Origin of the sequence: Mesorhizobium sp. M0587 (assembly GCF_040320945.1) — a bacterium.
Classification (GTDB): Bacteria; Pseudomonadota; Alphaproteobacteria; order Rhizobiales; family Rhizobiaceae; genus Mesorhizobium.
Map to the genome: position 1 here is coordinate 1 of NZ_JAMYQP010000039.1, position 56060 is coordinate 56060.

The 56060-nt window shown below is 60.0% G+C and carries 56 protein-coding genes and 2 pseudogenes (1 of these 58 running past the window's edge); 33 read left to right on the top strand and 25 right to left on the bottom strand.

Annotation, left to right across the window (positions count from 1 at the left end; all coding sequences use genetic code 11):
• The first annotated feature begins 252 nt into the window (after positions 1 to 252).
• The 4 genes from NKI49_RS26995 (at position 253) to NKI49_RS27010 (ending at position 2239) form a co-directional block, all read left to right on the top strand.
• The gene (locus NKI49_RS26995; protein ID WP_352601364.1) at positions 253 to 1011 is read left to right on the top strand and encodes an SDR family oxidoreductase; all 759 of its coding nucleotides are present in this window, start codon (positions 253 to 255) and stop codon (positions 1009 to 1011) included.
• A gap of 120 nt (positions 1012 to 1131) precedes the next feature.
• Positions 1132 to 1428, top strand: a complete 297-nt coding sequence (locus NKI49_RS27000) for a hypothetical protein (RefSeq protein WP_352601366.1) — start codon at positions 1132 to 1134, stop codon at positions 1426 to 1428.
• 176 nt (positions 1429 to 1604) lie between these two features.
• Positions 1605 to 2015 (top strand): cupin domain-containing protein, encoded by a 411-nt coding sequence (locus tag NKI49_RS27005; protein ID WP_352601368.1) that lies wholly within the window; start codon positions 1605 to 1607, stop codon positions 2013 to 2015.
• A gap of 35 nt (positions 2016 to 2050) precedes the next feature.
• On the top strand, positions 2051 to 2239 hold the full coding sequence (locus NKI49_RS27010) for a hypothetical protein (protein WP_352601370.1): 189 nt from the start codon (positions 2051 to 2053) through the stop codon (positions 2237 to 2239).
• Between the two features lie 1169 nt (positions 2240 to 3408).
• Here the strand turns inward: NKI49_RS27010 and NKI49_RS27015 are convergent.
• Complete coding sequence (locus tag NKI49_RS27015; RefSeq protein ID WP_352601480.1) at positions 3409 to 3771, bottom strand: SPW repeat protein; 363 nt, start codon at positions 3769 to 3771, stop codon at positions 3409 to 3411.
• A 349-nt stretch (positions 3772 to 4120) separates the two neighbouring features.
• Positions 4121 to 5306 (bottom strand): annotated as a pseudogene (locus tag NKI49_RS27020) (ABC transporter ATP-binding protein/permease); the annotation flags it as partial.
• Positions 5307 to 6165: 859 nt separating this feature from the next.
• On the opposite strand from NKI49_RS27020, the gene NKI49_RS27025 reads away from it, so the two are divergent.
• The 5 genes from NKI49_RS27025 to NKI49_RS27045 all read left to right on the top strand — a co-directional run bounded on the left by NKI49_RS27025 (position 6166) and on the right by NKI49_RS27045 (position 10901).
• The gene (locus tag NKI49_RS27025; RefSeq protein ID WP_352601372.1) at positions 6166 to 6750 is read left to right on the top strand and encodes a glutathione binding-like protein; all 585 of its coding nucleotides are present in this window, start codon (positions 6166 to 6168) and stop codon (positions 6748 to 6750) included.
• Positions 6751 to 7088: 338 nt separating this feature from the next.
• The gene (locus NKI49_RS27030) at positions 7089 to 8147 is read left to right on the top strand and encodes an alpha/beta fold hydrolase (protein WP_352601374.1); all 1059 of its coding nucleotides are present in this window, start codon (positions 7089 to 7091) and stop codon (positions 8145 to 8147) included.
• 132 nt (positions 8148 to 8279) lie between these two features.
• Positions 8280 to 9224, top strand: coding sequence for a Dyp-type peroxidase (locus NKI49_RS27035; protein WP_352601376.1), 945 nt, complete (start codon positions 8280 to 8282; stop codon positions 9222 to 9224).
• 105 nt (positions 9225 to 9329) lie between these two features.
• A complete protein-coding gene (locus tag NKI49_RS27040; RefSeq protein WP_352601378.1) occupies positions 9330 to 9767 on the top strand; it encodes a VOC family protein in 438 nt (145 codons plus the stop codon).
• A 189-nt stretch (positions 9768 to 9956) separates the two neighbouring features.
• Positions 9957 to 10901, top strand: a complete 945-nt coding sequence (locus NKI49_RS27045; RefSeq protein WP_352601482.1) for an alpha/beta fold hydrolase — start codon at positions 9957 to 9959, stop codon at positions 10899 to 10901.
• Positions 10902 to 11006: 105 nt separating this feature from the next.
• Here the strand turns inward: NKI49_RS27045 and NKI49_RS27050 are convergent, their stop codons facing one another.
• The 6 genes from NKI49_RS27050 to NKI49_RS27075 all read right to left on the bottom strand — a co-directional run bounded on the left by NKI49_RS27050 (position 11007) and on the right by NKI49_RS27075 (position 18441).
• The gene (locus tag NKI49_RS27050) at positions 11007 to 11315 is read right to left on the bottom strand and encodes a hypothetical protein (RefSeq protein ID WP_352601380.1); all 309 of its coding nucleotides are present in this window, start codon (positions 11313 to 11315) and stop codon (positions 11007 to 11009) included.
• Positions 11316 to 11545: 230 nt separating this feature from the next.
• Positions 11546 to 12310 (bottom strand): SDR family oxidoreductase, encoded by a 765-nt coding sequence (locus tag NKI49_RS27055; RefSeq protein WP_352601484.1) that lies wholly within the window; start codon positions 12308 to 12310, stop codon positions 11546 to 11548.
• 18 nt (positions 12311 to 12328) lie between these two features.
• A complete protein-coding gene (locus NKI49_RS27060; RefSeq protein WP_352601383.1) occupies positions 12329 to 13237 on the bottom strand; it encodes an aminotransferase class IV in 909 nt (302 codons plus the stop codon).
• 74 nt (positions 13238 to 13311) lie between these two features.
• Positions 13312 to 15126, bottom strand: a complete 1815-nt coding sequence (locus NKI49_RS27065) for a hydantoinase B/oxoprolinase family protein (RefSeq protein WP_352601385.1) — start codon at positions 15124 to 15126, stop codon at positions 13312 to 13314.
• A gap of 14 nt (positions 15127 to 15140) precedes the next feature.
• The gene (locus tag NKI49_RS27070) at positions 15141 to 17243 is read right to left on the bottom strand and encodes a hydantoinase/oxoprolinase family protein (RefSeq protein WP_352601387.1); all 2103 of its coding nucleotides are present in this window, start codon (positions 17241 to 17243) and stop codon (positions 15141 to 15143) included.
• An 82-nt stretch (positions 17244 to 17325) separates the two neighbouring features.
• The gene (locus NKI49_RS27075; protein ID WP_352601486.1) at positions 17326 to 18441 is read right to left on the bottom strand and encodes a LacI family DNA-binding transcriptional regulator; all 1116 of its coding nucleotides are present in this window, start codon (positions 18439 to 18441) and stop codon (positions 17326 to 17328) included.
• 464 nt (positions 18442 to 18905) lie between these two features.
• Here NKI49_RS27075 and NKI49_RS27080 point away from each other — a divergent pair, with 464 nt between their 5' ends.
• From NKI49_RS27080 to NKI49_RS27090, 3 genes are all read left to right on the top strand, one after another.
• Complete coding sequence (locus tag NKI49_RS27080) at positions 18906 to 19835, top strand: sugar ABC transporter substrate-binding protein (protein ID WP_352601488.1); 930 nt, start codon at positions 18906 to 18908, stop codon at positions 19833 to 19835.
• A 73-nt stretch (positions 19836 to 19908) separates the two neighbouring features.
• Positions 19909 to 21447, top strand: a complete 1539-nt coding sequence (locus NKI49_RS27085; protein WP_352601389.1) for a sugar ABC transporter ATP-binding protein — start codon at positions 19909 to 19911, stop codon at positions 21445 to 21447.
• Positions 21448 to 21469: 22 nt separating this feature from the next.
• Complete coding sequence (locus NKI49_RS27090; protein WP_352601391.1) at positions 21470 to 22495, top strand: ABC transporter permease; 1026 nt, start codon at positions 21470 to 21472, stop codon at positions 22493 to 22495.
• A gap of 466 nt (positions 22496 to 22961) precedes the next feature.
• Here NKI49_RS27090 and NKI49_RS27095 read toward each other — a convergent pair whose 3' ends face one another.
• The 4 genes from NKI49_RS27095 to NKI49_RS27110 form a co-directional block, all read right to left on the bottom strand.
• Entirely contained in the window at positions 22962 to 23267 is a 306-nt protein-coding gene (locus tag NKI49_RS27095) for a hypothetical protein (protein ID WP_352601393.1), read from the bottom strand.
• Between the two features lie 557 nt (positions 23268 to 23824).
• A complete protein-coding gene (locus tag NKI49_RS27100) occupies positions 23825 to 24736 on the bottom strand; it encodes a helix-turn-helix domain-containing protein (protein ID WP_352601395.1) in 912 nt (303 codons plus the stop codon).
• Between the two features lie 198 nt (positions 24737 to 24934).
• Positions 24935 to 25582: a response regulator gene (locus NKI49_RS27105; RefSeq protein ID WP_352601397.1), complete on the bottom strand. Its 648-nt coding sequence runs from the start codon at positions 25580 to 25582 to the stop codon at positions 24935 to 24937.
• Positions 25583 to 25587: 5 nt separating this feature from the next.
• Positions 25588 to 27288 carry a sensor histidine kinase gene (locus tag NKI49_RS27110; protein WP_352601399.1) on the bottom strand — a complete coding sequence of 567 codons (1701 nt, stop codon included), beginning with the start codon at positions 27286 to 27288 and terminating at the stop codon, positions 25588 to 25590.
• A 223-nt stretch (positions 27289 to 27511) separates the two neighbouring features.
• Here NKI49_RS27110 and NKI49_RS27115 point away from each other — a divergent pair, with 223 nt between their 5' ends.
• From NKI49_RS27115 to NKI49_RS27125, 3 genes are all read left to right on the top strand, one after another.
• Positions 27512 to 28426, top strand: a complete 915-nt coding sequence (locus NKI49_RS27115; protein ID WP_352601401.1) for an alpha/beta fold hydrolase — start codon at positions 27512 to 27514, stop codon at positions 28424 to 28426.
• A 110-nt stretch (positions 28427 to 28536) separates the two neighbouring features.
• Positions 28537 to 29130, top strand: a complete 594-nt coding sequence (locus tag NKI49_RS27120; RefSeq protein ID WP_352601404.1) for an isochorismatase family protein — start codon at positions 28537 to 28539, stop codon at positions 29128 to 29130.
• Complete coding sequence (locus tag NKI49_RS27125) at positions 29127 to 29270, top strand: hypothetical protein (RefSeq protein ID WP_352601406.1); 144 nt, start codon at positions 29127 to 29129, stop codon at positions 29268 to 29270. Before NKI49_RS27120 ends, NKI49_RS27125 begins: the two co-directional genes overlap by 4 nt.
• A gap of 258 nt (positions 29271 to 29528) precedes the next feature.
• On the opposite strand, the gene NKI49_RS27130 is transcribed toward NKI49_RS27125, so the two are convergent.
• Positions 29529 to 30695: a helix-turn-helix transcriptional regulator gene (locus NKI49_RS27130; RefSeq protein WP_352601408.1), complete on the bottom strand. Its 1167-nt coding sequence runs from the start codon at positions 30693 to 30695 to the stop codon at positions 29529 to 29531.
• A 796-nt stretch (positions 30696 to 31491) separates the two neighbouring features.
• Here NKI49_RS27130 and NKI49_RS27135 point away from each other — a divergent pair.
• The 4 genes from NKI49_RS27135 to NKI49_RS27150 all read left to right on the top strand — a co-directional run bounded on the left by NKI49_RS27135 (position 31492) and on the right by NKI49_RS27150 (position 35221).
• Positions 31492 to 32478: a DMT family transporter gene (locus tag NKI49_RS27135; RefSeq protein ID WP_352601410.1), complete on the top strand. Its 987-nt coding sequence runs from the start codon at positions 31492 to 31494 to the stop codon at positions 32476 to 32478.
• 53 nt (positions 32479 to 32531) lie between these two features.
• On the top strand, positions 32532 to 33332 hold the full coding sequence (locus tag NKI49_RS27140) for a DUF1194 domain-containing protein (protein WP_352601412.1): 801 nt from the start codon (positions 32532 to 32534) through the stop codon (positions 33330 to 33332).
• 1 nt (position 33333) lies between these two features.
• Positions 33334 to 33786 carry a YybH family protein gene (locus tag NKI49_RS27145; RefSeq protein ID WP_352601414.1) on the top strand — a complete coding sequence of 151 codons (453 nt, stop codon included), beginning with the start codon at positions 33334 to 33336 and terminating at the stop codon, positions 33784 to 33786.
• 487 nt (positions 33787 to 34273) lie between these two features.
• The gene (locus NKI49_RS27150; protein WP_352601416.1) at positions 34274 to 35221 is read left to right on the top strand and encodes a DUF1194 domain-containing protein; all 948 of its coding nucleotides are present in this window, start codon (positions 34274 to 34276) and stop codon (positions 35219 to 35221) included.
• Here the strand turns inward: NKI49_RS27150 and NKI49_RS27155 are convergent.
• From NKI49_RS27155 to NKI49_RS27175, 5 genes are all read right to left on the bottom strand, one after another.
• A complete protein-coding gene (locus tag NKI49_RS27155; RefSeq protein WP_352601418.1) occupies positions 35157 to 35531 on the bottom strand; it encodes a Fic family protein in 375 nt (124 codons plus the stop codon). The two genes, NKI49_RS27150 and NKI49_RS27155, sit on opposite strands and share 65 nt — an antisense overlap.
• Before the next feature lie 994 nt (positions 35532 to 36525).
• Positions 36526 to 36804 carry a helix-turn-helix domain-containing protein gene (locus NKI49_RS27160; protein WP_352601420.1) on the bottom strand — a complete coding sequence of 93 codons (279 nt, stop codon included), beginning with the start codon at positions 36802 to 36804 and terminating at the stop codon, positions 36526 to 36528.
• Positions 36805 to 37202: 398 nt separating this feature from the next.
• Positions 37203 to 37700, bottom strand: a complete 498-nt coding sequence (locus tag NKI49_RS27165; protein WP_352601422.1) for an RES family NAD+ phosphorylase — start codon at positions 37698 to 37700, stop codon at positions 37203 to 37205.
• Between the two features lie 4 nt (positions 37701 to 37704).
• Complete coding sequence (locus NKI49_RS27170; RefSeq protein ID WP_352601424.1) at positions 37705 to 38055, bottom strand: antitoxin Xre/MbcA/ParS toxin-binding domain-containing protein; 351 nt, start codon at positions 38053 to 38055, stop codon at positions 37705 to 37707.
• A gap of 255 nt (positions 38056 to 38310) precedes the next feature.
• Positions 38311 to 39312, bottom strand: a complete 1002-nt coding sequence (locus tag NKI49_RS27175; RefSeq protein ID WP_352601426.1) for a L,D-transpeptidase family protein — start codon at positions 39310 to 39312, stop codon at positions 38311 to 38313.
• 457 nt (positions 39313 to 39769) lie between these two features.
• Between NKI49_RS27175 and NKI49_RS27180 the strand changes: the two genes are divergently transcribed.
• The 6 genes from NKI49_RS27180 to NKI49_RS27205 all read left to right on the top strand — a co-directional run bounded on the left by NKI49_RS27180 (position 39770) and on the right by NKI49_RS27205 (position 44065).
• On the top strand, positions 39770 to 40261 hold the full coding sequence (locus tag NKI49_RS27180) for a hypothetical protein (RefSeq protein ID WP_352601490.1): 492 nt from the start codon (positions 39770 to 39772) through the stop codon (positions 40259 to 40261).
• Positions 40258 to 41781: an FAD-dependent oxidoreductase gene (locus tag NKI49_RS27185; RefSeq protein ID WP_352601428.1), complete on the top strand. Its 1524-nt coding sequence runs from the start codon at positions 40258 to 40260 to the stop codon at positions 41779 to 41781. Before NKI49_RS27180 ends, NKI49_RS27185 begins: the two co-directional genes overlap by 4 nt.
• A complete protein-coding gene (locus NKI49_RS27190; RefSeq protein ID WP_352601430.1) occupies positions 41778 to 43064 on the top strand; it encodes an SDR family oxidoreductase in 1287 nt (428 codons plus the stop codon). The genes NKI49_RS27185 and NKI49_RS27190 overlap by 4 nt, the downstream gene beginning before the upstream one ends.
• Positions 43064 to 43546 carry a DUF2269 family protein gene (locus NKI49_RS27195; protein WP_352601432.1) on the top strand — a complete coding sequence of 161 codons (483 nt, stop codon included), beginning with the start codon at positions 43064 to 43066 and terminating at the stop codon, positions 43544 to 43546. Before NKI49_RS27190 ends, NKI49_RS27195 begins: the two co-directional genes overlap by 1 nt.
• Positions 43547 to 43669: 123 nt before the next feature.
• Positions 43670 to 43855: a hypothetical protein gene (locus NKI49_RS27200; protein ID WP_352601434.1), complete on the top strand. Its 186-nt coding sequence runs from the start codon at positions 43670 to 43672 to the stop codon at positions 43853 to 43855.
• Positions 43856 to 43858: 3 nt separating this feature from the next.
• On the top strand, positions 43859 to 44065 hold the full coding sequence (locus tag NKI49_RS27205) for a hypothetical protein (RefSeq protein ID WP_352601436.1): 207 nt from the start codon (positions 43859 to 43861) through the stop codon (positions 44063 to 44065).
• 468 nt (positions 44066 to 44533) lie between these two features.
• Here NKI49_RS27205 and NKI49_RS27210 read toward each other — a convergent pair whose 3' ends face one another.
• The 4 genes from NKI49_RS27210 to NKI49_RS27225 form a co-directional block, all read right to left on the bottom strand.
• Positions 44534 to 45031, bottom strand: coding sequence for a metallophosphoesterase family protein (locus NKI49_RS27210; protein ID WP_352601438.1), 498 nt, complete (start codon positions 45029 to 45031; stop codon positions 44534 to 44536).
• 54 nt (positions 45032 to 45085) lie between these two features.
• The gene (locus tag NKI49_RS27215) at positions 45086 to 45250 is read right to left on the bottom strand and encodes a hypothetical protein (RefSeq protein ID WP_352601440.1); all 165 of its coding nucleotides are present in this window, start codon (positions 45248 to 45250) and stop codon (positions 45086 to 45088) included.
• 481 nt (positions 45251 to 45731) lie between these two features.
• Positions 45732 to 46277 carry a hypothetical protein gene (locus tag NKI49_RS27220; RefSeq protein WP_352601442.1) on the bottom strand — a complete coding sequence of 182 codons (546 nt, stop codon included), beginning with the start codon at positions 46275 to 46277 and terminating at the stop codon, positions 45732 to 45734.
• Positions 46278 to 46286: 9 nt separating this feature from the next.
• Positions 46287 to 47462: a zinc-dependent alcohol dehydrogenase gene (locus NKI49_RS27225; protein WP_352601444.1), complete on the bottom strand. Its 1176-nt coding sequence runs from the start codon at positions 47460 to 47462 to the stop codon at positions 46287 to 46289.
• 271 nt (positions 47463 to 47733) lie between these two features.
• Here NKI49_RS27225 and NKI49_RS27230 point away from each other — a divergent pair, with 271 nt between their 5' ends.
• The 3 genes from NKI49_RS27230 to NKI49_RS27240 are packed head-to-tail and all read left to right on the top strand — an operon-like array spanning position 47734 to position 49792.
• Complete coding sequence (locus NKI49_RS27230; protein ID WP_352601446.1) at positions 47734 to 48501, top strand: hypothetical protein; 768 nt, start codon at positions 47734 to 47736, stop codon at positions 48499 to 48501.
• On the top strand, positions 48498 to 48908 hold the full coding sequence (locus NKI49_RS27235; protein WP_352601448.1) for a phage holin family protein: 411 nt from the start codon (positions 48498 to 48500) through the stop codon (positions 48906 to 48908). Before NKI49_RS27230 ends, NKI49_RS27235 begins: the two co-directional genes overlap by 4 nt.
• Positions 48905 to 49792, top strand: a complete 888-nt coding sequence (locus NKI49_RS27240; protein ID WP_352601450.1) for a hypothetical protein — start codon at positions 48905 to 48907, stop codon at positions 49790 to 49792. Before NKI49_RS27235 ends, NKI49_RS27240 begins: the two co-directional genes overlap by 4 nt.
• A 343-nt stretch (positions 49793 to 50135) precedes the next feature.
• Here NKI49_RS27240 and NKI49_RS27245 read toward each other — a convergent pair whose 3' ends face one another.
• Positions 50136 to 50372 carry a hypothetical protein gene (locus NKI49_RS27245; RefSeq protein ID WP_352601452.1) on the bottom strand — a complete coding sequence of 79 codons (237 nt, stop codon included), beginning with the start codon at positions 50370 to 50372 and terminating at the stop codon, positions 50136 to 50138.
• A 400-nt stretch (positions 50373 to 50772) separates the two neighbouring features.
• On the opposite strand from NKI49_RS27245, the gene NKI49_RS27250 reads away from it, so the two are divergent.
• Both NKI49_RS27250 and NKI49_RS27255 read left to right on the top strand, forming a co-directional pair.
• Complete coding sequence (locus NKI49_RS27250) at positions 50773 to 51168, top strand: nucleotidyltransferase domain-containing protein (protein ID WP_352601454.1); 396 nt, start codon at positions 50773 to 50775, stop codon at positions 51166 to 51168.
• Positions 51116 to 51679 carry a HEPN domain-containing protein gene (locus NKI49_RS27255; RefSeq protein ID WP_352601456.1) on the top strand — a complete coding sequence of 188 codons (564 nt, stop codon included), beginning with the start codon at positions 51116 to 51118 and terminating at the stop codon, positions 51677 to 51679. Before NKI49_RS27250 ends, NKI49_RS27255 begins: the two co-directional genes overlap by 53 nt.
• Positions 51680 to 52059: 380 nt before the next feature.
• On the opposite strand, the gene NKI49_RS27260 is transcribed toward NKI49_RS27255, so the two are convergent.
• Both NKI49_RS27260 and NKI49_RS27265 read right to left on the bottom strand, forming a co-directional pair.
• Complete coding sequence (locus NKI49_RS27260; RefSeq protein ID WP_352601458.1) at positions 52060 to 52305, bottom strand: DUF982 domain-containing protein; 246 nt, start codon at positions 52303 to 52305, stop codon at positions 52060 to 52062.
• A gap of 424 nt (positions 52306 to 52729) precedes the next feature.
• On the bottom strand, positions 52730 to 53356 hold the full coding sequence (locus NKI49_RS27265) for a class I SAM-dependent methyltransferase (protein WP_352601460.1): 627 nt from the start codon (positions 53354 to 53356) through the stop codon (positions 52730 to 52732).
• 439 nt (positions 53357 to 53795) lie between these two features.
• Between NKI49_RS27265 and NKI49_RS33490 the strand changes: the two are divergent.
• From NKI49_RS33490 to NKI49_RS27275, 3 genes and pseudogenes are all read left to right on the top strand, one after another.
• Positions 53796 to 53958 (top strand): annotated as a pseudogene (locus tag NKI49_RS33490) (integrase); the annotation flags it as partial.
• A gap of 386 nt (positions 53959 to 54344) precedes the next feature.
• Complete coding sequence (locus NKI49_RS27270) at positions 54345 to 54902, top strand: OsmC family protein (protein WP_023679231.1); 558 nt, start codon at positions 54345 to 54347, stop codon at positions 54900 to 54902.
• 59 nt (positions 54903 to 54961) lie between these two features.
• On the top strand, positions 54962 to 56060 hold the 5' portion of the coding sequence (locus NKI49_RS27275) for an NAD(P)-binding domain-containing protein (RefSeq protein ID WP_352601462.1). The gene runs 131 nt beyond the window's last position; the window shows 1099 of its 1230 coding nt (coding positions 1–1099); the start codon lies at positions 54962 to 54964; its stop codon lies off the right edge, out of view.

Below are 56060 nucleotides of genomic sequence, written 5' to 3' on the forward strand. Positions count from 1 at the left end.
AAGGCATCGCAATGCGCAGCGAGAAAACTGATCGCAACTTCTCCGCGATGATCTACGCATGCGCTGCCGTCATCAACTCTCGATGATTCTCAACAGCCCCTAGACCTTCGCATCGCATGACAGATGCTTCCGGTCGATAGCCTGGACCGGCAGCCCCGGTGCACTGTCTCGAACGAAGACAAGCGATGCGCCGGCCAATTGGCCGCTCGATCAGAAAATCGAACCTGAATCACGAAGGCGAGGAAATACGTCATGAAGATCGTTGTTATTGGTGGAACCGGACTGATCGGCTCGAAGACAGTCGAGAGGCTGCGTAAGAAGGGCCATGATGTGCTCGCAGCGTCACCTAACGGCGGCGTCAACACGATCACCGGCGAGGGTCTCTCCGAAGCGCTTGCGGGAGCGCAGGTCGTCATCGACCTGGCGAATTCGCCCTCTTTCGAGGACAAGGCCGTTCTGGAGTTCTTCGAGACCTCTGGCCGGAACTTGCTCGCAGCAGAAAAAAACGCCGGCGTGAAGCACCACATCGCCCGTTCGATCGTGGGCGCCGAGCGTCTGCCTGATAGCGGCTACATGCGCGCCAAGATGGCTCAGGAAAGACTGATCCGAGGCTCCGCAATCCCATACACGATCGTCCACTCGACGCAGTTTTTCGAATTTCTGAGCGGCATTGCCCAGTCGGGTACTGTCGGGGACATCACGACAGTTCCGAATGCCTATTTTCAACCAATCGCGTCTGACGACGTCGCGGACATCATGACGGATGTGGCGCTTTCGCCACCGGTCAATGGCGTGATCGAGATTGCAGGCCCAGAGCCGATCCGCATGAGCGACCTCGTTGCTAGATTTCTGAAGGCAACGAACGATCCGCGCAAAGTAACAGCGGATCCCCAGGCACGCTATTTTGGCACGGAGCTTAACGATCGCTCCCTCGTGCCAGGCGATCATCCGCGCATCGGTGCAACGGACTTTGAAGACTGGTTCGGACACGCCCAGCTCCAGCGGAACTGATCTGTGATTTGCGTGCCGCTCGACGCATCGGTGGCATCAAGATCGATCTCCGTTGCGCAATCAAATTAAGTTGCTTTCCAATTTCGAACGAAAGTTCAAGCAGCGTGTAAGGCAGATAAAATGACATACCGCGTAAAAGAGGAAGCGGACGCAAACGGCTACTCTGTCTTCTTTGTCTACAAAGACGAGAAATATGTCGCCGGCCCGTGGCCAAAAGACTGGCAGGCGTCGCGTTTCATCGAAACATTGACTGAGGGCCGCTACATGGCAAAAGCCGACAGAACGGCCGTAATGCGGGGCCGAAGAAGCAACGGCAAATTGGTTTTGCGCGATCAGCGCGAGGACCAACCCCCGCTTCTTTCCAGCCAATGCCTTGGCCGCAAAGATCCTGAAACGCGGGACACTGAAGGTCTCTGAGAGTTTTCCGCACGCACGTCATGTCACGACCCAGCGCGACATAGTCAACTGATCTGCTCGCCTTCATCAGGTCATAGGCTCACGCCGCTGCCCCCGGCAAGAGCCTGATCGCCGGCCGGCCCTCCCATCGGCCGACGATCCCTTCTTCACCTCATCGCAAACAAGGAACCCAAACTATGATTAAGACCATCCTCTGTACCGCTGCTCTTGCAGCTGTTTTTGCAACCGAGGCCAAGGCAGACGATTCTTCAGGCGCAAAGGTGACCATGGTCTATGACCACCAACTCCCGAATGTGCCCGGCAAGAGCATGCGTGCCGTGCTGGTCGAGTATGGGCCTGGCGGCAGCTCCCCGTCACATACTCACGCGAAGTCGGCCTTTATCTTCGCAACGGTTCTGGAAGGCGCGATCCGCAGTCAGGTCAATAATGGGCCGGTGACCACCTATCGCACTGGGGACAGTTGGTCCGAGTTCCCCGGTGATCATCACGGCGTCAGCGGAAATGCCAGCACCACCGAGCCTGCTCGATTGCTTGCCGTGTTCGTCGTCGATACGGACGACACAAACCTGACGACATTCGAAAAGTGAGGTCGACAGGAGGTAGGGCGACTCGGAGGACTTTGATGCACATCGAACAACTTAACGCGCTGACAAAGGCTCGCCTTATGGTGATCGAGGCCAACTCGGCGGTGCAAGCTGCGGCGCTTTCGCTTTCGAAGCCTGGCATTGGCCTTGTCGTTATATGCGGCGAAACGGAGCGGCGGCTTGCGCAACTGATGCCCGCCCAGTCTGCGAACCGTTTGTTGAAATAGTACGGCAATCCCGCCGGCGTCATCAGCCAGATCATCGTGGGCACCGTATCGATCAGCAGCCTGAGCTCCCTCTCGCTCCTGAGCAGCACGGTCTCCGCTTTGCGCCGGTCGTCTATTTCCTCGGTATAGCCATGCCAGCCGACGATTCGCCCCTGGTCATCGCGCGAGGCAACACCGGTATCGCGAAACCACTGATAGGTGCCATCGAGCCGGCGCAAACGCTTCTTCGATCATAGGCTCGCCCGTCTCTAGGCTGTGGCGCCGTTGCGCCATGCTCGCCTCGACATCGTCGGGATAGACAAATCTCCGCCACCAAGAAAAGTCGTCGGCATCCATGATCTCGCGCCTTTCCTCGGCCTGGTAAAGCCGGTCATAGAAGCTGATGGTGCCGAAGATTCTTACCACCAGCCAAAGTGCAAACGCCCCGAAACAAACGCCGCGAACCGAGCAAGACCGTTCTCTGTGACGTATTCGGGCGACAGCAGGATAGCCGCTGACACCAAGCTGGCGGCTGCTACGGCACCCAATCCCGCCTTCCAACCCATGCAGACCAGACAATTGCGACAACGACCAACAGGTCAGATGGCTCATGGGTTAAAAGCGTAACCAAAACGCATCCAACGCTAATCACGGTAGGCCATGGCGCGGCGCTGCCGCAATGAGGTTAGTTTCATCTGAGACCCTCTGGATCCGCTTCCCCGGCCGACCTGTCATCGTGGCCGCGTCTACTCAGTTCGCAAAGCGCCCCCGTTTTTTACCGATTCTGCGACTGCTTTCCCGGCAGCCGAAGCCATCTTCAACTGGCACTGAAATAGGTTGGAGGCGGCTGACAATCGTTGAATGGTGTGAGACGGACCGCGCCTTTTTTCACAGTCACTTTCTAAAGCTAAGATCGAACGCAATCTCCTTTCATCGCTCCGGAGACTGCGAATTCGGGGCTGAGGAAAACGACAACTTCTCCTCAATATCTGACGTAACGGAAGCATTGAGGCCGGTGCAACACGACAAACGATGTGGGCATGGAGGTTTGTTTAGACAGACTTAGCCTGAGTATAGGGCTCCATCTGGTTTGAGCGCTGCAGCCGCGCAGCAGCGTTGGAGACGCCGAGGCACAGGAGGCAAGCCGAAACCTCCCGTTGCCGCGCCGCGGCGCCCTCCGGGCAACAGAGTTAGTTGGAGCTCGAATGAGCTTGCGTCCTGCGACTTGCCACAAGTTGCGCCGCAGCTATTGTCGCTACGCAAACTCCGACCAGGACATGCGTCCACATCGGCCCCTGCGCCGATCCGAAGCCGAGCAGAAACGGAGCGATCACCGCCCAGCAACCCAAGGTGAGGTTGGACCATTCCGTCCAGTCCCCGTAGCGGTAGAGGGCCACGGCAGAGCTGCACACAATCAGCACGCCCACGACCCCAGCGTCCCAAGCCGCAGCAGGTAGCCCGACGAATATGATTGCCGCGCAGGCCAAGCCTGCGCCGAGAATAAGGTTGGTCCATTCCAACCTCTTGCTTGGTACATCATTTCTCATTTTCATCTCCTTCTTCAGCCGTGCCACGGAGGTGGCCGGTACGCGGAGAATGGGGCAGTCCCAGATACCCGCCAATTCTACGCAGGCACCTGTTCGTCGATGCTAAAGTCTAGGGCGTTCAGGCGCGATGATTGTAGAAGACATCGATGCGCTCGGTCACAGTTCGTCAGGGGTGTGCGATCCCCGGGATACATGCCAAGTGGCATTCCTCCGCTCCGAGGAGCAAAGACGTTGCCCGGCCAATAGCATTTAGCAGACGGTGTAAGTTGACGTCTGTCCTTACTCTCAAAGCAATCCGTGAGGGGAGTGGGGGACAACCTCGTCCAGCGGCGAGAAGAGGCTACCTGCCCTTCTATTCGGGACAGCAGGTCTCAAGTTTCTCGGTGGTCAGGCCCATCGGCATTGTCGCCGACTTCGACGGGCTTTTCCATGTCGTGCACCACGTCGGTCTTATTCAGCGCGATGCGAAAATCGGCAACACGCATCAGCGTGGCGCGCCAGTCGGCGATGCTGCCGACGTTGTTGATGAACCAGCGCAGCGAAGAATTCATCTGGTTAAACGCGCCGACTGCCATCATCAGTCCGCCGAAGCCTATCTGGCCCGAGAAATACACAGGTGCCGCGATAAGGATTGGGACCACGATGCCAATCCAGCCGTAAGTGTTGGTCACCCATGACAGGTTGATCTGGGCGGTGTAGATGCGCCGCATTGCTGCCAGCACCGCACTGAGGTCCCTTTCGAGCCGTCGCTTAGCGTCGGCCTCGCCATGAGAGAGCGCGATGGCATCGACATTTTCGTTGATGCGCACCATGGAGGAGCGCAGTTCCGCTTCCCGTGTGTAACGATCACCGTCGAGATTGACCAGCGGGCGCCCCACCAGCCAACTCAGCCACGATGCTATGCCGGCATAAAGCAGCGCCGCCCACACCATGTAACCTGGTATCGCCAAGGGATAACCGCCAATGTGGAAGACGAAGCCAGAAGAAACCCGCCAAAGCACCTCAATAAAAGACGCCAGCAGGATGAACGACTGCAGCAGCCCGACCCCGAGGTCCGTCGACAGATCGGAAAGATGCGCGGCGTCCTGCTGCATGCGCTGATCGGGATTGACGCCGATAGCACCGGCATTTGTCAATCGCAACGCCCACGCCGGGTGCATCCATTGGTCGATTAGGTCGAGCGTCAACGCCTCGCGCAGCTTCAGCCGGATCATCTGGTTAAGCCAGGCCTGGCTAATACCGAGCACCAGAAGGCTGCCGGCAATAAGGGCAAAGATCACAAGCTGATATAGGAGAACCGGCAAGTCGCGGCGCGCCAGCGCGTCGTAGAAGGGCTGGTTCCAGCTGTTGAGCACGACCTGGCCGATCGATGTCGCGCCAATGACTGCCACGATTCCAACCGACGTCCAGAGCAGCCAGTTGCGGACCGGCGATGCCTTCAATCCTAGATGGATGGTCGCCAATTGGTCGCCGAGGCTGCTGGCCTCGACCGAGACGGCGGCCATCTTGACACCGGAGTTGTCGTCCGCTTGGTCAACCATACATGAGGTCCATGCTTACGAAGCGGGTCACATCGGCGCCAGAGCCGTGCCGCGAACTCGGGATTGCGAGCGGGTTCGTCGCGGTTACCGTGCTGGCCAGGGTTGGGAATGCCGTTTGCCGGTTGAGACGGCGGAAAGCCCGAGGCCTTGCCCAGTCCTGAAATCAATGCCGTCAGGGTTAACGGCCCCAGTTGCCCCGGCCAGATTCTTCCTTGGGACCGATCGGCCTGCGGACGGTCTGCGGTATGCCGGCATTCTTGTCTGCTTTTTTGCTCGATGCCGTATGCACGGCGTCGGTCGCAGGCAACTGCGGATGGGCGCCGGACCCATGGTCACCTCCGGCATCATGATGACTCCTGGCTTTGGAAAAAACTGCTTTATTGCGTCGGCGGCTCTTCGCGCAAAATCCATGCTTCGGTCTTCGCGCCGCATGTCAGCTTGAAATATGCCAACCAAGGCAAGATGTGAGCCATTGTGCCAAGGGCACGCGCTTGCAATACCTTCATCTATGGTCTCCTGAGCGAAGGGCTGGTCGGACTGTCGAGCACGCCATGTGCAGGAGGGCGGGGACTTTGATTCCTCCTGATGCCATTCCTGATTTGAGCTGAGACGCTCGGCGTTGAGCGTGCGGCAACCACGGAAAAATTGTTTCAGCTCGACCATACCTCGGCATAGGCACGCCTAGCTGTCGGTGTCGTAGCCATCCCCACCGCCAAGTGCGAGTTCTCTGGAGCGACGTTGGATGCCGACGACGTGGATGCCGCCGGCAAGGATGACCGGCGCATCGCGATGAGCAGCCCCGCGCCCGACGACGGCCAATTTTTCAAAACGTCATCGGGGGTTCAGAAAGGGAAAGACCGTGAAACTCTACTACAGCCCTCTCGCCTGCAGCCTGGCCGACCACATCGCCTTGGAGGAGGCTGGTGCTTCCTTCGAGCGCGAAACCGTCAATCTCAAAACCAAGCGGACCGGTTCCGGGGAGGATTTCAACATCGTGACGCGCAAGGGGTATGTTCCAGCCCTCGTGCTGGATACCGGGGAAACGCTGACAGAAAACATCGCCGTCCTCGATTGGATCGCGTCGCGATACCCGGCACTGGGAGTGGAAGGGCCAATGGGCCGCACGCGCGTTCTCGAAGCGCTGACCTACGTCTCGACGGAAATACACCGAAGCTTCAAGCCCATGTGGCACCAAGGCAGCGATGCTGAAAAGGCCAAAGCGCGCGCGACGATTACGACGCAACTCGGCCTGTTCGCGGACCAACTCAAGACCGACTATCTGTTCGGCGACAAACCCAGCGTCGCGGATTTCTACCTTTTCGTGATGCTGCTCTGGGCCGCCCGCTTCCAAGTTCCTATCCCCGCGCCTTTGGAAGCGCTCCGCACCCGAATTGCGGCACGGCCGGCTGTGCGCGCCGCGATGGATCGTGAGGGTCTCGTCTAACTGTGAAGTTGGCCGGTCGCGCGTCCTATCGCCCCTGAGCCAAGGCATACAACAGAGGAGCCAGTCATGCTTGCGTTGCTGCAGAACCTCCACCTGATCGCTGCCAAGCGCGGCGATGGGTTACGCCCCGAATTTCTAAAAATGGAGGCCGAGGCGCCACTCCGCATCGTCTTCCCACGTACAGACGCAGCCTCCTACGTTGCCCGGCAGGGGCGTCAAACTTCAGGTGGTGGCGTCACTCACTCCCGGCCGTCCTGAACGATTGCCAGGGCATGCAGCCTGGCACTGCCAAGTCAAACAGCAGGGCATCCGATCTTGCCTGGAAAGAGGTTGCAACAATGGAAAATGCAGAACCGCCGAAAGCGATCGATCGATATCGCAGGGCCTTTGTCGGCGTTGCGGCGATCAGTCTGGCTACTCAGTTCACGACAGTTCGCTCAGCTCATGCAGGAGCTGTTTCAGGGTTGGATGGAGCAACGACAGAGCGGTCGACGGCCGCTTCCTTCGCAGTGCTCAGGCAAGCGGACGCTGGCGTCCTGAATGTCGGTTACGCTGAGGCGGGTCCGCCCGGCGGTCCCGTGGTTATCCTCCTTCATGGCTGGCCCTACGACATCCACAGCTTTGTCGAAGTCGCTCCGTTGCTGGCGATTGCGGGCTATCGCGTGATCATTCCGTATGCACGCGGCCATGGCACGACACACTTTCTCTCCAGCCAGACGGCCCGCAACGGCCAGCAGTCTGTGCTGGCTGTCGATGTCATCGAATTGATGGATGCGCTGAAGATCAGCCATGCGACCATGGCCGGCTATGACTGGGGCGCGCGCACGGCCTGCATCATCGCGGCGCTCTGGCCTGAGCGTTGCAAAGCCCTTGTCTCGGTCAGCGGCTATCTGATCGGCGCTCTCGCGGCAAACAGAATGCCGTTGCCGCCGAAAGCAGAGCTCCAATGGTGGTACCAATACTATTTCGCCACGGAACGCGGGCGGGCGGGCTACGAACGATACCGGCGTGACTTCGCAAACCTTATCTGGCGGATCGCCTCGCCGAAATGGGACTTTGATGACGCCACGTTCGATCGCAGTGCAGCGTGCCTCGACAACCCGGATCACGTCAGCATCGTCATCCACAATTACCGCTGGAGGCTCGGCCTGGCACAAGGCGAGCCGGAATTTGACGGTCTGGAAAAACGGTCGGCCGAAAGTCCCCTGATCAACGTGCCCACCATCACCCTCGAGGGTGATGCCAATGGCGCACCCCACCCCGACAGCAGCGCCTACGCCAAGAAATTTTCAGGCAGATACGACCACCGGATCATCACTGGCGGTATCGGCCATAACTTACCGCAGGAAGCCCCACAGGCCTTCGCCCAGGCTGTTATCGATGTCGGGGAATACTGACAGGCAAGCTGATGCCTGGCTGATGCGAAGTGATCCTGCGGCGACTCGTATTGAGAAAATCGCAATTCCGCCTTGCTGCGCCTTGCCCGTCGACTGCCTCGTACAGAGTGACATATCGAAAGGATATATATTGTGGACGCAACTGTGCCATCCGCTGTTTCGCAACCGGTCGTCGCGCAACTGACGCGGTCCGCAATTTTTCTCGTCGTGACGATCAATTCCGGACCGGACCACGAAGCAACCGTGCGCGCTTTATGCAGCGATCTTTCCACGCTACTGCGCGCCGTTGGGTTCCGTGACCTCGAGGGTCGGTTGTCATGCGTCATGGCGTTTGGATCTGATGCGTGGGACCGGCTCTTTGGAGCGCCCAGGCCGACGGAACTACACCCGTTTCGTGAGATCCACGGCCGGCATAACGCCGTCTCGACGCCAGGGGACATCCTTTTTCACATCCGTGCCGCCCGGATGGATCTTTGCTTCGAGCTGGCGACACAGATCATGTCGCGGCTCGATGGCGCGGTCTTGGTGGCGGATGAGGTGCACGGCTTCAATTACTTTGATGACCGCGACCTGATCGGTTTCGTCGATGGGACCGAAAACCCGGTGGATCACGACGCTGTCAAGGCCACGATCATCGGCGAGGAGGACCCCTCCTTTGCGGGAGGAAGCTACGTGATCGTGCAGAAGTACCTGCACGATCTGAAAGGCTGGAACACGCTTCCCATCGAGCAGCAGGAGGAAATTGTCGGCAGAAAAAAGATCTCTGACATCGAGCTCGACGATGCCGTGAAACCGATCTTCGCGCACAATGCGCTGACCACGATCGTCGAGGACGGAGAGCAGTTGCAGATTGTGCGCGACAACATGCCGTTCGGCGACGCCGGCAAGGGTGAGTTCGGCACGTATTTCATCGGCTACGCCCGTTCGCCGCGCAGAATCGAGCAGATGCTGGAGAACATGTTCGTTGGCCGGCCGCCAGGCAACTACGATCGACTGCTGGATTTCAGCCGCGCCGTCACCGGCGCTCTGTTCTTCGTGCCGTCGGCGACATTCCTCGAAAACGTTGCCACGGAGTAAGCGGTCACCTCGACTGCTGGCCCGGCCCGTCGGGCGGCCACCGAATTTGAGAACATACGAAGATATGGTGGGCAAACGACCCTTTAAGGAAACGATTGGGTTTTGTTGAAAGACGATGTCCCTCCGGTGCCCATAGCCGTTGATTTGAAAGGTACAGACATGCTCAAGGATCATGCATCGTCGGCGATTGTGCCGTGCGCCAACCTCGCTCGGGCTAGGGCCTTCTACGAGAGTATCCTCGGCTTGCCGCTTCTCGCCGACCACGGCAACGGCTTCGTCTTCGGAGCCGGTGCAACGAAGCTCAATATCTATCTCAGCGATTACGCCGGTACCAATCGAGCGAATGCCGTCATCTGGGCGGTAGGCGACGAAGTCGAGATAATCGCCGCGGACCTGCGTGCAAAGGGGGTGGCGCTCGACGAATATCCCGAGGGCTTTGACCGGGTAATCGACGGAGTTCACGTGAGGGGCGCGCTTCGCGTGATCTGGTTCAAGGATCCGGATGGCAACATCCTCCACCTCACCAGCGGTAGCGCCAATTAACGTCGATCGTAATTTTCTCGTGCAGTCGTCCCGGCATGAAGACGGGATCCGCACCCCTTGGCCACGCGATGCATCAGGTCGCCAGGGCGTTTCACCAGGTGGCAACATACCATTGTGGGGGTAAAGCACTGCCTTGGAACAGATGCCTGGAGGGCAACGGCGCCGTATAAAAAGGGCCTGCTGTAGGAGATAAGCTTGCCCGATCGCCTTTTGAGCAAGTTCAAATTCGCCTTCCTGGCGGCTGCTTTGCTCGCGGTATCCGCACCCGCTCAGGCACAGGAGCTGCCCTATCCGGCCGACTTTCGCATCGAGGAGATCGAGGCGCATGGCGTGACGATCCACGCGCGCATCGGCGGCAGCGGACCTGCGATTATCCTGATCCACGGCTTTGGCGAAAGTGGTGATATGTGGGCTCCGCTGGCTGCGAGCCTCGTCCGAAATCACACCGTTATCGTGCCTGATCTCCGGGGCATGGGTCGATCGTCGAAGCCGGCAGGCGGCTTCTCCAAGATGAGCCAGGCTACCGACATCGCCGAGTTGATGGACACGCTGAACATCGTGCAATCCGACGTCGTTGCGCATGATATTGGCAACATGGTCGCTTTCGCCTTTGCGGAAAAATATCCAGACCGGGTAGCCAAGCTCATAGTGATTGATGCGCCGATCCCCGGGGTTGGCCCATGGGATGAGATCGCAAAGAACCCGGCGACCTGGCATTTCCGTTTTGGTGGCCCCGACATGGAGCGGCTCGTGAAGGGGCGCGAGCGCATTTATCTCGATCGCTTCTGGAACGAATTTTCGGCAGACCCAGCGCACTTTACGGAACAGTCGCGACGCCATTATGCCGCGCTTTATGCGCTCCCTGGCGCAATGCACTCTGTGTTCGAGCAATATCGTGCCTTCGATCAGGATGCGAAAGATAACCGGGAATGGGCGGTCGCTCACGGGAAGCTGGCAATGCCCGTGCTGGCGTTGGGCGCAGAAAAGGGTCTCGGCATGCAAATGGCGGACATCATGCGCGCCGCTGCTTCCGATGTAACCACCGGGCTGATCCCGTACTCCGGTCACTGGGTCATGCAGGAAAACCCTACTGCAACCGTTCAACTCGTCCAGGCCTTCGTTGATAAGCCCTGAGCAGCCTTCATCAAGCCGGATCGAGATCATGGATGAGCCTGGATGATCGCGATGATCAGCGCCAAGCCTCCGCGCCTGAACGCGCGACGCTCGCCGCTGGGGGGTTCAATCAGAAGACGGTGCGAAGTGGAAGAATTGGACTTCGGTCACCGATGTGCCGACAGGGCCAAAGGCGTAACCTTTCGCAGAAAAAGCAACGATTTGCGGTGGGCTGTCCCGGCTGAAATGCTGCGAGTGATCAGCTTCAAACCCGACGTGCTGCTTGTTTGGCATCAGGATGAGAAAGTCCGTCCGCTGGCGTGGCAAACCCATCCTGCCGACATAGTTGATCAGAACTGAAACGTCACCGAGACATTCGATGAACACTGGGGGATGCACGTGCTCGCTCAGCGACGTCACAAGCGCCTCAGACAAGGATTTCTCTAGCTATATCTACGAAGGCTATCTTCGCTCGTTGCCAGGAAAACCTTTGACCAGCGCTGGGGCGATGCCAGAGTAACAAAACAAGCACGACCTTACCTTCGCGAAGGGTAGCACGCGGAGTTTCGCGAGAGTGTTTTTCTTGCATGAGAGTCCGCGTCCACTTTTCGCGACGATGGAGAAGCGAAGGGGAGACACGCTTGCGATGAGGCATCGCTAAGCGTTCACACCGTCACTGTTATTCCACCGTCCACGTAGAGCGTGTGGCCGTTGACGAATGAGGAGGCGTCACTGGCGAAAAACACTGCAGCCCCGATGAGTTCTTCAACATTGCCCCACCGACCGGCCGGTGTGCGCCGCTCGAGCCACGTGGAGAAGTCGGGGTCTCGAACGAGAGCCTCGTTGAGCGGCGTCTTGAAATAGCCTGGCGCGATGGCATTGACCTGCAAACCATGCTTTGCCCAATCCGCACACATGCCTCTGGTCAGGTTTCTAACCGCCCCTTTTGTCGCCGTGTAGGGCGCGATGGCCGGACGAGCCAATTCGCTCTGAACAGAGCCGATGTTGATGATCTTTCCGCGCCCGCGGCCCATCATGCCTTTGGCGACGGCTTTGCTCACATAGAAAATGCTGGAGAGATTGGTTCGAACAAGATCGTCCCATTTCTCTTCCGGGAAATCCTCCAATGCTGATCGATGCTGGATGCCGGCATTGTTGATGAGAATGTCGATCGAACCAATCGAGGTCTCAATCAGCTCGATCCCCTGTCGCGCCGACAGGGCATCAGTGACGTCGAAGGCCGCCGCCTCAACCGACAGGCCGTCCGTGAGCAGATCCGCGGCGGCGTCCTTCAACGTCTGTTCACGGCGACCGTTCAGGACAACCCGGGCGCCACACTCCGCCAGGCCACGGGCAAGCGCCAGGCCAATGCCCTGGCCCGAGCCCGTAACCAGGGCAATCTTGCCGTCGAGGTCGAAAAGCGATCGCATCTGCATTTCGCCCTGCGATCAGGAAGCGTAAGATACTGGCGTCGCATGCCAGCCGTCCTTCCGCTTCTCCCAAAAGGCTGTTCTCAGCCGCGCGGAAATCGGACCCGGTCGGTCGTTCGCCAGGATTCTTGTTCCAAGACGGCTTGCCGGCATAATGCCGCCAGCGGTTGTCGAGAAGAAGATTTCGTCGGCGGCTTCGAATTCGTCGCGGGAAATATCCCGGACCTCACAGCGAATTCCAAACTCGTCGCAGAGTTCCAGGACTGTTCTCCGAGTGATGCCTTCGAGCGCACCGCGTTTCGGCGTGATGACCTTGCCATCTTTGACGGCGAAGACATTGAACCCCGGTCCTTCCGTCACGTTTCCATCGCGATCGAGCAAGACGCAGGTTTCGGCGCCTTGATCGTGCGCCTCGAAATTCCCGCGCGTCAGGTCGCCCCAGTGGAAATTCTTGATCGTCGGGTCGAGTGACTCCGGCGCAATCCGTTGAGGGGACGCGATCATGGCGTGCACGCCGCGCTGCTGCTGCTCGGGCGTGAACACCCACACCCAAGGCATGACATGGCAAATCAAATAGCTGCGGCCGTTTATGGGATGAAGCGGCACGCCGCGCGGGGGGCGGGAGCGCACACAGTCCATCGCCACGTAGGCCTCGCGCAAGCCCGTGCGCCGCACCAGTTCGATGAGAATATTCTTGATCTCTTCGTCGCTTTCCTTCGGGTTCATCCGCAACTTCGTCATCGAGGTGCGAAAGCGTTTGACATGGTCGTCAAGCCGGAAGAATGCGCCGTAGTAGACGCCCGCGACATCGTAGGTAACGTCCGATCGGCGGTAGCCCCATTCGGTGATACCGAGCTTGGCATCCTTGAGAGGCATGAATTCACCATCAATGTAGGCCGCGCCAGCGGACCAATCGACGTCTGTCATCGTAGTTCTCCTTGACCTGAAAATCGTGCCCGTTGTCGGGCAGCCTGACAAGAAACACCCGGGGGTCGGCCGGGCTAAACGGCCACCGCGAGTTCGCTCCGGCCGGCGCGTAGGATGCGTGTCTGGACGATGTCCAATTCAAGATTGTCGTCTTCGGGAGATCCCTTGACGGCTACTCCGTAGATGTCTCGTGCGCGCTGCACGCTGATCCACCCTTCGGCAATATCGTGCACCACGCGCGCGGGATCGCGTTCCCGCGGAGAACCATATCCACCGCCGCCTGCGGAGTGAGAGACCATGTGCTCACCCGGCTGCAGAGTGACCCCGTAGCAGGGGGGAAGATCGACGACCGAACCATCGGCCTTGCGCATTGCCGCCCTGGACAGACCGCCGGGGCCACCGCCGCGAGCGCCTGCGGCAGGCGTGATGGTACCATCGGCGGTATAGAGGACCGTCAAGGAGTTTCCGCCCCACGGGCCGTACTCACTGTAGACCGACGGCGCGCCGCGGAACGTGCCAGATCCCTCGCTGTCGTCGAGAATATGGCGATCGTAGACGATGATTGGATGGTGGAGCTCATCGACCTCGACACTGTCGATATGGCACATGCCCGCGTTGCCGGCATGGATCATGGTCAGAAAGCCGTCGGTGACCGGCGTGCCGGCGCCGCCGCTAATGCCGATGTGAACTTGATTGATGAAGGGCTCGTCATTGTTGTAGGGATCGCGCCCGGAGATGACACCCATTCCTGGAGGCTGGATCGGGCCGGTCGCTGCTTGCCCAAAGCCGGGCGAAAGCTCCGCTATCGCGCGCTGCACCGGATTGGTGACGTGGTCGGCGAGATTGGTCGTCGCCACCGAGCACGAGGCCGGGTGCCTCGGAATGCCGACGCAGCAGTTTTCGCGAACCCGAATCTCAATGCGCCGAAAGCTGCCCGCATTGGCGGTGACATGATGATCGAGGATGCCGTTGAAAATGCCGATCATCGCAGCGCTTTTGGCAGTAGCTTCCGTAAGATTGAGACCACACGGCTGGCAATCGGGATTGTCGCGCAGATCGACGATGATCCTGGCCCGGGCCGTGTCGACCTCAACGTCCACTTTGACGGGAATGCCGTCCGGGATGCCGGGGAAGGGGTCGTGAGCGGATTCCAGAACGACGCGTCCCGAAGACAATCTCCCAATTGCCTCGATCATTTTTTGTTCGGAATAGTCGAACCAGCGGGCGGCGTAGCCGTCGAGCATATGCCAGCCGATCTCGCGGCCGAGGTTGAGCAGTTCGCGCTCTCCGATGCGGACTGATCCTAGGCTCGCGAGAAAATCACCCCACCACTGGTCCGGGACCCGAATACGGGCCTGGCACATGCGCACGATGTCGTGGTTGGTCTCGTAGTCTGCCTGAATCTTCGTCGCCGAAAAGATCAGGGCGCCTTCTTCGTACAAATCCTTCACATCGGCGAGATAGCTGGAAGGACGGGAATTGCCGCAGTCCGCCTGATGTGCCTTAGCCAGCACGAAGAAGCGCAGGATGCCTTCATCGTCGATGACCGGGACGATCATGCAGTGATCGGCCGCGTGGGAATTTCCCTCATAAGGGCTATTGTGGAGGAAGCAGTCGCCACGCTTGAGCACCGGATGGTGTTTGACGACCGCCTGGCACATCAAGTCAGGGCCTATGAGCGTGTGGTTCGGCAAGCTCTCCGCCGCCGCCAGCAGCTTGCAATCAGCAGTCAGAACAACACATGAGAAATCATGGGCCGTGTTGAGGATCCCGGACCGGGCCGTTCGGAAAAGAGTGTTCTGCATCTTGCGGGCGATGGTTTCCATACGGCTGGAAATCATCGCCATCTGAACGCCGTCCGGCGCCTTCTTTAAAATCTGCTCAGACATGGGTAGGCGCCTCCTTAGAATGTCACACGCAGGCCACCGCTGGCCGTGCGTTCTGCGATTGTGCCCGGATCGACCACGACGGTCGTGAACGATGATTCGATGATGGCGGGGCCGGCAACTGGTTCGCCCGGCTGCATGGCTTCGTAGCGGTGAACCGAGACGTCGTTCCAGCCGAGTTCAGAGAAGTAGACCGGTCGCCTTGCGCGACCGCCGGCAAAATCGCCTTCAGGAGGGAGAGTGCCGGTGGCCCGATCGGTCAATCTGCATCTAACCTTGGCGCGCCATGTCACGAATTCGACATTGGAATTGCGGTCGCTGATCTCGAAAATACGCTGGTGGGTGTCATGGAAGGCATCCGTGACCTGCTTCAAATCGCCTTCGCTCGTCACCTGATCAAGCGGGAGAGGAACGTCGATTTCCCAGATCTGATGCGGATACCGCGCCTCTACGGAATACTCGATTTCGCAGTCGAGAGCTCCGGCGCCGGGCCCTTCCGCGAACTCAACGCATCGCTTCCTCAGCTCTGCCAGAACCTCGTTGATCTTGTCGCCCGCAAATCTGTCGCTTGTTGTGAACTGCAGTTGCGCATAGTCCGAGGAAAGCTCCGACATTAGGGCCCCGGCCGCGCTCATCACAGCACCTGCTTCGGGGATCAGCACTCCAGCGCATTGAAGGCGCCTGGCAACTGCGACTGCATTCAGTCCGGCGGCGCCGCCGCCGCCGATCATCACGGCCGAGGTGGGATCAATGCCCTGGTTGATCGTGATCTCCTCGATCGCTCCGACCATCTTTTCGGTTGAAAGCCTCAACACAGCTGCAGCGGCTTCCTCAACTTTGATGCCGAGCGGTTCGGCGACTTTCAGGCGCAATTGCTGGGTCGCCTCGTCACGGTCGAGGACCATGGCCCCGCCCAGGAAGAAGTCCGGATCGATATAGCCCAGGATCAAGGCGCAATCCGTGACGGTGGGCTCGGTTCCTCCGCGGCCGTAAGCGACAGGCCCCGGGGTCGAGCCCGCGCTCTGCGGACCGACCTGCAGAATTCCGCCATTGTCGACCCATGCGATCGAGCCGCCTCCGGCGCCGATGCTCTTGATGTCCACAGATGGAAAGCCGGTCATATGGCCGCGCGTGCGCTGGCCAATCCACGTTTCGCGACTCCAGGGGATGCGCCCGTCACGCACCAGGCTGACATCAAAGGTAGTTCCACCCGTGTCCGCGACAATCGCGATGGCGTTGCCAAAATCGCGCTCTGCGTAGTAACGGCCGGCGACGGGCGCCATCGCGGGCCCCGAATTGATCGAGTGAATCGGAGCGCGTGCTACTGCCGACGCATCCATGATGCCGCCAGCTGAGGTAACCATCAGTGTGCGGCCGTTGAAACCGGCGTCCTGCAGCCTGTTTGTCAAGCCATCCAGATACTTGAACATCAGCGGTTTCAGCGATGCGTCAATGACGGTCGCGGAAGCTCGACGGTATTCGCGCAGGGTTGGATTGAGCTGGTGCGAGAGCGTGTATGGGACAGTCGGCAGATGCTCGTTCAGAAGTTCTCCGATACGTCGCTCGTGAGCCGGGTTGACGACGGACCACAGAAGGCAAACGCCAACTGCTTCAATTTTCAGAGCCCGCAGCTTTTTGATTGTCGCGATGAAGTCGGCTTCGTTCAAATCCTCGACGACATTGCCGCGAGCATCGACACGCTCATTCACTTCGAATGTATATCGCCGAGGCACATAGGGCTCAGGGTAAGCGACCGTGAAGTTGAACGGCTCGATGCGCCCGCCCTCGCGCATGACCAGGACGTCACGATGACCTCTGGTCGTGATGAAGGCTGTTTTCGCCGTCTTGCCGGTGATGATCGCATTGATGGCCCGGGTGGTGCCGTGCACGAACATGGTGCCGCGGCTCAGGAAATTGCCGAGTTCCAGTCCATAGTGCCTGGCCGCGAGATCCAAAGCATCGAGAACGCCACACACCGGGTCGTCAGGTGTCGTCGACGCTTTGAACAGCCTGATCTCGTTGCCATCTTCAACGACAAGGTCGGTGAAAGTACCACCTGTGTCGCACGCCATCCTGATATGATTTGCGCTTGGTTTGATACGGGTGGCGTGGGTATCCATAGGGCAAGCCTCTTTCGTGCCAGCGCGGATGTATCCGGCCGGATATTCTGGGTTGTTGGAAGAAAGGCGCTGTGTGGGACTGTTATTCCAAGTGTCGCTTCCGGACACGCGTGGCAGCGTCTTCCTGTGGCTTTGCGCATGTGTCTCGAATGACGAGTTCAGGCAGAAAGATGGTGTCGGAGCCGGCGTTGGCTGGCGCCGCATTCGGTTTGAGAACACGCTCGACGGCAGCGCTGGCCATCGCCTCTATAGGCTGACGTATGGTCGTCAGTGCAGGAAACGAGAGCTGGCTGATCCAGGCATCGTCCACGCCAATAATCGACATGTCCGTTGGAACCGCAATGCCAGCGGAACGGAAAGTCGCCAGCAACCCCAGCGCAATCATGTCGTTGAACGCGATAATGGCCGTGGGCCTAGGCGATAGCGCAGCCACATCTGAAGCGGCATCACGACCCACCTCGACCATCTGAGCGTCTGCGATATCAAGTGCACTCTGGTGGCGCTCGAGCACGACAGCCTGGCTGTCATCGAGCTCGTGGTCCTTCATTGCTTTCTTGAAACCGGACAACCGCATCACCCGACTATGCGTGATGAGGGGATCGGTCACATAGGCTATCCGCCGATGACCGAGAGCAAACAGATGCTCCACAGCCATCCCGATTGCCGCCTCATGATCGAGATTGACCGTATCGAGCCGAGCAAGCTTCAAATCGAGCCTGTTGGCATCCACGGCAACAATCGAAAGGTCGCTCCACGCCGAGTAGTAGCCCCGCCTGGTGTTCAGGGGCGCGATCGTGATGAGGTCGGCAACGCCTACGGCGGCCAGATTGTCCAGAAACTCCTTCTCAAGCTTCGGATCGCGCATGGTGTTGCACAAGTGGACCCGGTACCCCGCCTTCACCGCGGCCTGTTCTATCGAAAACACCATCTGCCCGTTGAAGGGATTGACGATGCTGGGCACGACAAGCGCGATTACCCGGGCCTTGCCGGTCTTTAGCTGGCGCGCTGCCTGGTTCGGCCGAAAATCGAGCTCGGCGATTGCCGTCGCAATGCGCGTCCTGGTCTCCGTCCCGAGTCGGTGGAATCGATTGTTCATGTAATTCGAGACGCTGCTCACGGATACGCTCGCCGCTTTCGCGACATCCTGAATGGTGGCGCGGTCCGCAGCATCGGTGGGCGATCCACTCTTCGGCGGCATGTCGTTCAAATCTCCCAAGGTCCCAGAGACCCTCATTCTACAACTCCCGCAGGAGAACAAAACCTCAATGGTCGCGAGTCCGGTTCCGTCGTTGTGCGGTCAATCAATGTGGTAAAACGGTACACTAAAAATCCTCCCTGTCAATCGCTCGCCGATTTGAGGCTGTTCACCAGCGATACCACCTGTACCGCAGTTTGGCGGAATAGCCCGACTCTGGCGCGAGGGCAAACGCGACAATGGGAGTTGACAGGTGGGAAATCGAGTGTATCGTTTTACCTACTGTAGGCAAGCCAGAGAGCTTCGCAGCAGGCCTAACGGCGCTGAACATGTCTCGCACCGAGAAGCGCCGCGCCTGAAACTCGCATGATCGACTTTTTGCGATGCCGCTGTTTGTCCGCCGGGTACCGGGGCGGAGTCGGCAAAGACAAAGCTTTCCATCATCAAAAAACCGACGGAGACGGAACATGAAAAGGATTTTGCTGGCCGCCGCATGTCTAACCCTGCTCGGCGTCCCAGCTCAGGCCGAAACGATCGGCTTCAGCATGCAGCGGTTCGACGACAATTTTCTTGCGATTCTTCGCAGCGGCCTGGAAGCGCACGGCAAGGACCTTGGGAACGTGACGTTGTTGATCGAGGATGCGCAGGGCGACATCGCCAGGCAGCAAAGCCAGATCGATAATTTCATTGCCGCCAAGGTCGATGGCATGATCGTCATTCCGGTAGAGGCCGATGCCGGGGTCGCAATGTCCAAGATCGCCGACAAGGCCGGAATTCCTCTGGTCTTCGCCAACAATCAGCCTTCCAATGTCGACCAACTGCCGGAAAAGCAGGCTTTCGTCGGGTCCGACCAGATTCAGGCAGGCAGCCTTGAGGCGCGCGAGGTCTGTCGCTTGCTGGGCGGCAAGGGCAAGGCCGTGATTCTGATGGGCGAGCTCGGAACCCTGGTTGCGCGCGGTCGCACCGAGGCGGTGCACGAGGTCTTCAAGTCCGACGAATGCAAGGGTATCGAAATCGTTGAAGAGCAGACGGCGACCTGGTCGCGCACGCAGGCACTCGACTTGACCACAAACTGGCTGTCGGCAGGCCTGAACTTCAACGCTGTCATCGCAAACAACGACGAGATGGCACTGGGTGCGCTTCAGGCCATCAAGGCAAGCGGCGGGTCAACCGGCGATTACGTCGTCGCCGGCATCGATGCGACGCAGGACGCCTTGACCGCTATGAAGTCAGGCGACCTCAAGGTGACCGTTTTCCAGGATGCCATCAGCCAGGGAAAAGGCGCGCTCGACACAGTTCTGAAGTTGGCGCGAGGCGAGAAGACCGACAAGAAGGTCTTCACGTCGCTCGAACTCGTCACCAAGGACAATATGAACAAGTACCTGAAAAGGAACTGACCGCCAGCACCGCGCGCCGGTTCTCGATCGGCGCGCGGACTGTTTCGTTCGATCTGGATTTGGGACGACTTCGATGCAGACCATAGCCACGGCGACGGCAATTCCCCCCGGTATTGAGGACAAGCGTGAGCCTTGCCTGTTGAGCGTGAACGGGATCAGCAAGTCGTTTCCGGGCGTGGTGGCACTCGACGATGTGAGCTTTCAACTCAGACGGGGTACCGTCCATGCACTCATGGGCGAGAACGGCGCGGGCAAATCCACGCTGATGAAGATCCTGGCGGGGATATATCAACCCGATGCAGGAGAAATCTTCCTCGACGGCGTTTCCGCCCAGTTCATGACCCCGCTCGACGCGCTGACACAGGGTGTCGGGATGATCCATCAGGAGCTAAACCTGATGCCCTCGATGACGGTCGCGGAGAACATCTGGATCGGCCGAGAGCCGCGCAATAGATTTGGGATCGTCGATCACCGGCGCATGAATCGCCTGTCACGTGATCTTCTCGCGGAGCTGAAGATCAGCCTGAACCCAGAGGCGGAAGTTCGTCATCTTTCGATTGCCAGCAGGCAGATGGTGGAAATCGCAAAAGCGGTTTCCTATCGCTCGCGCGTCCTGATCATGGACGAGCCCACGTCAGCGCTGACAGAGCGCGAGTCTGCCCACCTCTTCGAGATAATAGGCGACCTGAGGAAGCAGGGCATCGGCATCGTCTACATCTCGCACAAGATGCACGAGATCTTCGAGATCTCGGACGAGATCTCCGTTTTTCGTGACGGCAAATATATCGGCACCCATGCGGCAGCAGCCAGCAGCCGGGATGAGATCATCCACATGATGGTCGGCCGGGACATCACGACGCTGTTTCCCAAAGAGAATGTGCCGACCGATGATATCTTACTTTCGGTTCGAGACCTGACTTTGCGAGGCGTCTTCTCGGGCGTTTCTTTCGATCTGCGGGCGGGCGAGATATTGGGCCTTGCCGGCTTGATCGGGTCCGGGCGGTCCAATGTTGCCGAAACCATCTTCGGGGTGACACCAGCCACCAGCGGCGAGATACGGATAAAGGGACAACGCGTCGATCTCAGATCGCCGCGCGATGCGATCGCCAACGGAATGGCCTTCCTGACAGAAGACAGAAAACAAAGCGGCTGCTTTCTCGTCCTCGACATTCTCGAGAACATGCAGATCGCGGCTCTTCAAAGCCAATTCGTCAAAGTTGGGTTCGTCCACGGCAAGGCGATTGGCGCGGCATGCGGCGAGATGAGCAGGACGTTGCGCGTCAAGAGCTCCGGCATCCACACTACGGTCGAAAATCTCTCCGGCGGCAATCAGCAGAAGGTGCTGATCGGACGCTGGCTTTTGACCAGACCGGGCATTCTCATACTGGACGAGCCGACACGCGGCATCGACGTCGCTGCCAAAGCAGAGATCCACGCCCTTGTCTCATCGCTCGCCAGCGCTGGCGCGGGCGTCATTCTGATCTCTTCGGAGATGCCAGAGATCCTTGGAATGAGCGATCGGATCATGGTCATGCATGAAGGCAAAATCACCGGCGTTCTGGACCGCGATGAGGCGACACAGGTCAAAATAATGGAACTCGCTTCGAAGTGAGCGGGAATAGAGGAACTGTACAATGGGAAAAGACACAACAGCCGCCGCCATTCCTGAGTTCCGTGGCGGCTTCGGCGGTTGGCGAAAGCCTCAGGAGCTGAATATCTTCCTGGTCTTGGTGGGGATCGTTCTCCTCTGCGAGGTGTGCGGCTGGCTTTTGATCGGGCAGAGTTTCGTCTGGAATCCGCAGCGCCTGACGATCACCATCCTCCAGGTGTCCGTGGTTGGGATCATCGCAATCGGCGTGACTCAGATCATCATCACCGGCGGCATCGACCTTTCTTCGGGCTCCGTCGTGGCGGCAAGTGCGATGCTGGCCGCCGGCTTTGCGCAATCGGCGGAATGGTCGAAAGCTCTCTATCCGTCACTGACCGATTTGCCGGCGATTGTCCCGATCGCCGTCGGTGTCTTGATTGGTTTGATTGCAGGCCTAACCAACGGTGTTTTTGTTGCCTATGCCCGAATCCCGCCGTTCATCGCAACGCTCGGAATGATGGTTTCGGCACGAGGTATTTCGAAATGGTACACAAAGGGCCAGCCCATTTCGGGGCTGACCGATCAATTCACCGCCATCGGCTCGGCTGCATGGCCGGTGTTTGTCTTCATAGTCGTCGCAATAATCTTCCATGTTGCGCTTCGCTACACCAGGTACGGCAAGTACACCTATGCCATCGGCGCGAATGTCCAGGCAGCGCGGGTCTCCGGCATAGATGTCGAAAGGCATCTGGTTAAGGTTTACGCGATCGCCGGAATGCTTGCCGGCCTCGCCGGCATCGTCACTGCGGCGCGCGCGCAGACGGCTCAATCCGGCATGGGATACATGTATGAGCTCGATGCGATTGCCGCAGCCGTGATCGGCGGAACGTCGCTTGCCGGCGGGGTGGGCCGGATAGGGGGCACCGTAATCGGCGTGGTGATCCTGGGCGTGATGTCGTCAGGCTTCACGTTTCTGCGGGTCGACGCCTACTACCAGGAAATCGTCAAGGGCCTGATCATCGTCACGGCCGTGACCATTGACGTCTACCGCAATCGGCAGAAGCGCTCCTAGATCGAGCCTGCGCTCGAAGGGCGTCTATTCCAAGAAAGGTACAATAAAAGCCGCTCAGATAAAACTCACCGAGGCAGGGAAGTTTCGCAAACACAAACAGGCGTCAGGTCAATTCTGGAAAACTCCATCGATGGAGATCGAAAATGCAATTCAAAGCGCTACACAGCTTGACATTTCAGCATTTTGACATCGGCGCACTAGTCGAATGCATATCTCAAAGATGGCGATATTTGGCCAGGGTCCATGACTTTGCACGTCACCTTGTTGACAAACATGGAGCGAGCCGTGCGTCGGATCTTACAAGACGGGCCGCTGCCAGAGCGTCGGGGAGGCGCGGGGAGATCCTGAGCGCTGTTGCCGAGTCAGTGAACGATCTGATGCGATTGGACATTTTCTATCATTGACTGGCCGGTTGGAGCTTACGACAAAAAAAGCGCCCACAGTCGCTCACCACGCAACCAGCAACTCAGCTGATCTGGTGCAGTTCGATGGCCAACCAAACCTGATCGGTGTCGGCGAAATAGCGATGCCACGGATACTGGTTCGTTCCACTGACTATGACGGGATGGTTGTTGTGAATGAAGCAGTCGCTTTCAGCCGGTGACCGCCAGAGGTTTAGTTTGAACACGAAGCGCTGCAATTGCCGTTCCACGGCGACCTCACCGAAAAAGAACAGCGGGTCGAGTTCGACTTCGCCAACCGTGTCCTGCGGTGAGATGAGAGCGGGGTCTGGCGGGGAAAAGACCGGATGCGGTTGCTGAGCCAGTCCCAACCGCGGAACATGACGCCGCCCAACTCGACTGTCTTGCAAACTTTCAGGACAGCGATCCGGCCGCTCTGTTCGGTCGTGGCCTTCGACAGCGTGGCGAGCGCCACGGTGCAATTGAAGTCTTGATCGCATTATCGAGGATCAGCCACGTGCTCGACAGGTTGACGACTATGCCGCTTTCGACGTGCAGGCCAACGGAACGACCGGTGTGGGCCGACAGCGGATTGGCAGTTCGGGACGCGGTCCTTCAATTGCGGACCTTAAGATCGATGCGAGTATCGTCGTGACGTGACCCGACGAAATGTTTTCCACGATGCGAACGGCAGCTTCGCGCCCAATGCCAGCCCGCAGGGATCGGCTTTGCTGCTTCCTGAAAGCAGACATCGTCCGCGACTACGCCGGAGCGCCGGTTACGCATAGGCAGACGGGCACGCATGGAGCCAAACACAGGGACGCGACGGCAGTTCATAAGCGTCGCGGGCAGATATCATGCAGGTTCATAGGCCGATCTTTCGGTCAAGCAAGCCGTGTGCATCTTTAAGCGGCGGCAAATCGGATCTCTATGCCGGATGATTCCTGCGCCAAGCGCCGGGCGAGAATGCAGTGATCGTCCTGAAGGCACGCGTAAAATGGCTCTGATCGGCAAATCCGGTGGCAAGTGCTACTTCGGCCAGTGTGTCGCTTGTTTCAAGGAGTGCTTTTTGTGCCTTTCGTATCTTCGCGGCAAGATACCAGCGATGCGGCGACACCCCCGTAGAGGCCTTGAAAGCACGGGCAAAATAGGCCTCGGAAAGCCCGACCATATCGGCCAGGTCCTTTAGAAAAACGGCTTTGGGCAGGCTCTGCTCCATCAGCACCGTCACGCGCCGGAGCTGTGCGGGGGCAAGTCCACCCCTTTTCTCCTCTTGCCTCCTTAAGCCAAACAGATTGTGGGATATCGCCAGGGCAAGGCTATCGCCATAGAAGCGATCATCCGGGTGGGTGCCGACGCATGCATCCGCCAGCAATTCGAGGAGAGCCAGGAGGCGGTTGTCCTGGAACATCACACGCGGCGCGAGACGGGATGTAAGTTCGAGCGCTTCACCGAAACATTCCGCCAGCTCAGGGAGATCAAAATCGATGACCAGTCGCCGGATGTAGTGGGACCGTCGGGCAAACTGCCAGAGAGGGATGCCGGCTGGGACGAACGTCAGATGTCTGACGGTCCCTTCCGCCGAGGTTGGCATGGACTGTGCTGGGCTGTGCGGCGTCAACAGCATTTCCGCGCGGCCGCCGACCTGCTCCAGAATCGCGGTCAGGCGCGGCCGTTTTGACCGGAGGTCCTCCGGATGCGGGCGCGGACCATGCAAGTGGGCGACCTCGACACGAATGCCGGTCAAGCATCGCATCTGTCTATGCGAAGCCGTTTTCTCGGCAGCTGCCATGAAGCCCGGCGTCTGCTCGCCCAAACGATCGGTCGTTTGACTGGTCACCGGTTGTCCCTCGCGGCAGCACGTCGCTCTTGCAACGCCAATATGATGCGCTTCGCGGAGGTCTCGCGAAATTGGTGAGGCGATGGAATTTCCGGTACTTCCAATGGGTCAGCGTCGGCTCATACTTTCGAACGAAGACAGCAAGTGCAGCTGCGACGTCGGCAGAAGTGCGAAAAAAGAGCTTGAGCCTGTGATCTGTTAAAGATGAACCAGACCCCGTCGGCTGGCGACGGCGATCGCTTCGGTCCGGCTTAGAACATTGAGCTTGTTGAAGATACTGCGCAGATGCGACTTCACAGTCGTTTCGCTGATGTGGAGACTGAGGCCGATCTCTTTGTTCCCCTTGCCTTGCGCCAACAGGGTCAGCACGTGCATCTCGCGGCCGCTGAGTTCTTCGCTGCTGACGGCGGCCGCAAGCTTTGCCACCAGCAGCGACGGGATACAGGTCTCACCGGCATGAACCTTGCGGATGCAGTCGAGCAGATCTTCCCGCTGAGCGTCCTTCAGCAGGTAGCCGCGGGCACCGGCTTTGACGGCGCGGGAAATCTCATGGTCCGTGTCGAAGGTGGTCAAAACGACAATGCGCGCGGAAGGATCCTGCTGTCGGATTTCGACCATGGCCGCGACACCGTCGAGAACCGGCATACGCAGGTCGAGCAGCACGATATCAGGACGCTGCTGCCGCCAGAAATCGACGGCATCGCGGCCGGTTGCGGCTTCCGCGACGACCAGCATGTCCGACTGGCGGCCGATGATTGCTGCCAAGCCTTCGCGCACGGTTACGTGGTCGTCGGCAATCAGAACCTTGATCCTGGCGGTTGGCTTTTTTTCAGGCGCAATGCTCATGACGTTCAAGCCTCCTGCGAGGGCAATGTGATGCGCACGGCCGTGCCCTTTGCGGGCGAGCTTTGAACAACGAGCTGACCGCCTATTCTTTCGACCCGCTCCCTGATTCCGCGCAAGCCGTATCCATCATTCTTGCTCGAGGGATCAAAGCCGCGTCCGTCATCATGCAGGTCAAGACAGACTTCTCCTGGCAGAAAAATCAGCTTGGCGGTCACGAGTTTCGCCTGTGCATGGCGCAAGGCGTTGGTCAGAATCTCCTGACCGATACGAAACAGATTCTCTTCCGAATCCGGAGGCAGCGATCGCGGTGCGCCAAGCACGGCGAACTCCATTTTCAGGCTGGTTCCTGCCGTCATCTTCGTGAAAAGCTCGGCCAGCGCTCCGCTGAGATTGCTATCATCCAACACCCGCGGTCGAAGTGCGTGCACGGAACGCCGGGCTTCGTTGAGACTCTCGCGAGCCAGGCGACGGGCGCGGTCCAGATGCTCTCCGGCTTCCCTTGAAAGGCCCCGCAGGTTTGCATCCTCGGCAGCTTCCAACTGCACGATCACCCCTGTAAGCCCTTGGGCAAGAGTGTCGTGTATGTCGCGAGCGATGCGATTGCGTTCCGCGATCACGGCCGTTTCGCGTGTCTGAGTAGAAAGGCGCGCGAACTGGATCATCAGCATGACCTGGTTGGCCAGCGCCTGGGCAAGATCCATCCCCTCGGTGCCAAACATCCGTTTCTCGGCGAAACGAAGACCGATCGCCCCTTCAAGACGGCCAGCAACGAACATGGGCACCAGCAACACAGTGATGATGCCCATGGGCAGCAGCCGATCGCGCAGAGCAAAGGCTGGAACGGTGCGGATGTCTTCGATGAGGTTTGGCTTACCCGTACGAAAGACCTCCGGCCAGGGCCAGCGCTCTTCCATCGGCAGCCACTTGTCCATCCCGGCGAACCGCGGATCGGCGCTGGTTACGACCCGGCCATCTTCGAAGGCCATCTCGATGCCTATCATTCCACTCCCGGGATCAAGTCTCCAGACGCTGATGCTATGAGCACCGAATTGCTCGGTGATGATGCGCAGCACGTGTTCCACCAACTTGTCGGCCGCGGGCTCCATCGCCAGCGCCTCAAGCGTGCTCTTGAGTGCGGCGACCTGGCCGCGCGACAGATTTTCCGAAGCACTGAGCGCCTGCTCGACGCGCTTGCGCTCTTCGATGTCCGTGTTCGTGCCGTACCACCGGATCACCGTGCCCGACTCATCGAGCAGTGGTGCGCAGCGCAACAAAAACCATCGATACGCGCCATCAGATCGGCGCATCCGCGCTTCATGCTCGTCCGGGCGTGCCGATTTGATGATCTCGCCCCAATGTTCCGCCAGGCCGGGGAGGTCGTCCGGATGGATGACGCTTACCCAGTTCCAGCCCAACCCCTCTTCCATGGTGAGCCCGGTGTAGGCGCACCACTGGGTGTTCAGAAACTCGACTGAACCGTCCGCACCGCCGAACCAGATCAATCCGGGTGTCGTGTCGGTGGCGAGCCGAAACCCCGCCTCCCACTGCCGCCGGTCCGCAGAGATACGAAGTGTTTCATTCTCTTCCGTGAGCCGGGCCGAAAGCTTCCGGCCGGCATCGAGGTCACTCCTCGATCGAGCCAGTTCTTGCTCGATTAGTTTCAGCCTCGCGCCCGCGTCGTCAGCTATTCCCTTGCCCGTATTCATGACGCTTCCCTGAACGTGTGAAAGCAGCCTTATCACCCCTGGTTTCGCTCGGAACGAAAAATCGTGCGCGGGCGGCGGCGGCGCAAGAAAAGGCCTGCTTCCTTCAATCCAGGTCAGATTCAGGCAATTCAACGGGAGCACGGAAACCTATTGTTCTCGCGGCGAGCTCGTCCGTCGGGCCGAGACGGCTCGGCCCACATGCTCAAGGATTCCGGAGAACAACATGCACAAGATAGTGATAGCTGCGTTAGGCCTGATGGTTCTTACCTTGCCGGCGGCGGCTCGGGTCGTCCCGTTTCCGTCTGAATTCAAGGCGCGGTCGATCGAGACCAATGGTACCAGCCTTTACGTCCGCGTTGCTGGCAAGGGGCCTGCCGTGCTCTTGCTGCATGGCTTTGGCGATACCGGCGACATGTGGGCGCCGCTCGCCGCCAGGTTGATGAAGGACCATACCGTGATCGTGCCTGACCTGCGCGGTATGGGGCTCTCGGCCCATCCAGATACCGGCTACGCTAAGAAAAACCAGGCGGTCGACATGGCCGGCATCCTGGATCGTCTGAAAATTGACAAGGTCGAGCTCGTCACCCACGACATCGGCAACATGGTGGGCTACGCCTTCGTCGCCCAGTACCGCGACCGCGTCACACGCTGGGCCGTCATCGATGCGCCGCTGCCTGGTATCGGCGATTGGGAAAACATCATCCGCTTGCCGCTCTTGTGGCATTTCAACTTCCGTGGCCCCGATATGGAACGATTGGTGGCGGGCCGGGAGCGCATCTATCTCGACCGCTTCTGGAATGAGCTGTCGGCGAATCCCAAGGCCATCGATGAAGCGACACGCAAGCATTATTCGAAGCTCTACGCCCGACCCCATGCCATGCACGATGCCTTCGAGCAGTTCGCCGCGTTCAACCAGGATGCTACCGACAACAGGGAATTTCTCGCCAAGGGGGGCAAGGTTGCCATGCCGGTGCTGGCGCTAGGTGCCGAAAAATCCTTCGGCACGGGTCAGGCTGATGTTCTGCGCTTTGTCGCAACCGCTGTGACCGCCGGGATCGTACCTGGCTCCGGGCACTGGATCATGGAGGAGAATCCAGACGCCACAATTAAGCTCGTCACGGATTTTCTCGCTAAATAACTGCCCGGCCACCAGGCCGCGTGCCGCAACGTGAAGTGAGACCCATGGCAAGTCGACCCACGCGCAATCTAGTCCAGGACCATCTCCTGACACCCAGCAACTGCGCCGTCGTGATCATCGACTATCAACCGGTCCAGGTAACGTCCGTGACGTCAATGGACCGGCGGATCCTTGTCGCCAACGTTGTAGCACTGGCGAAGACGGCGAAACTCTATGATGTGCCGGTCGTGTTGACGACGGTGAACGTCAGCACCGGTCGCAACCAGTCCCTCATTCACCAACTGCGCGACATTTTCCCGACCGTTGAACCGATCGACCGCACGGCGATCAATGCATGGGAAGATCGAGACTTTGCCGACGCCGTCAGGGCGACCGGTCGGCAGAAGCTCGTCATGGCTGCCCTCTGGACCGAGGTCTGTCTGGCTTTTCCCGCGCTCGATGCGTTGCGCGACGGTTTCGAGGTTTATGCCGCGGTCGATGCCGTCGGCGGCACTTCCGTCGAGGCACACCAGGCCGGGCTCGAACGCATCATGCAGGCGGGAGCGGTGCCCGTAGTTGGGTTCAGTTCGCCTGCGAGCTGCAGCGCGACTGGATCCGCGAAAAGACGGGTCCCGGCTTCGTGGAAATCGTCTTCGCGGTTGACGGACATTGAGCCGATACCTCTACAAGCCTCAGCTTGGCAGCTCGACAGGAGAAGAAATTGAGCCAGGAAGTCCTCAATCCCATCAATGATCAATTCGAGGGTGACGGCGGCTTGAAGATAATCTTTCGGTCATGGCACCCATTCGCCAATCCGAGCGTCGTCGTCGTTATCGTCCGCGGCTTCAATTCGCACAGCGGTTAGTATGGTTGGATGGCCAAGCAGCTCAGAGGCGACGGTCGGGCCGGCAACTGCCGACGCTTGGACAGTGCCTATGCCTCAGTCGATGCTGTTAAGGCTGCACACGCGCATGAGCCATGATCCATCAGCCTGCCTCTCGAAGACTCGACCGACGCACCGTTGCCGACCTCTAAGCGCTCGGTATACGTCGCCAGAATCGTTGCACCTAAGCTGGGGAGTGCCACCCATGGGATTCCTTCGTTAAAGAGTGCCATCGGCGAACTAGAGCCTCCGTTCGACCGGGCCGTCGCCCCGGTCGTTGGGATAAATCCTGGACATCACACACATCAGTTCCGCCTGCCTACTGGTTTCGGTCTTGGAGAATATGCTCTTCAGTTGATTGCGAACCGTCTCGCGCGAAAGTCTCAGGGTATCCGCTATCGTGCCAAGATCGTGCCCGACGCTCAAGAGGCTGGCGACGCGCCCTTCTGCTGCCGTCAGCGCAAAAGCGTTCCGGAGACGGGCCGTTGAATGCAGGGGTCTCTCGTCGAGATCCGACACGATAAGTATAGCGCTCGTATACTGGAACGCATCGGCTACTATCCCGATACTCGGAAGGACGTCGACAAGCAGCGGTCGGCGGTCCGGCCTGGTGAGGGCGACAGGCCCAATATCGTTCAATGCCGTCGACGAACGCGCCTTCGTGGCAATCCCGATGACGCGCTGAAGGGCGATGTCACTCTCGTGATGCGTGGCGTGAAGGTGCCCGTTGGTGATCGAGAGCCCAGCGTGAAGCAGCTGGCTCGCCCTCGAATTAAGCTGCGCCACCCGGCCGCGCCAGTCCAGGAGGAATGCGGCACTCGAGATATCGAGGACGTCAAGACTCACCTTGCCCCGCGAGGAAACCAGGCGCTCGGACAGTGCGATCAGCCGCCGAAAATGGGACACGAGCGTCGCCAGGTATTGCGCATCATCCCGGGTGAACTGGCCCTGACCGTGGCCTTTCAGCATAGGCACAGCCCATGGTGCGCCCTGGACATTGCAGCCTATCATTGCAAACCCGGGGAACCCAAAAGGCAGGTAAAGCTCGTTATATTGCCGAAGACGTCTTCTTTCCTCTTTCGTCGATAGGTCGTCTTCGATGACCACGGTCCTGCCCGCGTCAAGCAAAGGCAGCCCTCGTTCGGCCCGGTAATGATTGAGGAACCAGTTGTTCTTCATGTATTCCTGCAGCAGGTCCCGGTAGTCATGCGAGGCTGGCATATCGAGCAGCGACCGACTGGGACTCCGTGGATCCTTGCTGCTGCTGTCTGGGTTGCGGGGATAGAACATGAGGCATGCGGCATCGAGCGAGCGCGACAGTCCGTGAAGGGCATCCGACCACGTCTCGGGTACCAGGATGGCCTCGTAGCAGCTGTCGATGGCCTTGTTTACCCGCAACTGGTCCATGGCTACGCCTTCGCGAATTTCCTTGCGATCCTTGTGAGGTGACTGATTGCCCGGGTCGGTATCTTTGCGGAAGACAAAAACACCCCGCCCGCAGACCTGTTGCCTGTGGCACTAAGGCAAATAATAGACCGAACCCCAATTCGTATTCAGAAGCGGTATCCAATTATTCGGAAGAGGTAGCAACTATCAGTTGATATTTTACCAAATACTGCTCAGGGGTTGTCCCGTCAAACCTCCATTAATGATTTGGAGGTTGGACCTTTTTTAATTTTCTGTCTAGCTTTTACATTCTTTATTCTGTTTTAGAGCCCCCGATAGGGATCTGTAAACCCCACGGCGTAGGCGGTCGGGATGGAGCGCCACCCGATTGGATTTGCCGGATGAAGCATACAAGCGCGGCAGCCACCGGGTTCACGGCGCCAGAGAGGTCAGAATCTGTGAGTGAGGGGACGCGAGCAGACACAACGTGACGTGAGTTCGCGTCCAGTCCGCCGGACGGCGGACCCATCCGGCTTTGAGCCGTAACCGAAGCCAACGGCTTTAGGCGGTCGAGTATTCACTCCCTTCCTTTCCGGCGGGCGACCTACTGAAGTTAACGGCCAGCGTCGGGTCTTTTTTTGCCTCATGACCCAAACGGGTCATGAGGAGTTCTGTCAGAGGGATATCCTTCTCTATTAGTCGACCGGGGACGAGAAGGCTGAGCGCCATGACGCTGCTCTGACGACATCCGGCCCAACAACAGAAGCCTTTGCCCAAACAACTGAACCTAGCCCAGGTTGGGGCTCCGGGGTGGCGAATGTCGAGGCTCACAGCCAACCTGCTGCTCCTGTTCGCCGCCGCTCTTTGGGGCTTCGGGAATGTGGCGCAAAAGACGGTGCTCCTTCACCTCGATGCGTTGAGCGCCGTCGGCCTGCGTTGCCTGATTGGCGGACTGCTTGTGCTACCCTTCGTCCTGAACGAACGGCGAGTGCCTGCCGGCGCCGGCCATTTTTCCAGCCTGGTTCGGGTGGTTGCGCTGTTTGCTGTTTCTATCGTGCTGCAGCAGCTCTGCTATCTCGGCACCAGTGTCACCAATGCAAGCTTCCTGATCAGCACGACAACGGTGATAACGCCGCTGGCCGCCTGGCTGCTGATGGGCGAGCGCCCGGCGATCGGCCTCATACTTGCCGCCGGATCGACCGTCGCCGGCTGCCTGCTTCTTTCAGGTGGGGTCGCCGGGTTCAGCGGCGGCGATCTCACAGCCCTCCTGTCGGCCAGCTGCTATGCGCTCTGGACGGTCGAGCTCGGGCGGCACGTGCAGGCCCATGCCCGTCCCCTCACGGCCGCGGCCGCCCAATTCCTTGCCGCCGCCGCGCTCGTCCTTCCGCTCGGGGCGATGCAAGGCAACCTGTCATTCGCCGCGGCTTCCGCGGCCGGTCCCGAACTGATGGTGCTCGGCGTCTTCTCCACAGCGATCGCTTTCGGCATACTGATTGCCGCCCTGCGCTTCACATCGGCCAGCCACGCCGCCTTGATCGTCAGCGCTGAAAGCGTCTTCGGAGCCCTCGGCGCGGCGATCTTCCTCGGCGAACGGTGCTCAGCGGCAGGAGCGCTGGGTGCGGCGGTCATCCTCGGCTCAATCCTGTCGGTCGCGATGTCGAGCCGACCGCCGGCGCGACTGCCCTCGCGACCCGATGCCGGCGCTGCCGACGCGGAAGCCCGCGCCTTGCAGGCGCACCAGCCGGCTTGGGGGGCCCCCGTCAATCCTGCTCACGAGGAGGCATTCCATGATCCCTGCCGGTGATGCGCCGCGCCCTTCTGCCAACCGAAACCGGCCTAGTTGAGATGGAGGGTAGAATGTTCGAACGACGTGACGGTGAACCGCCCTCCCGTGCCCATTGCTTGCTGAGACTGGCGGCGCTCGCCGCCATGGCGTTTTGGGTTCCGACCGCGCATGCCGCCAACGTCGACGGCGCGGGGCTGTATGTCGACGTCGCCGTCGTCTTCGCCGTGGACTTTTCTTCCTCGATCAACCCCAAGATTGCCGATCTGCAGCGGGAGGGGCATGCCGCGGCGCTCACGTCGCCGGAGATCATCAGCGCCATCTCCGAGAATTACCTCGGCTGCATCGGCGTGGCCTATTTTGAATGGGCAAGCGCCGGTCACGCTCGCACCGTGCTGCCTTGGACCCGGATCTGTGGATTGGAAGACGCCACAGCAGCCGCGGCGGTGATCAGAAGGAGCGGCGACACTGGCTATATTCGCCGCGGCCGGGGCGGAACGTCGGTTTCGGCGGCCATAGATGTCGGAAGCCTTCTGCTGGATCGGTTTCCTGGAAATGCGATGAGGAAGGTGATCGACATCTCTTCCAACGGCGAGAACAACGACGGGCTTCCGGTCCAGCCGAGCAGGCAGAATGCCATTGCCAAGGGATACACGATCAACGCGATAGCGATTCCACCGAGCGACGAGGACCCCAGGCGACCGCTGGCAACCTACTTCGCCCGGTCCGTCATCGGCGGATGCCAGGCGTTCGTCATGTCGCCGACGGGGCCTCGCGATTACACGGCTGCCCTTCGCCGCAAGCTGGTCATCGAAGTCAGCATGAACGTGACCTACAAACAGGGAATAACTAGAGATCGGAACACGGGAGGATGAAATGACTTTCAATCATTGCCTGCTGGTCGTTGTTTTCACGTCGCTTTGCCTCGGAACTGCACAGGCCCAGTCTGCGAAGGAGGGCATTGAAGCCGCTAATACAGAGTTCGTGAAGGCGTACAACAGTAAGGATGCGGCCGCGGCCGCGTCGAAGTACGCGGATGATGCGGCCGTATTCCCGCCAGATATGGCGCGGATCGACGGCCGCCAGAACATCCAAAAATTTTGGCAGGGGGCGATCGATATGGGCGTGTCGGATCTCACGCTCACCACGCTTGAGGTCCAGGAAAGCGGAAACCTTGCGTACGAGTCCGGGACTTTCTCCCTCAAGGCGCCGGGCAAGGATTCGAAGCTGGTGGAAACCACCGGCAAGTATGTGGTGGTCTGGAAGAAAGGGCAAGACGGCGGCTGGAAGCTCTACCGGGACATATGGAACTCCGATCCCGGGAAATGAAGGCTAGCTTGGCGCCCAAGAGGGTCACTTGCCGGAGGAGCACATGGCGAAACCCACCGTTGATCAACATTGGTGACGGCTGCTGCCCCAGGCGATGACCTCGCGCTGCTGCTGGATTGGCGCTTCGATACGAGTCCAACGGACTCCCTGACACGGACAGCACGCGAGATTTCGCGAAAAGCGCCATCGAGGGGTATGTCAGCCGCGAGCAGGCCTTCCTTCTGGTGCAGACGGGAGCCGGTGTCGCTGTGCACCCGGACCGCCCGAGCCTTCGCGGTGCTTTTGACAGAACCCCAGCGGCTTGGCGATCCTATCAGGCGCTCGGTTTCCGCCAGATCGGTGATTACGGAGCTACGATATATTCGACCTGGCCCTCAGGCAGCCTCGTCAGCGGTACGAATGGACCGCGTGCCACTGTCGAGCGTGACAGAAACGATTATCAGCGTATTCTTAAGTAACGCCCCCTTGCACGGGGGTGGAGGGCGGTGTGCAGGCGAGCGGGTACGATTTTTCTGCTCATGACACCCAAATGGGTCATGAGCAGTTCCCGCGAAGGGCTATCCTTAAGCACAGCATCCGTGCTCGTGCTGCAGCACCGGGTATTTGGGAACGTCGGTCGAGCGCGTCGAGTTCGGGGTCAACAAGCGTCACGGATGCCTGGAATGTCTGGAATGCCTGCGGCAGATCCATCGCCGGTGATCTTGCTAAACTTTCCAGGAACAGTGCCCCGAGTTCGATGCCGTCGTCGGCTTTCGGAGGTTTCGGACGGAGCCAACTTGACGACGAAGTCGACGTTGCGATCGTGCTTGCGGCCGATATGTCGAGTTCTATCAACCAGAGCGAGGCAGCTTTGGAGCGGGAGGGCTATGCATCTGCCCTGGAATCGGCCGACGTTCTGGAGGTGATCAAGGAGGGCGCGCAAGGCAAGGTCGCCGTCACCTACCTCGAATGGTCGAGCTCGGGTTCCTCGGAAACACGATTGGACTGGGCCATTCTGTCGGACGCGAAGGATGCGTCTTTCATCGCGCAAGCCATTCGAAAGCAGTCAGAACGGCAACGCGCCGATCCGCACGGCTCGAAAACTTCGATCTCATACGCCATCGACGTATCGGCCGATGCCTTCGACAAACTTCCCGTCAGGGCATCGCGCAGGGTCATCGACATCTCTGGCGACGGGACCAACAATGACGGACCTCCAGTTGAGGATAGCCGCCGGCGAGCGGTTCAGAAGATCGTGATCAACGGCCTGCCAATCGGCTACGACGTTGAGAATGGCGAGACTATTCCGGAATATTACGAGCGGCACGTTATCGGAGGACCAGGCTCCTTCATGGTTACGGCCAACAGCGCCGCCGAATTTAGGCGGGCAATCACTTACAAGCTGGCGAGAGAATTGGCATCCATCTCAAACGTGACTCGGCCTGATTTTGAGTAAACCCCTGAGCAAATGGCCAGCGCAGCAAGGAGCCGTCGCGCTGGCATTTTCTCGGATAACGCGATCGGGCAGAAGAATGGCTGGCGCGTGCTTTGACTATCGATCCGGACGGTAACCTCTGCGTCGACAAGGCCTCCGCCACTCCAGGAGAATCGCTGGCCGCCAAGGGACACGACCAATAAGTCGCCGCAAGCCGCGCATGACGGCCGTTGCCATTCGGGAACGGACGAATCCATGTGAGCCGCACGTGGAATCGCAGCGCGATCGTCAGGAGCATAGGTCGAATGCTCCACCCAGTAGCGGACGTCATAATACACGGCTATTTTGTAGCCTCGACCCCAATACTACGGGGCGTAGTCCGGAACGTGCTCGCCCACTTCCAGATATCCTCGAACATCCTTTTGTGCAGGTTCAACAGGAACCGTTGATCGACCACCTCGCGCTTGCGACTGAGGCCCATCGATCCGCTTCCGCAACGCCGAGCTGCTCGATATGACAAGGTGGCGGAAAACTACCTCGCTGCCCTCAAACTCGTCTGCATCCGTATTTGGCGACGCGGTAATGAGTCTACGTCCTAGCCTGCCGCGTGCGCCGTCCATGCGATTGGTGGAAAGACGACGGGGTTTCTTGCTTCCTGCGATAAAGGCTCTGGACGGCTCTTGAAGAAGTCATCGAATCCGAGAAAGAGCCTGCGCGAAGCAGCCTTCATAACTGTCGCTTCACATCGGGTCGAGAGATTTCCTACATCTTGTTGGTGAAGCGTATGTATATCAATACACACGCTTTTTTAGTATAGCGAGGGCTCTTCCGCAGGTTTGGTCCACCGGGGACTCGACTGCTCCCCGCTTGTCGCGGCACTGATCTCCGCCGAAGCAGCCCGCCCACAAACCGTCTGGTGATCACCAACGAGGGCTAACCGGCGGCGAGCTTATGATTAGCTCCCCGGCGAAGTTCAAGACGACGGTGACGCGGACAGGACTCCTTTCCATGGATGAGTCAAAATCGGATCTCGAGGAATGTGAATCCCTTGCCGAACATGCGGAACATTAGAGCTATGTAACTGTTCTAACCCAAGGTGCAGACCCTGAATCCGTTGGATGGAACGATGTCCAGATTGGCGTTTGATTTGGTTTATAATTCGGGGCTGACGGGCGACGACCTGATAGGCGGCTTCGTATCCATGCTGGCCTGCTTACTGCTTTTCAACGTTATGGCGAAGGATCGCCCAAATCGATAGGCGGCTGGCCCGGATCTGACGATCCTTTATTGCCGCTGTTTGGTCGGCGGGCTTTTGCCTGACGCAGCTACATCTTGCCGAGCCGATCACGCCGAGCCTGCTCTTCGCAGAGATTGGATACCGACGGCCTTCCAGAGGTAAAGACAACTCCGGCCGCTTCGAATGCTTGTCGGATGCGGGTGAGGTTGCCCTGACCCGGAATTCTGTTGCCGTTCTCAAACTCCCGGATCGTTTCTTCGCTGAGATTGGACCTGGCGCCAAGTCGCACGCGCGACCAGTTCAATAGCGCTCGCGCTGCTCGCGACTCCTCTGCCGTCAGACCTTGCAAACGACATCTCCGCTCCACGGAACCTCCTGCAGAACATCGGACCGGCCGGAAGGTTCCGACAACAATTCACCGATTGCTAATGGAACGGAAACAGCTCCTGGCTTGCATGCATCCGAGTTTCTGCGCGGAGTTCTGGTGCGTTTAACGGGGCCGCACGGTTGCAGTGGATCAAGCCACCGGAACCGATCCTGGGGTGCGAGGTCCTCCCGCTCGGCGCATGTGAATGCCTCCGTCGGCAACCTAAAATTCCGGTTCTGCAATTCCCCACGCGGCAAAGATCCGCGGGGAGGAGTTCGCGTTTGCCGCTGAGCTCGAGATGAAAGGCGAACAGTTGACCGAAATCGATGCCGATCTTGCGATACGGACGATATGCTGGCCGGATGTGCAACCCGCAGGTCGGATAGCTGCGTAGGCAGCTATCTCGACAGGCGGTTCTCGTCGTCAATCAGAATCAGGCGGATCGGGGCCGCATTGCCCCATTTCCAGAGCACGAGGTTAAGGTCGTTCCCGGTCGCACCGCGGGCGAAGCTCCTCACCAGCAAGCCATGATAGCCGCCGGCGATTAGCCGGCGGGCGAAAGCTTGCGTCCGTGCTTCCCCGCTCGCCTTCATCTGGTCGCGCCATGTGCTGTCGGCGAGCGTGGCATCGTCCATCCCCACCGCCTTTAGAGCGTGTTCATCCCGGGAATTGAAAACGCCATCGATCTCGGCATCGTAGGAGACAAGCGTCGTGGGCTGGAGATTGCCGGCCTGATTGGCTTCGCGCAGCGCCGTCACCACCGACAATGATGCATAGAGAGCGGGCATACCTTTCGGATTGAATCGTCCGCCGTAGAGTTCGGCACCACTGCCTGACAGCGGCTCGCGTGCGTAGACAGGGTTCAGCGCGCGATAGAGCTTTCCCCGATACAGCACCGGGTCAGGCGTGAACGCCGGCGTCGACCGCGTCGACGTATTCGAGCACCTCCTCCACGCGACCGCCGCGCACGAGCTGCATGGCCGTCTGGCCCGAAAACCCGGACAGCGGCTCGGAGCGATACCAGGCATAAGCCACCAATGTCGAACCGAAGCGCGGCTCGATCTTGTTGATTACCTCGACCATCTCGCGCAGTCGGCGCTGGGTCTTGTCGGAGCGGACGCGGTCCTTGCGCTGGACCGCATCCTTGCCGAGTCCGGCTGTCCGGGCGACTTCCTCGCTGGTTGTGCGGAAGGCGTCCGCGATCTTGCGCGGCGCGAAGAACCCATTGTCGGAATACTGAAGCAAACCCATTTGGGCCACCTATAGTCAGAGCGACGGTCTCTTTGACGGAATGTAGCGTCAATGCCAGCGGCATTCAAGAGGGGTGGGAAGCGGGGAATAGGGCGGAGGAAATCCGGTCCGCCGATCGACCGAACCGATGACGCTGAAGCTCACCCGCCGGCTCCTGATCCGGAATCGGGTCGCGAATTGATGCAGCGGCCAGGACGGGTAGGTCGAACCGTAGCGTCTATCGCAATCAGTGGCGGCTATCAAAATCAGTGGCGGCTACTGGACCTCATTGCCGTCAGCGTCCGCCGTGCCATCCTTGAAATCAACCTTTGTGCCTTTTTTCACTATGGCTGCGAGGTCCTCGGCATCCCAGTTGGTCAGCCTGATGCAACCATGCGAAAACGTCGTGCCGATCTTGCCGGGTTCAGGTGTGCCGTGAATGCCGTAGCTCTCGATAGAAAGGTCGATCCAGACCGACCCCACCGGATTGTTCGGGCCGGCAGCAATGGTGAAGGGCCGCTTGGTCTTGACGCCTTTGAAAGCAAAGTCGGGATCGTAGTGATAAGTGGGGTTGTGCACTACGCGTTTAACCTGGGCTTGGCCGCCGGGCGCCGGCTTCTCTTCGCTCCCGATCGAGGCCGGGTAGACTGCGAGCCATTTGCCGGAAGGATCGAGCACGCGCACCAAGCGCGCACCCTTGTCGACCTCGACGCCTGCAGCTGATGGCGGATCGCCGCGCGCGACATCAGGCACCACCACCATCTTGCCGGCCTTGCTGAAGCCAATGCCCGGATTGAGCTTTCTGAGCAATTGCACGCTGACATGGAACCGCTCCGCCAGCTTTTCCGTGGCAGTGCGATAGCCAAGCCTTTTCAGGCGGGCCATCCGCTCCAGGCGAGCCGGTATGCGTTTGGTAAAGGGGCCATGCAAGTCCTTGCGCGTCAGCTCATAGGTGACCAGCACCGGGCTTGCGGACGTTGCCATCAGCTTATCCCAGGTCTCCCGCGAAAGGTTGCCATTGGACGGAATTCCGTGCGCGGCCTGAAACGCCATAACGGCTTTGGTGAAGTTTTCTGAAGGCCGGCCCTCGATCAGGCCCGGCGAAAAACGGGCGCGATCCAAAAGGATCTGCGCTTTGAGAATCGCCGCATCGACGGCCTTCGGCTCGCCCGGAGCAAATTGAGCCTGATTGACTGCGGCCATATCCAGCTTGGCTGCTTCCGTCCGACCGCACACGAGCACAAGTGCCGCTGCGACAACGACAAGGAGCCTGATCATCATGTCACTCCCGGATTCACCAAGCCTGATCCAATGACGCGCCCCGGCCTATCTGGTTCCGCCGAGGCAATAGAAAAAGCGGGAAAGAGGCTCAGAAATTGGAGCATGGGAATGGCAGCTTCTGATCGGAAGTTGACGGCCCGGCAGATAAGGCCGGGCTAAATGCAGGTGACGTGATCACCCGGTTCGGTGGCAGTGGGCTTTCTGCCCGTTTGCAAAGTCGGCCCCTAACTTGACCGAGCTCAAGTTCCCTCCGACGAAGGTTCGCGAAACAGAGCCCGCGGCAACGCGCAATCATCCGCCGTCGGTGTTGCCATGCCTGCCGTGCCAAGTTCCCAGGCCTTGCCCAACCGTCATGGGTGAGTGTGTTGCGTCAGTTCGAGAGAACAGCCGCAGGGAACGATCGATCCTCGGTCCCGTTTAGCAGCATCGCTTCAAGGAGGGTGCTGTGCGGCAGATGGTGTTGGGTGCTCTGGCAGGCCTTGCGGCAACAATGGCCATGACCAGCGCCATGCAGCGGCTCCACCCTTTGCTCAATGACCGGCGTCGATATCCGTTGCCGCCGCGGGAGATCGTCGAGCGCGTGGGCATCGCAGGTGATGAACGGCATGCCCGAACGACTGCACTGCTGGCGCATTTTGGCTTCGGAGCCGTGACAGGTGCTATTTTCGGACTCTTGCCGCGGCGCCGCGGCAGCGGCACGCTCTACGGCCTTGGAGTGTGGGCGGCGAGTTACCTCGGTTGGATCCCCGCAGCGCGCATTCTTGCTCCCGCATGGCGCCACCCAGCACAGCGAAATCTGTTGATGTTGGCTGTGCACATAGTTTGGGGCGCGGCGCTCGCAAAATCTCTCAGCGAATTGGAGGCGACGGAGTTCGAAGCATTCGGCAGGCCCCCGGGCACCCAACCATCAGGCTTGGAACGGCAGGAGCGAGGGCCGCAACGATGAAGCCAATCCCGTTGTGGCTCGACCGTGCGCCTGAAGTCTCGTTTGGCGCCCTCCAGGGCAAGCACGACTTTGACGTCGCGATCGTCGGTGCAGGCATTGTGGGGCTGCATGCAGCTTGTGTCCTGCGTCACTCAGGTCTGAAGGTGGCGGTGCTTGAAGCACGTCAGATCGGACATCAGGCCACCGGCCGCTCCACAGCCAAGGTCACATCTCAGCATGGCCTGAAATACGCTTCGCTCATTCGTCATTTCGGCAAGGACGGTGCGAAACTTTACGCCGACGCGAATGAAAAGGCCAAACAGGAGATTGCTGCACTTTGCTCAGGCATGGCACATAAGGCACGCCTGGAAACCAAAGCTGCCTTCATCTACGGCGAAGACGAACAGCAGGCAGAGAAACTACGCCATGAGGCCGATGCCGCCGCTTCTCTTGGGTTGCCAGCGGAATTTCTATCCGCTGTGGACCTGCCCGTGGCGACCACCGGAGCACTCCGCTTTGCCGGCCAGTATCAGTTCGATCCCTACCTTTATCTTTGCGGGCTGGCTCGCCTCGCGAGCGACGGCAACGTTTCCCTCTTTGAAAGCAGCCGCGTTCTAGAGATCGCAGGCGAGGGGCCCTACCAGTTGAGGCTGGACGGCGGCGTTGTCACCGCCGGCAAAGTCATTGTCGCCACGCAGATGCCTATCGTCGGGGACGGACTGTTTTTTGCCAAGGCCTTTCCCTTCGCACATCCCGTCGCGGCAGCATCACTGCCGCAACATGCAACGATCGACGGCATGTTCATCAGCGCAGGCGAGCCTTCTCATTCATTCCGGACGGCGAGCAAGGACGGCAACCGTTTTCTCGTGGCGGCCGGCGGCGAATTCAAGACTGGCGATCGCAAGGCCGCGGATGAGGCCGTCACCGACATGCTGGCCTTCCTTGAGCGAACATTCGGCATCCACCAGCCGTCGCACCTTTGGATAAATGAAGATTTCCGGTCCATGGACGGGATGGCCTTTGTCGGCCCTGCGAGCTCTTCCAGACCAAGCCTTCTCGTTGCCACCGGTTTCGACGCATGGGGCATCACGCAAGGCACCGTCGCAGCCGAAATCCTGGCCTCGACCGTCCTTGGGGAATCCCATCCGGCGGCCGAAATCTTCGAGGCGACCCGCATCAAGCCGCTCGCCGGCGGGCCGACCTTCCTATCCGAGAACGTCCAGACGGCGGCCCGTCTGGCAAGCGAGCGCATCCTGGGCTCACGAGCTGTCGCTATCGACGACATTGCCCCGGGAGAGGGCGGGGTGATCCAACACAATGGAGAGCAGCTCGCAATCAGCAGAGCACACGATGGTGCTGTCACCGCACGCTCGGCGATTTGTACCCATCTTGGCTGCGTGGTCGGATGGAACCCGATCGATCGAACCTGGGACTGCTCATGCCATGGATCCCGCTTTGACGAAGCCGGTGAAGTGCTTTCGGGTCCAGCGACCAGATCGCTTCAGACGCGAGCGCCGCCGAATGCCGGAAACAGCGAATGAAAGTCCTCGTCACCGGCGCCTCGGGTCTGATTGGAGCTGCGCTTTGCGCGCGTCTTGCGGCCGAGAGATATGAACTCGTTCGTGTGCTCCATCGGGCCGGCTTTGCCCCTGTCCCAGAGGGCCCGCCTGTCCTGCTGGACATGGCGAAAGCCCTGCGGCCGCAGGACTGGACCCCCCACCTGATCGGCGTGGACGCGGTCGTGAACTGTGCCGGCGTCCTGCAGGACAGTGTTCGCGAGAATACGCGCGACGTGCATGCAACCGGCGCTTCGGCCCTGTTTGCCGCTTGCGAGCAGGCCGGAGTGCGAAAGGTCATCCATTTCTCGGCCATCGGCGTCGATCGCCAGCAGCCGTCCGACTTCTCCGCCAGCAAACTGGCCGGAGACGTGGGGTTGATGGCGCGCGACCTTGACTGGGTCATCCTGCGCCCTTCGGTTGTCTTGGGACAGCCGGCCTTCGGCGCAAGCGCGCTGTTTCGCGGTCTCGCCGCTTTGCCTGTATTGCCTGTCATGACCGGCACCGGCCCCCTCCAGGTCGTGCAGCTCGACGACGTGATCTCCACGGTTGGTTTCTTTCTCAGACCCGACAGCCCATCGCGCCTCATTCTGGAACTCGCGGGACCTGAGGCGCTGCCCATGAACACCGTGGTTGGACTCTACCGCCATTGGTTGGGGTGGAGCCGGGCTCGAGAGTTCATCCTGCCCAAAGCGGTCGGAGCCACCCTATACCGGATTGGCGACTGGGCGGCTCTGCTGGGATGGCGCCCGCCAATGCGAAGCAATGCTGCGAAGGAGATCGCCAGGGGCGCCGTTGGTGATCCCCAGCCCTGGACAGCGATAACCGGAATTCAGCCGTCAAGTCTGGCATCCGCACTGAGGCTAAATCCCGCCACGGTACAGGAGCGATGGTTTGCAGGGCTCTACTTCGTAAAGGCGGCGATCTTTGCCGTGCTGCCCTTCTTCTGGATCATGACCGGCATTATTTCCCTCACCACCGGCTGGCGCAGCGGCGTTGAGCTGCTGGTCGACACTGCGGTCGGCGCTTTGGCCAAGCCGGCCGTCGTCGCTGGCGCGCTGGCCGACATGATCGTGGGTGGGTTAATCGCCTGGCGCCCGACCAGCCGACTTGGCCTGTTCGGTGCTATCGCCTTGTCGCTTTTCTATGCGCTGGCGGGCAGCCTCCTGCGCCCGGAGCTCTGGAACGAGCCACTCGGCCCTCTGATGAAAATCCTGCCGATCTTGGTTCTGCACTTTGTGGGGCTGGCGATCCTGGAAGAACGCTGATGGCTTATTTCGTGCTCAAATACTTGCATCTCATTGGTGCGGCGGTGCTGCTGGGGACCGGCGCCGGCATTGCCTTTTTCATGCTCCTGGCCCACCGAACCGGAAACGCGGCGACGATCGCGGCGGTCGCCCGGATCGTCGTCGTCGCCGACTTCCTGTTTACGGCCACTGCCGTGGTCGCGCAACCTTTGACCGGGCTCGCCCTGGCCTGGCAGGCGGGCTATTCGCTGGCCGAAGGATGGATCGTTGTGTCGATACTGCTCTATGTCGTCACCGGCCTATTCTGGCTCCCCGTCGTGTGGATGCAAATGCAAATGCGCGATCTTTCCACGCAGGCGGCCGCGTCCAACCAGCCCCTACCTGAGCGCTACTATCAATTGTTCAGACTTTGGTTCGTGTTCGGCTTCCCAGCTTTTGCCGCCGTGCTCGCCATCTTCTGGCTCATGATTGCGCGCCCACCAATAGAGTGGTCGGCCGCTTAAGACCGGGTGGAGTGCTGGCGAACGCATCGTCGGCATTCCGGGGCAGCCAAAGGCGCAAGTGCATCGGACCCCTTCGGCGGAACCTTCCCGCGACGCGCCAGTTCGGGTGTCAAGGAGAAACCCATGAGTACAAAGCCTCCTCCCGTTCCGGCCGAGAACCTCAGCCCCAAAGGCAGCGGCGACAAGAAGCCGGTGCCCGTCGACCAGGCTCGGCGTGGCGGGTCTGCTGCGGGAGATCCTGACAAGCGAGGCCAGCAAGGCAACACCAAGGTCAACACCACCCACCAGGGACATCAGCAAGATCGGTAGGCCATGTCCACGTCCAAGAAGACCCCGGCCAGCATACGCCACGGCGGTCCTGGCGCGTCGCATGAAAACGCCAAGAAGCCGCAGGCGGTGGAAAAACCGCCCGCCGATCACGATCGGAGTAGACAAACCAGGATCTCCGGCGGAGGAGGCGAGCGCGACAGTCACCATACTCAGGATCCTGACAAGAAAGGCGGCGGCATCCGGCCGTAGGGGCGGCGCTCAGCCACCGGCTATCGGTGCGATAGGCTTTCCGGTCCCTCGCTTTGCCTCATTGCGATCCTCCGTGCCGCGCGCCCGAACAGCTCCGCAAGACATTTTCGCCGACCGGCAATGCTTTCCGGAATTCGTGCTGGTTGGCTTGATCCTGCCCGGCCACGGGAAGGAGTTGGGCCACGTTGCAGCGAGGTCGCCAATCCGCCCATGTCATCAGCGGGCGCGAGTCATAGCTGGTGCAGAATGATGAGGAAGGACAGCATATCGTGAATGGCGGGATCTCCGCATATTGCAAAAGCCGTGTGGCGAGCACCCGGCCCACTGCTTTGTCCACGTAGCGTATGAGCTGGTTCTCCTTTGCGACCTAAGTTAAGTCGCCGTGACAGGAGTGCCAACCATCGGTTCTCCGCTTGCCCTCCACCAAGCTCAAGACGCTGCCCCGCGCAAAATTCTGCCGCGCTCTCGCTAACGTCGGCGGCGTCTGACCTGAATGGCAGCAAGGGTAACCGGACGAAAATCCCAACTGTCGACGCCGACATCATACTGGCGCGGTATCGGGTTCAGTCGGCCATGGGAATGGCCGTGCAGATTGATCGATTTTTTGCCGATCTGGTTCCAGGTGCGAAAAGGATAGTGGCAAAGCACCAAAAAACTGCCGTCCAGCGCAAGCTCCTTGTAGTGGTTCACACTTGTCCAAGCTGACGCTTCGATCGTGGCTGCACCATCGTTGTTGCCGATAATCAGGTGCTTGCGCCCGTTGAGGCAGGACAGCAGCGTAGATACGGTCGAGGCCGGACCCTTGGCAAAATCGCCGAGGTGCCAGACCTCGTCATCAGGAGCAACAGTCTCGTTCCAACGCGCAGCCAGCGTCACATCGTGCTCCTTCAACGAACTGAAAGGGCGCCGGTCGAGGCGCAGAATGCGCGGATCGCTGAAATGGGTGTCGGCGGTAAAGAAGATCATCCTCGGCAACCGGTTGTGATCAGCAATGGTGACGGTCGCCTTTACATCCGATCGCTAGATGGCCGCCTGACTTCGCCAACCATCCTGATGCGCCGCCTCCTTGAGGATCTTGAGCGCTTCCTCTTTGGTGAGGCCGCACTTGCGCGCAAAATAGGCGGCCTCGATCGCACGCTCGCGAGCTGCCAGAAACTGCCTGTGTTGCTTGGCCTTCTTGCCCATTGGATCTCTGTCGCCTGCTGACTGACTGAACTACCAGCGTGCCATGTTGTTCCCCTAGGCCGAGTCACTCAAGGCTGCCAAGCAACCTTAGCAGTCAACGTTCCCCAAGAACGATGTCTAGCCCAGCATCGCCAAGGCGTCAGCCGAACAATAGCCGCGGCAGCGGAGGTCCGGAACCTCGAGAGCCATCAGTGCCCGCGCCGTAGGGAGGTGAGCCGGCGCGGGCCATCGCTCTTCCGATGGTGCAGCTGTGGAGGACCGCTGCCTGCCTCGAACTACGAGACCGTGCGTTTGTTCCGGGGACATTTCACTCGAGCGCGATGCCCAGTTGGGTCATGCCGAGGGCGCCGGTTCCACCGCTATCGGTGCGGACCAGGGCAACATGGTTCGTCAAAGCGCTCCTGAGGCGGCTCTCGCCATGATCGGCAAGCTCGCGACCCTGAACGCCTCGCGCGGGGCCAAGGCGCGTGCGGCCGATGGGTCAGTCACCGCCGGCTTGAGTGCGATCCGGGCTGGCCAACCCTCGCGACGCCGCCACACCGCGGGGAAAGCCGCTGCGGTCGCCATAGTCGCGCGGTCGGGCCTGTCCGCGTGCGTGCCGGGTGGTCAGGCGTTGAGCGCCGAGGATGTCGAGCAACGCCACGCCGGCCACGAGGGCAAGTGCAAGCCCGACATTGTCGCGCCTGGGATTGTCACGACGAAACGCCGCCAGCAGCGTGGCCATGTCCAACCCATCGCCGGCCACGCGGCTCCACAGCCCGGTCCGCTTGTCGACCGAAAGCGAGAGAATGCCGCTGCCGATTTCACGCGCCCCGTAAGCGCGGATCAGATTTGCCTTGCCGCGCAAGCCAAGCGCGCCGGCAATGCGTTCAGCCCCCACCAGCTCGACAACGCCCAGCGCTATGCTGAACCAGCCGAGCTTGCGCGCGAGTTTGTCGGTCGCTCCGAGCGAACTCGGACCGGTTTTCAGGATTTTGGGATCGCCTGGCGATCTGGTGATGGCGGTTATTTTCGCAAGCACGTTCATGACCTCTTCCTAGGGCTTCAACACCACTTTGATGCAGCTGTCCTGCTTGTCGCGGAACACTTTGTACATTTCGGGTCCTTGCTTGAGCCCGACGGTATGGGTGATGACGAAAGACGGGTCGATCTGACCCTCCCCGATGCGACGCAACAGATCATCGGTCCAGCGATTCACATGGGTCTGTCCCATGCGGAAAGTCAGGCCCTTGTTCATTGCCTGTCCCATCGGAACCTTGTCGACCAACCCGCTATAGACGCCGGGGATCGAGATCACGCCGGCAGGCCGGCAGACATAGATCATCTCACGCAGCACGTTTGGCCGGTCGTTTTCCATCAGCATCACCTGCTTTGCGCGGTCATAGACGGTGTCCGGCATAGCCAGCGAGACATGGCTTTCCATCCCAACGCAGTCGATGCATTTTTCGGGGCCTTTGCCGTCGGTAAGGTCGTTCAGTCGCTCAACGACGCTGTCCTCGCGGAAGTTGATTGGTATTGCGCCACCGGCTTCGGCCATGGACAGCCGCTCCGGCAGGCAGTCTATCGCCATCACCTGCTTCGCCCCGAGCAGCACGGCGCTGCGTATGGCCATCTGTCCGACCGGACCGCAGCCCCAAACCGCCACCGTGTCGGAAGGTGCGATGTCGCACTGGACCGCCGCCTGCCAGCCTGTGGGAAAGATGTCGCCGAGGAACAGCGCCTGCTCGTCGGTCAGGCTGTCCGGCACCTTGATATGCGTGCTGTCGGCAAACGGGACCCGCATATATTCGGCCTGTCCGCCGGGGTAGCCGCCGGTCAGATGGGTATATCCGAACAGGCCCGCCGTGGCATGCCCAAACACCTTATCGGCCATGTTCTTGTTGCGGTTTGAGCGTTCGCAGACAGAAAAGTTCTGCCGCTTGCACTGGTCGCACTGACCGCAAATAATGGTGAAGGGTACTACGATGCGGTCGCCCTTCCTGAGGGCACTGCCGACGCCTGAGCCCACCTCGACGACTTCCCCCATCATCTCATGGCCCATGATGTCGCCTGGCAGCATGGCTGGAACGAAGTTGTGGTAGAGGTGGAGATCGGAGCCGCAGATCGCGCAACTCGTCACCTTGATGATGGCGTCGCGTTCCGCCTCGATTTCCGGATCGGAAACTTCATCGCAACGTATGTCTTCCTTGCCGTGCCAAACCAACGCCCGCATCGCTCCCTCCTCTGTTGCCGGATCCGCCAAATAGGGACTGAGCGTTTTCTCCGAAAGCGAGCCAGCGCCGTTCAGATGATCCAATGGGCCAGCTGACAGCCCAACCGGAAGAGTTGGTCGATGTTCCGGACCTCCGAAAAAATCTAAGATATTCCCGGGCTGGTCAGAGCTTAGGCAAGCACCCTTTGGCCGGCACGCTGTAACCGCGGTGTTTCGGCGCTGCTGGACGGCGCAAGCTGTGCGGCGTAGCGCGAAAAAAAGTGCCGGTGCGATGGAACATGATGCTCCCGCTAATGTTGATTTGCCAATCGAGGAGATGTGCCATGAACAGTGTCATTTATCTCGTCGGCTTGATTGTCATCGTGCTTGCGATCCTCTCCTTCCTCGGCTTCCACTAGGAGGGGTCATGCAACGCGAAGGCGATCAGGGCCGAAACGCGGCCGATTTCGAGACAGCCCGTAGCGAAGTGGCCGACAGGCTGGACCAGGAGATGCGAAGTGCCAGGGAGGCGCTTCACGATGCTGGCGATGACCTGACCCGCAAGGCCGGAGACTACGCGGCCGAAACCAAGCAGGTATTGTTCGACAAAGCGCAGGGAGCCCAGCGCGACATCAGCGCCAATCTGAAGGCGATCAGCGGAGCGATGCGGGCGGCGAGCGAGCATCTGGCCAACAACGAACAGCGGACCGCGTCCAAGCTTGCCCTTGATGCCGCCGGCGGGCTGGAGCGCCTGTCTTCCTCGCTGAAAGACAAACCTTTCCAGGACGTGCTCGGCGAGGTCCGATCCTTTGGCCGCAACAATTCGGGTGTGTTGTTTGCGAGTTCGGTTCTGGCCGGTCTGGCGCTGGCGCGTTTCCTGAAGAGTTCGCCACCATCCGGTTCGACATCCCCGGATAAACCTGCAGCAACAGCCGGTGCCAAATCGCCCGCCATGACCGAGAGCGTTGCGCCATCGGGCGAGTCCGCGCGCCGCGGCATGGGGCAATCTGGCGGCTCCTCACGCGGCACGACGGATACGAGCGCTGGAGGAAACCCATGAGCAACACTAATGACCGCAGCCCCGCCGACAATCGCAGTCTCGCGATGCTGGTAAGCGATCTCGCGCAGCAGGTGACAACCCTTCTTCAGACGGAGGGGCGGCTGTTGCGCGCCGAGTTAGCCGAAAAGGCAAGCAATGCCGGCGCAGGTGCAGTCGAGGTTCTGGGGGGTGCCATATGTCTTATCGCCGCCTTAGTGGTTCTGCTGCAGGCGCTGGTGATTGCGTTGGCGAGCGCCGGCCTTGGACCAGGATGGTCCTCGCTGCTGGTCGGCGTGGTCGTCGCCGGTCTTGGCGTCATTCTCTTGCGCACCGGCAAAGCGAGCATGAATGCCTCCGAGTTGACGCCCGAGCGCACACAGGACCAGCTCAAACGTGATGCGCGCGTAATCAAGGAACAGCTGAGATGAACGACAAATCCGCAGCCGAACTCGAGCGTGATGCCGAGATCGCACGCGCGAAGCTGACAAGCACCGCGGACTCGATCCGCAGCAAGATGACTCCTGGCCAGTTGTTTGACGAATTCACCGGAATGTTCGCCGGCGGCGATCTTTCATCGATGATGAACAATTTAAGGACGCAGGTGCGTGACAACCCCCTGCCATTGACCATGGTCGGCGCGGGGCTAGCCTGGCTGATGCTTGGCAAGGGCACGTCAGCCGAAGGCCTCAGCAGTTCCACCAGGACTGACGACGCTGGGGATGGAGGCGTGACTGACTTCTCCGGCTACAACCAGTCGCAAAGTGGTGGCTCCGGTGTTGGCGAGGCAAGCTCCCGGCTGGGTGACAAGCTTTCCGATGCCGCGGATTCGATGGCTTCGGCCGTGGCTGGTGTCACCGACACGGCGGCAAGTGCCGCAAGCAGCGCCAAGAGCACGCTGACTGGCACCGCTGGACTGTTGGGTTCAGGCGCAGCGCAGGCAAGCCGGTCGGCCCAGGACCTTCTGGAAAGTGAACCGCTGGCGGTGGCTGCTGTCGGTCTCGTTTTGGGAACTGTCATCGGCGCGATGCTGCCGCATACGCAGACGGAAGATGAGCAGGTCGGCGCGTACAACAAAGAACTTCGTAACAGCGCCAGACAGGTTCTCGAGCAGGGACTCGAAACAGCCAAGGAGGTTGCATCCGAGGCTTACGTGGCAGGGAAGGAAGAGGCCGACCGGCAGAGTTCTGACTCGGGCTCACAAACGTTGGCTGGCAAGGCGGAAAAGGTTGCGAGATCGACAGCCATCGAGGCGGAGGAAGCCATTCGGGATCGGCTGCCCACACCAGGACAGGACTCCGGATCGACCTCGTAGCGCGGCACCCATCAAGCAAACTCATTCCTCGAAACATTTCACTCGGCGCCTCGGCGGTTCTCAGAGTGCCAACATGACTGCGAGAAAATCAGAAAGGTGCTGTTGATTGCTGGGCGCTGCCAGAAAGGAGGGCGCGTGGCAGGGGAGGGAAATGGGGGCCAGGTCCTGCCGCCAGCAACTAAGCTTTCGCCAAGCTGCGTTTCAGCCGCCGCGAAAAACAATGGAGCAATGGCAGTATGGTTTCCATCTGCGAGCGCGCACCAGCTTTTGCGGGACCGATCTTAGTTAGCGGTCGAGCGGCAATCGCTGGTGAGGAACGCCCGATTGCCGAGCGGCCTTGCGCTCAGTGCCTCGCCGCTAAGGGTTTAGGTTTCTGCTGGTCCTGCTGGTCGTCGCGGTCTTGAGGGTGGGATGTGACGGGCGGCTCGGCCCGGATTACCGGCTCCAGATCATTGGGAAAGTTCGGCGCGTCGACGGGCAGTTGCTCACGCGGGCCTCTCTCCCTTTGGACCAGAGTCGGTAGCATTTCAGCCACGCCGCTCAGGATTTCTTTCACCAACGCGTTCATCACCGCGCCCATTCCGTCTCATGAACTAAAAACGTAATCCGGCAACCAATGTTCCCGCCCGAAGGCTCGGGCTCGCGTCTTGGCAAGTGGAGCGTGGCTGCCGCCCGATCCTTCGGAATTTTAACGCTGCGTCGGTACTGCCGTGGCCATTCTGCAGCCCCCGACAAGGACGGCCGGCACGGCTTACGCCCGGTGAGCTGGCAATCGACGCTTCCTCACCCACCGCATGAGCGGGTTGAGGTGCAGGAAAATTAGTCGCAAAGGCCAAACACAAGTGAGCGTCTCACTCAGTTCGATCATCACAAGACCCCGCCGGCCAAGGCAGGCACCAGCGGACTTTCGCCTAGGTCGAGCCTGCTATAACCAGCACTTCGACCCCCAGTTGCATTCACCGACCGTTGAACCGACCAGGATGAAAACCAGCATCGATCATTTGCCGGAGCACAAGCAGGAGGAACTGGCCCGTGTGGTCGAAATCCTGCATGCCGAATTCGAGGACGCGCTAGCCGAAAGCAGCGCGGAGTGGAAGAAGAACGGCCGTATCCTGAAAATCATCTTGTTCGGCTCGTACGCCCGCGGCGACTGGGTCGACGAGCCGCTGACGATGAAGGGCTATCGCAGCGATTTCGATCTGCTGGTGATCGTCAACAACAACAAGCTTTCCGATTTCGCCTACTGGTACAAGGCGAAGGACCGGCTGGAGCGCGATCGCGCCATCAAGACGCCTACGCTTCATCGTACACAGCCGCCGCTTCGTGAACACGGCACTGCGGCAGGGACAGTACTTTTTCACCGACATCCGCCGTGAGGGCATTGTCCTCTACGAACTCGACGACGAGCCGCTGGCCGAGCCGAAGCCCCAGAGTCCCGCGGATGCGCTCAAACTCGCGCTGGAGCATTTTCATAATCGCATGCCCATGTCGGCGAACTTCCATCGATTGTCAGCCATAGCTTTGTCGGGTGGTATGCTTAAGGAAAGTGCTTTCCTTCTCCATCAGCCCATCGAGCACACCTATTCGACACTGCTGCTGGTGCTCACCAACTACAGCCCACCGTCGCACAAGCTGAGTTTTCTCAGGGCCTTGGCCGAGGACCATGATCGGCGGTTGTCTGGAGCTTGGCCGCGTGAGCAGCAGCGTCATCGCGCCTGGTTAAACACGCTGAACGAAGCCTATGTGAAGGCCCGCTATTCCAAGCATTATGAGATAAGCGAGGAGGCACTTGTCTGGCTGGCCGACCGGACTGCGGAACTTCACACGTGCGCCGAACTGATCTGCGTGGAGCATCTGACGCAAATGAAGGAAACCGCCTGCTCGTAACAACCAGCGGGATATGGAGGCTTGCCGCATTTCCTGTAAGCCTCTCCTCGGCGCACCTGCATCTGGTGCGAACCAACCATGTCACCGTCAGACACCTTCCCTCCGTCGGCTCAAGACGAAGGAGGTCGCCAATCTTTTGCCCCAGAACGGTTGACAAGCATCGCACATACGGCACTCGACCTGCCTGTCGAGAGTTGGTGATCGCGTGGTCTACGCCCTCGCAGATCTGCACGGGCCCACGGGGATAGAAGTCCTCGACCTCTGATCCGGGTGTCGGCCGCGTTATCCGGCCAAGCCCACAGGTCGAGTGAAGTCCAGGAGGGGATCAGCTTGTGCGACCTGCGGGTGGAGCATGACACTGTACTGAGTAGGCCAGAGATTCAGCCGCTGGCTAGCAGCTTACCCGCCTCCTCAGCAGCGGCAATAAACGCTTTACGGACATCCTCGGGCGTCATATCGCCAGCTAAACAGGACATGCAGGCGCGCACGGCAAGATCCCATTTCGGGCCACGATTGCTCCACCCCATGAGTTCCCGAGCTGCACCCTCGACATTGTTGCAGTTGTACGTGATGCCCGGCTTACCGGTTCTTACCGAGACCGGAGGGGTGAACCAATGGAGGCCCATCAGGGCTCTCGGAGGTCGAACAGCACGAACCGACCATGAAGGGTGGCCAAGTCCATGATGGTCTCGACCAATTCGCAGTCGGTCACTTCTAAATCTGGGTCAACTTTGCGAACTGCGGCAACGGTGTCTCGGACTGAGACGATGCTGCCAATCGGGAAGGGACGGATCACCGCCTCGACCAATTCCGCCGCTGTGCCCACCGGCTTATGAACCGCTTGAGATTTTATCGCCCACCCCCATCGCGGAGAAACCCAAGCGGCCATCTTATGGGTCACCAGACGAAGAAATCAAGGTTCGGAATGTACGGCAGTGTCTCAGTTTGATTTCGGCTCTCGACACAAACCGGAAGTTCGAGCTAACCCCCCTTGGCGCCACATGCGGACGTGATACACCGCCTCCATCCGAGCCCAGAGCTCTGTGCGCGTCATGCCCGACTCGCGCGAACGCTCAGCCACCAATCGTCGGGCTTTCCCATGCATCGACGTATCTCGCTGACGATCCAGCCGGCGTCCGTGAGTGCGGACCGCAGGGCAGGCTCGCGCCAGTAGGTCTCGGCATAACGCCGAGGCGCGGCATCGCCGCCATGTCTGGACACATCCTCGCCATCGCCGTCTCTCACCGAGGCGTGTAGTCGACCACCGGTTCGCGTCGCCTCGGCAAGCCGTCCAAGCACCGTGCCGAAATCCTCGCGCGCGACGTGAATCAGGCAGGCACAGGCCCATATCCCGTCGTATGGCGTGCCGGGACGCTGCGGGTCGGCCAGGTCTTCGGTCAGCGGGTCCAACAGGTCGGCCTCGAAGCCAGCCTCGCGAAGCAGTTCGACGAAACCTTTCGCAATGTCGGTGCGCCGGACGCTAATTCCCCGCTTCTCAAGCTCGAGTGCATCTCGCCCGCCACCGCTTCCGATCTCCAGCACCCTGCCGGAGCCGCCCAAATCGGTCACGAACGCATCGATCTCTGACGCGACCCATTTGGGCACCGCCGCGGCCTCGGCAGCGTACTCCGCCGCGACCGCATCATAGGTCCGCACAGTGTCCCGGTCGGTGCTCATCCTAGCGCTCCTCCCTCTGGACAGGCGCCCCGATGAAGAGAACCCATTAGGCCGCAGTTGGTGACATCGTGCACGATTTGCTTTCCAGCCATAGCAGAAACTCGATCTGAGACCCTACCGAACCTACCAAAGTTGATAGCCCACATTCGAGCTTCAATCAGGGGGTTTCGGACGGTTCTTGTCGTCCTTTCTGATCAAGCGCAGCAAGGAGTGTGCCCCAATGGCTAGGCAGGTCCGCATCGACCTTCAAATCCAACACCTGGTGCAGGTAGCGGCGGGTCTCATCGGACGCAACCATTCGCCGAACAGCGTTCGCGGCCGACATCTGCCCTGATTGATGATGCTAAGCCATGAGTGGGGAGACCCTGCTCGACCGGGGCACAACTCCTTTGCGACGGCAAGGTTCCGTCAGCGGTCACCTTCCCTAGTGACGGTGCGACACGAGAAACTCACCAAGGAGAACGGCGCCTACATCGCCAATTCTGCACGCGGACGCTACGCGCCGTCTACAATCATGCCCGCAAGCGTTCGCTCGCACGCTGCCGGCGGATAACCCGGTCCCAGGCATTGACTGGAATGCCGAATATCGGCGCAACACAGGCCGCCGCAAACCCCCTTGTGGAAAAATATCATTGAAGTCTGCTCGATGATGACGCGGTGACGGAAGGCCGCCCATCTGGCTCGGTGCTGCGAAGACGGAGCCGACGTGCGCCTTCACGACTCGAAGGACAGCTCTGCGCCTCATGTCGGCCATAGAGGCGAACTTTGCCTCCGCCCGGAAGCAGACACTGCAATTGACCACGCTGAAGGTCGTGGTCGCGCCAGAGCCTGCAAAGGCGCAACTCGGAGGGCGAACATGCCGCAGCGGAAACAACTTGAAGAAACGCTTCGCTACCCATAGCATGCCGCGCCATGGTGAAATCTGATCGGGAGGTCAGTGAGATCGGTCAGGTTTTTGAGCCAGTGCAAGGTAGGGAGGATAATAATTATGGCTTCCGAAGTACAGGCAAACAACGGCGTTAACGTAGAGGCGCTGCTCGGCGCACGCGAAGCACTTACCAACGCCCCGGAGGCGGCGCAGTTCAAGTGGCGCGCGGCCTGCGAATGGAAGGATGGCACCCACAGCCACTCGTCGGTCGAGAGCTTCTACGGTCTCGGCGAGGATCAGCATCGCAAGACCACCTTCACATTCGACGCAGACCATCCGGAGGTCTTCGCTTCCCAGGACAAGGGCGCCACACCCGTCGAATACGTGCTGGTCGGACTGGCGAGTTGCCTGACCGCCGGCATCGCCGCGGTTGCCCAGAACCGGAATATCCAGTTGAAGTCGGTGAAGGCGACCATCGAAGGCGACATGGATCTCGCCGGAATACTCGGCATCGACAGCGACGTGCGCAACGGCTTCAGCGGCATCACGGTGAAATACAACATCGACGCCGACGCCAAGCGCGAGGACATCGAGGCTATCGTCGCTCAGTCGCAGAAGCGGTCGGCGGTCTATGACATTGTTACCAATCCGACGAACGTCACGGTCGTGGTGAATTGAAAGGCGCTTCGAACCGTAGACTCTCCTGATGAGAGGGTGCGATTAGTTCCGTCACCACAGTGATCGTCGGCGCGGGGCACGCGGGGCTCGCGATGAGCCGCTGCCTCGCGGAGCGCTCTATCGATCATGTGCTGCTGGAGCGCGGCGAGATCGCCCATACCTGGCGCACCGAGCGATGGGATTCACTGCGGCTGCTCACCCCGAACTGGCAGAGCCGGCTGCCGGGCTTCCGCTACGACGGCGACGATCCCGACGGCTACCGGACGATGCCTGAGGTGATCGACTTCCTCGGGAACTATGCCAACGCGATCTCGGCTCCGGTCAGAACCCACACGACCGTGACCTCGGTTCGCAGCGACGGGGCGGGGTATCTTGTGCGCACGGACCGCGGCGAGTGGCGGTGTCGGATCGTCGTGCTGGCGTCGGGCGCGTGCAACATCGCGCGCCTGCCCGACGTCGCCAGCCACGTGCCGCCGTCGGTCGCCATGCTGACGGCACAGTCCTACCGCAATCCGGGTCAGGTCGCCGATGGCGGCGTGATGGTGGTGGGCGCGTCGTCGAGCGGCACCCAGATCGCACAGGAGCTGCAGCGTTCGGGGCGTCAAGTGACCCTGTCGGTGGGCGAGCACATTCGGGCGCCCCGCGTCTATCGCGGCAAGGACCTGGAATGGTGGATGGACGCCGCCGGCGTGCTCGACGAGCGTTACGACGAGGTGGACGACATCAGGCGGGCGCGACGGGTTCCTTCGCTACAGCTTGCCGGCACGCCCGACCGCACCACCCTCGACCTCAATGCGCTCGACGACCTCGGCGTCAGGCTCATCGGTCGTCTTGCCGGCATCACCGAAGACGGCAAGGCCCAGTTTGCGGGGTCGTTGCGCAACATGTGCGCGCTTTCCGATCTCAAGATGGCCCGACTGCTCGACCTCATCGACGAATGGGCGCGCGCCAACGGCCTGGACGCTACGGTCGGGCCGCCGGATCGCCCGCCGCCGACCCGTGTCGAGGACAGCCCGCCGCTCGGCCTCGATCTTGCCGGAGGCGCTATCAGGACGATCATCTGGGCCACCGGCTACCGGCCGGACTACTCCTGGCTGGAACTGCCGGTCCTCGACCGCAAGGGCCACGTCCGTCACGACGGCGGTGTAGCGGAATATC

What these genes read in the sequence shown, in the direction of transcription:
- NKI49_RS27250 (WP_352601454.1), top strand. Translation starts at nt 50,773, where the DNA reads ATGAAAACCAGCATCGATCATTTGCCGGAGCACAAGCAGGAGGAACTG.
- NKI49_RS27135 (WP_352601410.1), top strand. Translation starts at nt 31,492, where the DNA reads ATGTCGAGGCTCACAGCCAACCTGCTGCTCCTGTTCGCCGCCGCTCTT.
- NKI49_RS27140 (WP_352601412.1), top strand. Translation starts at nt 32,532, where the DNA reads ATGTTCGAACGACGTGACGGTGAACCGCCCTCCCGTGCCCATTGCTTG.
- NKI49_RS27030 (WP_352601374.1), top strand. Translation starts at nt 7,089, where the DNA reads ATGGAAAATGCAGAACCGCCGAAAGCGATCGATCGATATCGCAGGGCC.
- NKI49_RS27230 (WP_352601446.1), top strand. Translation starts at nt 47,734, where the DNA reads ATGGAACATGATGCTCCCGCTAATGTTGATTTGCCAATCGAGGAGATG.
- NKI49_RS27260 (WP_352601458.1), bottom strand. Translation starts at nt 52,305, where the DNA reads ATGGGCCTCCATTGGTTCACCCCTCCGGTCTCGGTAAGAACCGGTAAG.
- NKI49_RS27130 (WP_352601408.1), bottom strand. Translation starts at nt 30,695, where the DNA reads ATGGACCAGTTGCGGGTAAACAAGGCCATCGACAGCTGCTACGAGGCC.
- NKI49_RS27265 (WP_352601460.1), bottom strand. Translation starts at nt 53,356, where the DNA reads ATGAGCACCGACCGGGACACTGTGCGGACCTATGATGCGGTCGCGGCG.
- NKI49_RS27015 (WP_352601480.1), bottom strand. Translation starts at nt 3,771, where the DNA reads ATGAAAATGAGAAATGATGTACCAAGCAAGAGGTTGGAATGGACCAAC.
- NKI49_RS27180 (WP_352601490.1), top strand. Translation starts at nt 39,770, where the DNA reads ATGGTGTTGGGTGCTCTGGCAGGCCTTGCGGCAACAATGGCCATGACC.
- NKI49_RS27190 (WP_352601430.1), top strand. Translation starts at nt 41,778, where the DNA reads ATGAAAGTCCTCGTCACCGGCGCCTCGGGTCTGATTGGAGCTGCGCTT.
- NKI49_RS27245 (WP_352601452.1), bottom strand. Translation starts at nt 50,372, where the DNA reads ATGGGCGCGGTGATGAACGCGTTGGTGAAAGAAATCCTGAGCGGCGTG.
- NKI49_RS27270 (WP_023679231.1), top strand. Translation starts at nt 54,345, where the DNA reads ATGGCTTCCGAAGTACAGGCAAACAACGGCGTTAACGTAGAGGCGCTG.
- NKI49_RS27205 (WP_352601436.1), top strand. Translation starts at nt 43,859, where the DNA reads ATGTCCACGTCCAAGAAGACCCCGGCCAGCATACGCCACGGCGGTCCT.
- NKI49_RS27005 (WP_352601368.1), top strand. Translation starts at nt 1,605, where the DNA reads ATGATTAAGACCATCCTCTGTACCGCTGCTCTTGCAGCTGTTTTTGCA.
- NKI49_RS27220 (WP_352601442.1), bottom strand. Translation starts at nt 46,277, where the DNA reads ATGAACGTGCTTGCGAAAATAACCGCCATCACCAGATCGCCAGGCGAT.
- NKI49_RS27225 (WP_352601444.1), bottom strand. Translation starts at nt 47,462, where the DNA reads ATGCGGGCGTTGGTTTGGCACGGCAAGGAAGACATACGTTGCGATGAA.
- NKI49_RS27200 (WP_352601434.1), top strand. Translation starts at nt 43,670, where the DNA reads ATGAGTACAAAGCCTCCTCCCGTTCCGGCCGAGAACCTCAGCCCCAAA.
- NKI49_RS27065 (WP_352601385.1), bottom strand. Translation starts at nt 15,126, where the DNA reads ATGTCTGAGCAGATTTTAAAGAAGGCGCCGGACGGCGTTCAGATGGCG.
- NKI49_RS27075 (WP_352601486.1), bottom strand. Translation starts at nt 18,441, where the DNA reads ATGCCGCCGAAGAGTGGATCGCCCACCGATGCTGCGGACCGCGCCACC.
- NKI49_RS26995 (WP_352601364.1), top strand. Translation starts at nt 253, where the DNA reads ATGAAGATCGTTGTTATTGGTGGAACCGGACTGATCGGCTCGAAGACA.
- NKI49_RS27090 (WP_352601391.1), top strand. Translation starts at nt 21,470, where the DNA reads ATGGGAAAAGACACAACAGCCGCCGCCATTCCTGAGTTCCGTGGCGGC.
- NKI49_RS27155 (WP_352601418.1), bottom strand. Translation starts at nt 35,531, where the DNA reads ATGACGTCCGCTACTGGGTGGAGCATTCGACCTATGCTCCTGACGATC.
- NKI49_RS27060 (WP_352601383.1), bottom strand. Translation starts at nt 13,237, where the DNA reads ATGACAGACGTCGATTGGTCCGCTGGCGCGGCCTACATTGATGGTGAA.
- NKI49_RS27110 (WP_352601399.1), bottom strand. Translation starts at nt 27,288, where the DNA reads ATGAATACGGGCAAGGGAATAGCTGACGACGCGGGCGCGAGGCTGAAA.
- NKI49_RS27145 (WP_352601414.1), top strand. Translation starts at nt 33,334, where the DNA reads ATGACTTTCAATCATTGCCTGCTGGTCGTTGTTTTCACGTCGCTTTGC.
- NKI49_RS27000 (WP_352601366.1), top strand. Translation starts at nt 1,132, where the DNA reads ATGACATACCGCGTAAAAGAGGAAGCGGACGCAAACGGCTACTCTGTC.
- NKI49_RS27170 (WP_352601424.1), bottom strand. Translation starts at nt 38,055, where the DNA reads ATGGGTTTGCTTCAGTATTCCGACAATGGGTTCTTCGCGCCGCGCAAG.
- NKI49_RS27085 (WP_352601389.1), top strand. Translation starts at nt 19,909, where the DNA reads ATGCAGACCATAGCCACGGCGACGGCAATTCCCCCCGGTATTGAGGAC.
- NKI49_RS27080 (WP_352601488.1), top strand. Translation starts at nt 18,906, where the DNA reads ATGAAAAGGATTTTGCTGGCCGCCGCATGTCTAACCCTGCTCGGCGTC.
- NKI49_RS27235 (WP_352601448.1), top strand. Translation starts at nt 48,498, where the DNA reads ATGAGCAACACTAATGACCGCAGCCCCGCCGACAATCGCAGTCTCGCG.
- NKI49_RS27070 (WP_352601387.1), bottom strand. Translation starts at nt 17,243, where the DNA reads ATGGATACCCACGCCACCCGTATCAAACCAAGCGCAAATCATATCAGG.
- NKI49_RS27240 (WP_352601450.1), top strand. Translation starts at nt 48,905, where the DNA reads ATGAACGACAAATCCGCAGCCGAACTCGAGCGTGATGCCGAGATCGCA.
- NKI49_RS27215 (WP_352601440.1), bottom strand. Translation starts at nt 45,250, where the DNA reads ATGGGCAAGAAGGCCAAGCAACACAGGCAGTTTCTGGCAGCTCGCGAG.
- NKI49_RS27105 (WP_352601397.1), bottom strand. Translation starts at nt 25,582, where the DNA reads ATGAGCATTGCGCCTGAAAAAAAGCCAACCGCCAGGATCAAGGTTCTG.
- NKI49_RS27055 (WP_352601484.1), bottom strand. Translation starts at nt 12,310, where the DNA reads ATGCGATCGCTTTTCGACCTCGACGGCAAGATTGCCCTGGTTACGGGC.
- NKI49_RS27115 (WP_352601401.1), top strand. Translation starts at nt 27,512, where the DNA reads ATGCACAAGATAGTGATAGCTGCGTTAGGCCTGATGGTTCTTACCTTG.
- NKI49_RS27185 (WP_352601428.1), top strand. Translation starts at nt 40,258, where the DNA reads ATGAAGCCAATCCCGTTGTGGCTCGACCGTGCGCCTGAAGTCTCGTTT.
- NKI49_RS27210 (WP_352601438.1), bottom strand. Translation starts at nt 45,031, where the DNA reads ATGATCTTCTTTACCGCCGACACCCATTTCAGCGATCCGCGCATTCTG.
- NKI49_RS27010 (WP_352601370.1), top strand. Translation starts at nt 2,051, where the DNA reads ATGCACATCGAACAACTTAACGCGCTGACAAAGGCTCGCCTTATGGTG.
- NKI49_RS27195 (WP_352601432.1), top strand. Translation starts at nt 43,064, where the DNA reads ATGGCTTATTTCGTGCTCAAATACTTGCATCTCATTGGTGCGGCGGTG.
- NKI49_RS27175 (WP_352601426.1), bottom strand. Translation starts at nt 39,312, where the DNA reads ATGATCAGGCTCCTTGTCGTTGTCGCAGCGGCACTTGTGCTCGTGTGC.